Source organism: [Clostridium] aminophilum (assembly GCF_900101295.1).
GTDB classification, from domain to species: Bacteria; Bacillota; Clostridia; order Lachnospirales; family Lachnospiraceae; genus Clostridium_R; species Clostridium_R aminophilum_A.
Window position 1 is genome coordinate 1 of record NZ_FOIL01000010.1, and the last position, 57,671, is coordinate 57,671.

Consider the following 57,671-nt stretch of genomic DNA (forward strand, 5'->3'; position numbering starts at 1 on the left):
CCTTGTACGGTGGTTACTCCTTTCAGAGCGTTTCACGCAGACCTCCCTAGGTACCACACATTTCTTCCTCTCCATCCATCTGCCTCATTTATCATGCATGATTCCGTGTAGTTATTGGGCTTCGACTTGTATAGCAGCCTTACCCTCATGCATAACCTCATATGAGATTTCTGTTCGTCAGACCAGAGATTTGCCCGTGGGTTAGTATGTTCCCCACATCCAGCTTCCTTCAGATTCCGTCTCGCGACGGACGCCCTTGCTTTCGGCTATATCCTTCCCACTACCGGGCGGATTCGGGACTTTAACCCGTTAGAAACGTGCGCCGCTAGGCGCACTACAAAAAAGGCACATTCTGCAGGTTCTCCCGCAAAATGTGCCTCATTGCGCAATAAAATCAAAAATTATGCTATTTTTCGTTTTTTCATGATATTCATTCGATCGAATTACTCTCTTTATAATCCCGCACGCTCCGAATGTCAAGCAGGATCCCCGGTGAGAATCCCCTCTTCTTCGCAGAAGCAAAATAACAGAGAAATCGCGAGAATATCCGCGCTTCCGCCGGGACTGAGATGATGCCGGATATAGTCGCTATCCAATTTTGATATATCCGCCACAATGGTTTCCGCCGTCATGGAGCGCATAATCTCCCTCGCTTCTTCTCTTCGCCGTTCCGCCTCCCCGCTTCCGCCACGGCGGATCATATTCGTATCCTCCGTCTCCGCGATGATGGCAAGAAGCGCCGCGCAGGACGCGTCATTCAGAGAACACCCTTCCGCAAGCCACCTGCGGATCGCCGGAAGTCCGATGTTGAGCGCATGCGGAAAGCCTTCTGCCGCTTCTCCTCTGGCGCCGAATGCCGTCTTCGTCAATTTCCCGGAACTGCCGAATTTTTCCTGAAGGGAGCAGCGGCCGATTCTTCGGCATTCTTCGATCAGCTCCTTTTCCGGGATCTCCTCTGCCGATCCGGTCCGCATCATTTTTCCGATGGCGGCCGCAATGATCGTTACCGCATAGATCAGTCCCTGATGGGTATTGACGCCACCGGTTGCCCGGAACATGGCGCGGTCCGCCATTTTTCCGATAAACTGGAGTCTCCGGAATAATTCCTCCGGCGAATCATCCGCATGGTCCCAGCCGACACAGAACATGTCGCGGAACCAGTGGCAGAGCGTCGCGCTGCTGTCCACAAAGGTGAAATAATCCATATCGCTGTGGGACCCCTGATTGGCGCGGTCCACCAGTCCCGGCTTCGGTGTCGTGGACACCTCATAGAGCAGTGCCCTGGTGGCGCAGATGGCAACGCGGTCCGCCTCTTTATCCCGAAAATAAGAGTGCACCAGATCATCCAGCGTGTAGGCGATGATCTCCGCGCTGTGCGCTCCGCTTCTGGCGCAGATCTTGGCGTTCTCCCCGCAGATCATGCAGGTTCTCGCCGGAAGTCCGAACTGCGTTCTGGAAAGCGGAATCCCGTCCGGTCCGATCACATCGATATCGAAGAGACGGCCAAGCGCATGGTATTCCTCGATCTCCGTCATTTTCTTCTTGATACGGTCCGCAGGAAGGTCCATGAGAAAGAATGCCTGGCTTCCGGTCGTCTCATGGGACGTTTCCTCCCGGAGGATCACTCTGCCTTTTTCCGTCGCCATCTTGCCCGATGTCTCCGCTGCTGCCTTCTCCGCCCCCGGAACTGTCCCGCTCAGCGATTCAATGGCTTTCCGGATTTCCCGTAACCCCTCTTCAAAGACCCGTTTTGCGGTGACGGACTGTTTTACCGGTCCCGGCATATTCAGTGCAAAGCTGACAAGGGCCGCCCCGCCTTCCGCAAGAAGTACCTTCTGTCGTTCGGCCCGCGCCGACCGGGCGTTCAGGATATCTTCCAGCGTGATTGTTGTTCCGTCGAACAGGGATATTTTCTTCAACCCCGTCACCTCCTATTCCCGTTATGCTGCGGATTTACAGTAAACGTCAAAACAAAAAGATTTTTGACATTTGCCATGAAACCAACATAAGCTCCAGCCGGCACAACGCCGGATGGAGCTTTGAAAATGTCTTATCTTTGTCTTGTTCTCTTCAGACCGATCAGAATGTGAACTTGTCTGCGAAGTAATCCTTCAGCTCTGCGATCGGAATACGAACCTGCTGCATGGTGTCGCGGTCACGTACGGTTACAGCATGGTCATTCTCGGTATCGAAATCGTAGGTGATGCAGAACGGAGTACCGATCTCATCCTGTCTTCTGTATCTCTTGCCGATTGCGCCTCTGTCGTCGTACTCGCAGTGATAGGTCTTTGCCAGCTCGAAGTAAAGCTTCTCCGCTTCCTCGCCCAGTTTCTTGGACAGCGGAAGAACCGCAATCTTCACCGGAGCCAGAGCCGGGTGGAAATGCATCACGGTTCTGACATCGCCGCCCTCCAGTGTCTCTTCATCGTATGCTGCGCACAGGAATGCCAGCGTTACGCGGTCAGCACCCAGAGACGGCTCGATAACGTACGGAATATATCTGTCCTTGGTCTCGTCGTCGAAATAGGAGAGATCCTGCTTGGATACTTCCTGATGACGGGAAAGGTCATAGTCGGTTCTGTCTGCGATACCCCAGAGCTCGCCCCATCCGAACGGGAACAGGAACTCCAGATCGGTGGTTGCCTTGGAATAGAAGCTCAGCTCTTCCTTCTCGTGGTCTCTCGCTCTCATCTCTTCCGGCTTGATGCCGAGGCCCTGCAGCCAGTCGATGCAGTACTGCTTCCAGTATGCGAACCACTCCAGATCGGTATCCGGCTTGCAGAAGAACTCCAGCTCCATCTGCTCGAACTCTCTGGTACGGAAGGTGAAGTTGCCCGGTGTGATCTCGTTACGGAAAGACTTACCGATCTGTCCGATTCCGAACGGAACCTTCTTGCGGGATGTTCTCTGAACGTTCTTGAAGTTTACAAAAATACCCTGAGCAGTCTCCGGTCTCAGATAAACCGCATTTTTCGCATCCTCGGTTACGCCCTGGAATGTCTTGAACATCAGATTGAACTGACGGATATCGGTCCAGTTGCTCTTGCCGCAGCTCGGGCATGCGATTCCGTGCTCAGCAATGAAGTCCTGCATCTGCTCGTTGGACCATGCGTCAACGGAACCTTCCAGTGCGAAATTGTTCTCTGCGCACCAGTCCTCGATCAGTTTGTCGGCTCTGAATCTCTCGTGGCACTCCTTGCAGTCCATCAGAGGATCGGTGAAGCTGCCGAGATGTCCAGAAGCGATCCATGTCTGCGGATTCATCAGAATCGCGCAGTCTACGCCGACATTGTACGGGCTTTCCTGTACGAACTTCTGCCACCATGCTTTCTTTACATTGTTCTTCAGCTCAACTCCGAGCGGACCGTAATCCCATGTGTTCGCAAGTCCGCCGTAAATCTCGGAACCCGGATAAACAAATCCTCTTGCTTTTGCGAGGGCAACGATCTTCTCCATTGTCTTTTCCATCTTGATCCTCCTCATGACCGCCGGCTGGCTGCCGGGGTTCATCTCATAAAAGTGTTAAATTATTTACACGTAGAATTTAGTATATATGCTTTCATTACGCTTTTCAAGAAGGAATTCCATCCCTTCCTCCGCCTGTAAGCCGCGGCGTTCCCTTACATCCGTTCAGTGTCCTCTCGAAACTGTTCGGCAAATCCGCGGGCATCCAGATCCGCCGTTCCGCTGATTGTACCATTCATCCGAAACCTCAGATTCCTCGGGACACGCATTCACTCAGATCCGCCGTTCCGCCGGATGTACCATTCATCTGAAACCGTTGCATCACCGGATCCGCATTCACCCCCGGCCGCCGTTCAGAAGCGAATACAGCGGCGGAACATTCTTCCGCAGAAATCCCGCAAGCCCATGGCATACCGCCACCGCGATCAGCGGCATAACCGTAAAGAGAATCGCCGCCACGATGCCATTTCCCGGGAAAATGCGGACAACCGTCTTATTGACGGCACGGACCACGACAAAATGAAAGGCATATATAAAAAATGTCTCTTTCATCCACGGGCGGATCCCGTCCTTCGAAATCCACCTTTCATTGAATACCAGCCAGAGTCCTGCCGGTACCAGAATCGAATAAAGTACGATCGGCTGTGGGGTCTGAACGATCCGGTAATACCGGTAAAACGCCGCTGCCGCCGCGAGCGACGCGCATCCGAGCAAAAGCTGCTTTATGCTCCATGCCTGCTCGGTCACGTTCCGGAACCGGACGGCCGCCATCCCGCCGAGGCTGAAGTAGATCAGCGCGTCCGGATTCAGGACCGGCACAGCCGGCCAGACATACCAGAGCACGGCGAAGCCCGCGAGCATCACGAGACATCCCGCCTTCGACCGGAGAAAGATCCAGATCACCGGGGCGAGAATTACCAGTAGGATCAGCTGAAACATGAACCAGAACACCGGATTATGTGTAAAAAATACCGCCGCGCGGATGATCTCCTCTGCCGTGACCGGAATCCCGGTCCGTCCCGTAATCTCCGAAAGCAACGGAATCCGGCTTGCCGCCGCATCTGCGGCATAGTACAGAAGATTCCACAGTAGATACGGAACAAGAAGCGAACGCACTCTCCGTAACCATTTGCCCGGAAGTTTTTTCAGCTCAAAACCGCGGAAAAACCGGTATCCGGAAATCATCAGGAAAAACGGGATATCCGCGCGGATGACCGAATAGGCGTATTCATATTCAAACCGCCACAGAAAACCGTTCGTCCCCTGACCCGGAAGAAAAAGATCCGCGTTTCCCGCGTGATTCCAGATAACGAGGACGCAGCAGAGGAAACTGAGCCAGGTCACTTTTCGCTGAAACTGTGCGTCTGTCATCCCGTCTTCTCCTTCCCGATGTTAAAGCTTCCCGCCGTTTTTTCCGGCCTGTATTCTTGTCTTAAGCAGCCTTTTCCTTCTGTGTTTCCGTATCCCGTGGCAGACTGAAACGCAGCCCGGAATCCTGCCCTGACGGCCCCTTCGTCTTACCGCTGTTTTCCCCCGCTCCCTGACGGCGGTGACGTTCTCCGTCGGATTTACACCATCACCTTCAGCACATCCAGCGAGTGAAAATGCCGGTCCACAAAGCGAGCGATGTTCCGGTCCACCGCGTGTCCGAACTCCCGCATCGGCTCGTCCTTCAGCCGGAAGGAAAACAGGTTGTCAACCGGTCTTGTGGCGGACACGTACCAGGCGTACCGGGCCGCATCGCTGTACTCGCCCCCCGGCATAGTCTCCGTATATTCGCCGTTCAGGACCATCAGCCGCAGTTCATAAACCCGGCGCACCATGACGTTCGGCACCCGGTCCTCCCGAATGGCGGTGAACGCGGCCTCGAGAAGATCGATCACGTTTCCCGCTTCGATCCCTTCCCGGCCGTAGTACGAGGCAAACTCACAGAAATACGATGCATAGCAGACCGCTTCCGGATCCATCGCCAGTTCCGCATGGTAATCGTCAACTTCCGCAGAATAAAGGTTATAGGAGTCTCTTCCTTCCGCAAGGGAAAATGTTCCCGCAACAAAGGGAGCCGCCGCCGCGCGGAGCGTCGAGTTGCTGCGCTTCGCCCCCCGCGCGAACGCCGTGATTTTTCCCCTCTCGCGGGTCAGAATCACCAAGCGCCGGTCATAATCCCCCACCGGCGATGCGGAGAGCACCATGCCGCTGAGCTTTACGAGATCTCTCATAGACAGCCTTTCCCTCTGCCGGCAGTCCGCCCGCAGACATCATTTTTTCCCGTTCTTCATCTCATAGCCGAAATTCTTCATGTACAGCTCGCTGTCTCGCCAGTCCTTGCGCACCTTGACATGGAGCTGAAGATTGACCTGATCCTGAACCATGTCCTCGATGTCTTTTCTCGCCTGAGAACCAATACGCTTCAGCATGGCGCCGCCCTTTCCAATGACGATGCCCTTGTGGGAATCTTTCTCGCAGACGATGGACGCGTCAATGTCCCAGAGGCCGTTTCCGCGCTGTTTCATCGAGTCGATGACCACCGCGATGCCGTGGGGAACCTCTTCCTTCAGAAGGCGGAGCGCCTTCTCGCGGACAATCTCCGCCGCGATCTCCCGCATGGACTGGTTGGTGACCGTCTCCTCGTCAAAGAACTGCGGTCCCACCGGAAGAACACTCATGATTTTCCTGCGAAGCGCATCCACGCCGATGCCCCGGAGAGCGGATACTTCCGCGATCCCGGCAAAATCCATCAGTCCGGAGAACGCATTCTTCGCCTCCTCCGGCTTCTCTTTGTCCGCCTGATCGATCTTGTTGATGACCAGAATCACCGGCTTTTTCGCCGCAGCGAGGATCTTTGCGATATACTGATCACCTTCCCCGACGTAACTTGCCGGCTCGACAAGCCACAGCACCGCGTCGACCTCGGCCAGCGTCTCCTCCGCGGTCTCCAGCATATATTCATCCAACTTGTGACGGGCCTTCAGAATTCCCGGCGTATCCAGGAAAATGATCTGACCCTGCTCATCGGTGTAGACCGTCTGGATCCGGTTCCGCGTTGTCTGCGGCTTCGCGGACGTGATCGCGATCTTCTGTCCGATCAGATGGTTCATCAGAGTCGATTTGCCGACATTCGGCCGCCCGATCAGCGTCACAAAACCGGAATGAAATCCGTTCTTTCCTTCCATATCTTCCATATCTCCTTCATCCTGTTCTCTTCTGCCGTGCCGTCACCGCCGCAGTCGGGAAGTTACCGCCACAATCGGGAAGTCACACCGCAGTCAGGCAATTGCCGCCTTATCTCAGATAGTATCTCCGCGCACCGCCACACAGTCCTCTCTGCAGTGCAACCTCTTTGCGGTGTGCCTCTTGGCAGTATGACTTTTTGCGGTGTGCCTCTTCGTATCTTACTGGAACAGATTTCTTGTCTCTTTAAACATCTCTTTGTTCGCGTCGATGGCGCTTCCGGATCCCACCGTGCAGAACGCGCCGGTCTCCAGAATTGCCCGGACAATCGGTGCCAGGCGGCGGATATCCTCCGGCGTGCAGTCGAGTACCTGCCCTCTCTCCCGGGTCAGCATTTCGTCCGTCACGTGAGAGAAGTACGCGGAATCCCCCCGGAGTCCCTTATACTGCGGGGCAAGCGGCGTATCCAGATCGCTGACCGTGCCGATGACATACTTTGTCATCTCGCGCTCATCCGCCACAAAGTTTTCCATGTAATCCGGCACGGTGCGGTAGATCTCATCGGTCTCGCGCAGTTTCGGATCCCGATAGGAGACAAAGTTTCCGATTCCGGAGCGGCCGGTGCCGAACATCACACCGTAAGCGCCGTTCTTTACTCGTACATTTTTCCAGAGATACTCATATCCGAGAATGACCTTCAGCACTTTCAGCGCCGCGTCATAGGAATAGCCGGCTGCGCGGAAATCGCCGCTGCGGGCCACATAGTTCACCTGTGACGGTACGCGGAAGCCTTCATTGGCCAGATTTTCCTTCCACTCAAACGGGAAGGTCTCGCCGCTGCCTTTCGGGAGTGCCGCGGCAAATTTCTCCGCCGCCCTGCACATATGCGCGATTCCGTCATGATCCGCCGTAAAGCTGAACGTCAGGTTCTCTCTCGTAAAGAGCTTTCCGGCAACCTCCGCAAGCTTATCGGCGATCGCTTCCTTTCGGGACTCAAAATCCTTTGAGAGTCCGCAGAGGAAGTCATAGTAGGTGATGCCGCCGGTCATCTCATCCCAGGCGCGGTCTTTCGCGATGTAGGAACCGGCCCGGAGCGCCGCCGCCATATGGGAGGCGTTGTTCAGTTTTGTCTGCTGACGGGACTTCATCTCATCCAGCACTTCCTTCAGGCGGTCCGTGTCGTGAAGCCGGGAGCGAAGGAGAATCTCTTCCAGAAGCGCCATTCCGTCTTCCAGACGTTCATCCAGAACTTTCAGGCTCAGCGCAAGGAAGCCGCGGAATTCATGGTGACGGTCAAAATCCACATAGTTCACCATATCCGCGCCGATACCGCCGGTCACGAGATCCATCTCATCGCTGAGCTCTTCCAGCGAATACTTCTCCGTTGCGATATATCCGATAACCTGTTTGAGGAAGGTCACGTACGGAAGGTCTTCCGACGGCACACGGTCGGTCTCAAAGAGAAGACGCATGTAATCAATGCCGGAAGTGAAGAATTCGTGCTTTAAGACCGTGATCTCCCTGTCCGCCGATTTTACGGAAGCAGCCTCCAGCGATAATTTTTCCGGCTCCCGCTTGATCTGATCCCGGCGGAGCAGCGGAATCTTCTCCATGTCCTCCTTGGAATCCGGCGTCTCCTGATAAATCTTCAGCTCCTTCGCGAAATCCACAATGCCGCGGATCTCGTCAGCAGAAAGACTTTCCCGGTACGCCGCCATTTTTTCCGTCAGCTCTTTATCCTGCTTCTCATCCAGATTCTTCTCCGGATATGCGATCACCACCGCGGCAAACCGGTTGTCCAGAAGATATCGGCGGATCAGCCCCTCAAAATATCCCTCATCCACGGCCTTTTTCAGATATTCAAAGGCTTCATTGTAGCGAAGGTACATTTCCGGATCCTCGCCGTACAGCCAGGAATCAAAGCACTGCAGACCGTATGCCAGTCCCTTCGGGAAGCTCCCGAAATCCGCCTCGCGAAGCCGGAACTCGTAATAGTTGATGCCGGCCAGCAGGGATCGTTTGCTGATTCCCTCTTTTGCCGTTTTCTCCAGCGTCTCCCGGATGATCCGGAGGAACTCCTCCTTCTGTCCCTCCTCCGCGTCTTTTGCGACCACGGAAAAATACGGCTGACGCATGCCGCTGTCGTAGCCGCCATAGATGTCGTCGCCGATACCGGCCTTCACCAGTTCGCGCTTCAAAACCGCTCCCGGCGCATCCAGAAGGACGTACTCCAGAACCTGAAGTCCGATGTGAAGGGTGCTGTCAATTTTATCGTCGATGGCCATGTTCAGTGAGAGGTACGCCGCATGGTCCGTCGGCTGATCTTCCGTCACGGAGTACGGCACCCGCAGTTCGCGGATCTCGTCGAAAGGCTTCTGATACTGAATCTCCGAATCGATCTCTTTATGATCGTATTTGGAAAGATACTCCCGGTCGAGCCAGTCCAGTTTCTGAGCCATGTCCATATCGCCGTAGAGATAAATATAGCTGTTGCTCGGATGATAGAACGTGCGGTGGAAATCCAGAAACTGCCCGTAGGTCAGATTCGGAATATCCTTCGGATCGCCGCCGGACTCCACGCTGTATGTGGTATCCGGATAGAGAGCGGTGGTTGTCGCGCGCTCAAGAACGCTGTCCGGAGACGAAAATGCACCCTTCATCTCATTGTAGACCACGCCGTTCACCGTGATGGGACTGTTCTCATCCTCCGCCTCATAGTGCCAGCCTTCCTGCCGGAAGATCTTCTCGGTCTTATAGATATTCGGATGAAGCACCGCGTCCATGTAGACATCCATCAGATTCTGGAAATCCTGCTCATTGCAGCTCGCCACCGGATATACGGTCTTATCCGGATAAGTCATCGCATTCAGAAATGTGTTGAGCGAACCCTTGACCAGTTCCACAAAGGGATCCTTAACCGGAAATTTCTCCGATCCGCACAGAACGCTGTGCTCCATAATGTGAGCGACGCCGGTGCTGTCCGACGGTCTTGTGCGGAACGCAATGGTGAATACTTTGTTGTCGTCATCATTGGATACCAGAAAGAATTTTGCCCCTGTTTTGATATGTTCCATCAGAATTCCCTCGCCGTTCAGCTCCGGAATCGCATTTCTTCTGATCAGACGGTAGTTCGAAAGTTCTTCAAGTTTCATCCGAGTTCTCTGTTCCTTTCTTTTTTCTCTCTATGGTTCTGTATTCTGCCTTCGGTTCTGTGATCTGCAGCCCGGTCCTTTATGGTCTCTTTCCGGACTCATTTTTTTCTTCCGTCCGGTCGGGATTTCCGGCCTCCGTCGCAAATCAGATATTCCCGACGAACTTATCCTTTAACAGTGCCACGCCTTCTCTCACCCAGAGGTGAAGCATCATCACCGGGTCGGTCTTTGCGGAAATGCCCGCACAGGTCACGCCCGCAGTGCGCTGAAAGATTTTCAGTGCGCGATAGACATGAAAATCACTGGTCAGAACGGCCGTCGGCGGGAGACGGTACGGTTCCGCTTCCCGTTCTTCGGGCATCGCCCTTTCCTCCGGCGGACCGTCTTCCACACTGCTCCGCAGCGTCACCCGCACCGGAACCAATGTCTTTGACTCAACATGCTTCCGGATCACCGCAAGACTGCATTCGATATTCTGCACCGTGTTTTCCGAACGGTTTTCAATCAGATAGCAGTATTCCGGAACATGATGTTCCTTCATCCAGACGCGCATCGCTTCCGCCTCCGGAATAATCTCGTCCTTCCCTTTTCCGCCGGACAGAACGAGAATGACTCCCGGATTCTCCTGAAGATACTCATAGGCCCGCTCCAGCCGGCGTTCCAGAGAGACGGACGGCTTTCCGTCCTTCAGTCCGGCGCCAAGGACAATGCAGTATTCCGGCTTTTTGTCCTCCGGGCCGAAACGCTCATCCGCCCGGAAAAGTCCGATCAGAATCACCGCCTCCGCCGCGAGGAAAATTGCCGTTGCCGCTGCCATAATCGTGATCACGCGCACCTTGACCTGAAGTTCCACCGGATTCGTCTGTGTGTAGCGAACCCAAAGGGAAAGCCCCGCAAACAGGATGCTCATCAGCGGCCAGAACACAAAAAAGGAGGTGGTCAGACCGGAATATACGGCCAGGATTGCCGCATATATAAGGCATCCCGCCGATATCAGTTCGAATATCCTGATCATATCTCCACCCCCGTTATTCTCTTTATCTCTTTGCCCGCCGGCAAAGCCGGCAAACCTCACGCCATCCGCTTACTGCGGACCATTCCTTCGGCAAACATTTCCGCTTACTCCGCGGTGGCTTCCGTTCCGCAATCGGTTCTGCTTACTCCGCGGCAGCTTCCATTCCGCAAACGGTTCTGCTTACTCTGCGGCAGCTTCCGTTTCGCAAACGGTTTTGCTTACTCCGCGGCAGCTTCCACGCGAAGAATATCTCCTTCTTCCACCTTCTGATCCAGCTTCACATGAAGATTCTGCAGCGGATGCGGCGCGGAATCCTGTTCCTCACCGTCGTCGCTGCGGATCGACAGCACTTTTGCCGTAAGATCCGTGCCGTCCGGCTTCATGATCTCGATCACATCGCCGACACAGAACTTGTTCTTCTGCTCAAAAACCGCGGTGCCGTCCTCCTCCAGACTGCGCACCGTGCCAAGATAGGTATAATTCTTTACATAGGTGTTGCTGTCATAGATCTGTGCATTCGTATCCGGTTTTCCGAAATAGAACCCGGTTGTAAACTCACGATAGGTGCATCTTGCGATCTCATCCCGGTACCACGGAAGATTTCTGCGGTATTTCTCCGGATCCTCATAATAATCATCGATCGCTTTGCGGTAGGTTCTGGCGATGGTTGCCACATAGAGCGCCGTCTTCATTCTTCCTTCCAGTTTAAAGGAATCGATGCCCGCCTCGCAAAGTTCCGGGATGTAGTCGATCATGCACAGATCCTTTGAGTTGAAAATGTAGGTTCCGCGCTCGTTTTCGTATACCGGCATATACTCGCCCGGTCTGGTCTCCTCCACGATGGAATATCTCCACCGGCACGGATGCGTGCACTCGCCGCGGTTCGCGTCGCGGCCGGTGAAGAAATTGCTCAGCATGCAGCGGCCGGAGTAGGACATGCACATCGCGCCGTGGACAAAGGCCTCAATCTCCAGATCTTCCGGCACCTTCGCGCGAATCTGACGGATCTCCTCCAGAGAGAGCTCTCTTGCAGCCACCACGCGGGTCGCGCCGAGATCATGCCAGAACTTGAATGTCTCGTAGTTTGTGCTGCTGGACTGGGTACTGATATGGATGTCGATTTCCGGGCAGATCCGTCTTGCGGTCATAAAGATACCCGGATCATTGATGATCATGGCATCCGGCTTCAGTTCCTTCATCTTCTTCATGAATTCCTCGACTTCCGGGAAATCATAATTGTGTGCAAGGATGTTCGCGGTGATGTGAACCTTTACCCCGTGCTCATGGGCATAGCGGATTCCCTCCGCCAGATCCTCGTCGCTGAAATTCTTTGCTTTGGCGCGCAGGCTGAATTCCTCGCCTCCGCAGTATACCGCATCTGCTCCGTATCGGATCGCTGTCTTCATCACTTCCAGGCTTCCGGCCGGAATCAGTAATTCTGGTTTTTTCATTGAACTCTCCTACTGTATCTATTATATCGTTTTTTTCGAATTATATATCTTTTTCTCTCACTTCTTCACACTCAGGGCAACGCCGTCTCCTACCGGGAGAATGGATGTCTCAAAGTCATCGCAGTGCGTCAGTTCCCAGATGTACTCCCGGATTCTCGTGTGAATCGTGCGGTCGCGTCTTCCGACTGCATAGCGTGAAAGAGCGGTCTCTCCGTCCTGCAGAACATTGTCGGAGATCAGAAGCCCTCCCGGCACAAGGAGCCGGCGCACCTGCGGAAGCCAGTTGATATACTGGCCTTTTGCCGCGTCCATAAAGATCAAACCGTATCCGGGTTCCAGCCCCGCAAGGATCTCTTCGGCGTCCCCTTCCAGAAGGGTAATGCGGTTCTCCATGTCTGCCGCGGCGAAATTGGCTTTCGCCTCCGGGATCCGCTTCTCAAATTTTTCGATTGTTGTGATGCGGCAGTGTTCCGGCATAACGCCGGCCATCAAAAGCGCAGAAAAGCCGACAGCAGTACCGACCTCCAGGATTTTCTCCGGCTTTGTCAGTACCACCATCGTCTTCAACAGTGCCTGTGTCTCTTTTTTTGCAATCGGAACACGGTCCCGGAGAGCGCGCTCCTCGATCCCGTCGAGAAGTGCTCCATTTCCGCGGTCCAGCGATCCGATATAATCTCTGATTCGCTGATCTGTTATCATGATTTTGCTGATGTTTCCTTTGTTTCCTTTTCTTCGGTGCCCTTTCCGGAAATCGCATCCAGAATCTCACGGATATTCATATTCCGGTTGATGCGGTAGACCCCCGGCTGGGGCTTGTACTCATAAAAGCGGGCGGTCAGCCAGAAGGCATTCCGGTTCCAGATGAGATCCTGATCGGCGAGATCTGCTGCGATCTCCTCGATGGATTCCCCCTTGCGCACCTCAAAATCACGGTCCAGTGCCGGCAGTTCCGTGATCCCCTGCTGTTCATCCCAGGTATCCGGCGAGAACAGCCGGTAGCCGAACCGGTAGCCGCGGACCGATCCCTCATAGAGAAGGAACACCGCCATCAGGATCAGGAGAAGTCGGATTGAGGTTCCGAGAACCGCAGACATAATGCGGTTCAGTTCTTTGATTACACTCATGGTTCCTCTCCTTCCCGGACGGCGGCTTTTCGATCTGTTGCAGCTTTATTCGTCGACTTCCATGATGATCGGCAGGATCATCGGATTTCTCTTCATTTTCTTCCACAGATAACCGCTGAGGCTGTCGCGGATCACATGTTTGATCTTGCCCCAGTCGCTGATATTGCGGTCAAGGCAGTCCTGAACGGCATCGTCCACGATGTTCTGCGCTTCTCCCATCAGGTCCTCGGATTCACGCACATAGACGAAGCCTCTGGAGACGATATCCGGTCCCGCAAGAAGCTGATTCGACGCGCGGTCCAGCGTGAGAACCACAATGATGATACCGTTTGCCGCCAGATTCTGACGGTCGCGGAGGACAATGTTGCCGACATCGCCGATGCCGAGACCGTCCACGAGAACGCCGCCTGCCTGAACATGATCTTTCAGCTCCCAGCCTTCCTCACCGATCTCGATCACATCGCCGGTCTGCATGGTGACAACATTTTCCTTCGGAACGCCCATCGAGATTGCGATGTGCTTCTGCGCGGTCAGATGCCGGAACTCGCCGTGCACCGGAATGGAGTATTTCGGGCGCACCAGAGAGTACATCAGTTTGATCTCTTCCTCACAGGCGTGTCCGGAAACGTGGGTATCCTGGTTGATGACCTCTGCCCCCTTCGCCTCAAGTTCATTGATGACGTTGGCTACCGCCTTCTCATTTCCCGGAATCGGGGTCGAGCTGAGGATGATGACATCACCCGGGCGAATGGATACCTTCTTGTGAATGTTGGCCGCCATGCGGGAGAGTGCCGCCATGGACTCACCCTGGCTTCCGGTGGTGACAAGCACGGTCTTTTCCGGCTTGTAATTCTTCAGATGATCGATGTCGATCAGTGTGTTCTCCGGGATATTGATGTATCCGAGTTCGGTCGCAACGCCGATGACATTGACCATGCTCCGGCCTTCTACGACAACCTTTCGGCCGTATTTGTAGGCAGAGTTGATGATCTGCTGCACACGGTCAACGTTGGAGGCGAAAGTCGCCACGATGATTCGCTGGTTCTGATGCTCGGAAAAAATCGAGTCAAAGCGCTGTCCGACGGTCTTCTCCGACATCGTGAATCCCTTGCGAATCGCGTTCGTGGAATCGCACATCAGCGCGAGAACGCCCTTCTTGCCCAGCTCGGCAAAGCGCGGAAGATCCGCCGGTTCGCCGAATACCGGGGTGTAATCGATCTTAAAGTCTCCGGTGTGGACAATGATACCGGCCGGCGAGAAGATTGCCAGCGCGGAAGCATCCTGAATGGAGTGGTTGGTCTTGATGAATTCCACGCGGAAACATCCGAGATTGACAGACTGTCCGTGGCGGATCACTTTTCTTTTGGTGGAGCGCAGCATCTCATGCTCTTTCAGCTTGTTCTCGATCAGACCGATGGTCAGTTTCGTCGAATAGACCGGTGCCGGGATCTCACGCAGAACATACGGCAGCGCGCCGATGTGGTCCTCGTGTCCGTGGGTGATCACGAAGCCGCGCACCTTATGAATATTCTCTTTCAGATAGGTCACATCCGGGATGACCATATCGATTCCCAGCATATCATCGCTCGGGAACGCCATGCCGCAGTCCACAACGATGATATCGTCGCCGTACTCAAATGCGGTCATATTCATTCCAATCTGCTCCAGTCCGCCCAGCGGAATGATTCTTATTTTATTGTGGTTCGGTTCCTGTTCTTTCTGTTTCTTCAAAATATCCTCCTGTGTCAGTTGTCTGCTCCGCGGACAACCTGCAATATTTATATCCGGGTCCGAAAACTTTTTCGGACATGAATGTCATGATCAGTTTGTAATGTCAATGCCGGAATCCGACATCAGTTCTTCAAAAATTCGGAAAACCGCGTCCAGCTCGACGTCGTCTTCCACGAATTCATACTCGCTCTCCGGGCTTTCCGGCGTGGAAATATCCTTCATAATCCAGCACTCGCCGTCCCCGTCCTTCTGATCGGTCACCAGAAGATAGTCCATTCCGCTCATTCTGGTCTGCTCGATCACATAAAATGTTACGTTATCCCCATTTTCATCCACAAAGACAATGTGGTCCGGAAAACTGCGGATCGCGTCTTCCGCACGTTTGGAATCCGCATGATTCATCTTATCTGCCATTGAATTCTCCCGTTATCCTCCGGGCTTCCCCGGAAATATATATCATATTTGTATGTTTTATATTTCAGTGAAAAATGTATCCTGCCGGCGCAGTCTGCCTCCGGCAAGCCGAAGCCCTCTTTTTGCCGGTCACTGCTTCCGCGTCTCACGGCTTCTGCGAGTTACTGCTTCTGCGGCTCACGTTTTCTGTTGCTCACTGCTTCTGTGCGTTCATCCAGCTCTCCAGAATCAACACTGCCGCGATCTTGTCGATGACCGCTTTCCGGTTCTCTCTGCGCACACCGCTCTCCATCAGAATCTGGTCTGCTTCCACCGTTGTCAGCCGCTCATCCCACAAGATGACCGGAAGACCGGTTCTTCTCTCCAGCATCGCCTTGAATTCCCGGGTTTTCTCCACACGTTCCCCCTCGGTGTCGTTCATATTCAGCGGATATCCGAGTACGATTTTTTCGACCTCATACTCCCGGATCAGCTCCTCGATCCGGGCACAGGTTCTGCGAAGCTTATTCGCATCCGGCCTTGTAATCGTCTCCACTCCCTGCGCCGTGATTCCCAGCGCATCACTGACCGCCACACCGGTGGTTTTGGACCCGAAATCCAGTCCCATTACTCTCATATTCAGTTTTTCCTTTTCACGTCACACCGACACAGCCCGCGGAAAAGTCCCCGGGATACGGTATCCTGCTCATTATCTATACTATCGGACCTTTTTCTGTTCCTATCAGATGAAAATATGCATACTTTTCCCGCCGAAACCACCTTGTCCGCATTTTCGCGGAGGTACGGGGGGATTTTGCTGCAAATCTGCATCATTTTCCAGGGCAGAAAAAAATCTTATCACGCAAATGAGACCATGCCCCATATCCCCGTCACAGGATCGGGCTGCACGGCCTTTCATTCGCACCTGAACTTCTCATTTATCTCCGTCATGAGAGCTTCGTTTCCACGTAAGCTTTCATCAGTTCTTCCACGATCTCGTCACGCTCCACCTTCATGATCAGGCTGCGCGCGCTCTTGTAGCTTGTGATATATGTCGGATCACCGGACATGATATAACCGACCAGCTGATTGATCGGATTGTAACCCTTCTCGGTCAGTGCCTCATACACCTGTCTGATGACATCTGCTACTTCCATCTTCTTCTGGTCCTGAACGGCCCTGAAGTATTGTGTATCCATAATATCGCCCATAGTTTTCACGTCCTTTTTATACCTATGCGTCATTCTAACATAACGCACATCATTCTACAAGAGCGCCGGATCGCATCTTTAAAATTCTTTAAGAATGAGTCATTCCAGCAGAAGAACTTCGTCGTTCAGCATACGGGTAAAGGTTCCGCGGACGGTGACATTTTTCATCCCGTCCCGGTATGGAACAGCGCCTTTGACATACTCCCGGGTGTGCCCCATCATGTATTTGACGCCGTCAATCTCCACCGGTTCCTCCAGAAGCACTTCCGTTTCCTTTCCGAGGTACCAGCGGCGGAACTCCTTTGACATCTCATCGCCCATCCGGATCAGAATGTCGCTGCGCTTCTCTTTCTCCGCTTCCGGAATCTGGTGATCCATGCGGTCCGCGCGGGTCCCCTTTCTTCTCGAATAGCGGAATACGTGCATCTCGTAAAAGTTCACCTTTTCAAGGAACCTTCGGGATTCTTCGAATTCTTCCTCTGTCTCTCCCGGAAAACCGACAATGACGTCCGTCGTGATGGCCGGGTGGTCAAACGCCTCCCGCAGCTCATCGCAACTGTATAAATATTCTTTGGCTGTGTAATGACGGTTCATCCGCTCCAGCGTCGCGTCGCAGCCGCTCTGCAGCGAGAGGTGGAAATGCGGACAGATGGTGCGGAGTGTCGCAATCGTCTGGGCAAATTCTCTCGTCACCACGCGAGGTTCCAGAGAACCGAGGCGGATCCGCTCAACGCCCGGCACCCGATCCAGCATCACGATGAGATCCAGAAGATTCATGTTGGAATCTCCCGCGCCCTCCATCGCATCCTTGAAATCTTTTCCGTAGGACGCCAGATGGATTCCGGTCAGGACAAATTCCTTATAACCGGACGCGGCCAGTCTCGTGACTTCCCGAACCACGTCCCCCGGCCTTCTGCTCCGGATTCGGCCTCTGGTGTACGGGATAATGCAGTAGCTGCAGAACTGATTGCAGCCGTCCTGCACTTTGATGAAAGCCCGGGTGTGTTCCTCGGTGCGGCTGATGTGAAGGTCCTCAAATTCATGAACCTCATTCATATCGAGGACATCTTCCTTCTTTTCCCGTTTTCCCGCTCCGCGCTCCGCGAGATACTCATTCAGAAGTCGGGAAAGCTCCGTCTTCCGGTCATTGCCGACGATGAGATCCACGGCGTCATCCTGTTTCAGCGCCCCCTCGGCCGACTGCACATAGCATCCCGCTGCCACGACAACCGCGTCCGGGTTCATTTTCTTCGCCCGATGAAGCATCTGGCGGGATTTCCGGTCCGCCACATTCGTCACCGAACAGGTATTGATTACATAGACATCTGCCTTTTCCGTAAACGGAACAATCTCGTATCCGTCGGCTTCCAGAAGCTGTTCCATCGCTTCCGTCTCCCAGGAATTGACTTTGCAGCCCAGTGTATGAAAAGCAGCTTTTCGCATATTTTTGTCCTCCTGGCTCAAGCAGACAAGCTTGCTTGTCTATTTGAGTCGTCAATCAAAGTTTGAAAGTTTACTTTCAAACTTTTTTCCTCAAATGTTTCCTCCATTTCAGGCGGGGCTGTATGAAAAATCGTGCATACATTTCCCATTGACTTTTACGTCACTGATTTGTACTATTAATTATATTTACTAATTTTTTTGAATGGAGGGCGTTTTCATGAAAACTGTTCAGATTTCCTTAAATTCTATCGATAAAGTCAAGGCTTTCGTCAATGACCTTGCAAAGTTTGATGTTGATTTTGACCTTGTATCCGGAAGATATGTTGTCGATGCAAAATCCATCATGGGTATCTTTTCCCTCGATCTCTCCAAGCCGATCGACCTGAATATCCAGTGCGATCCGGGCGAGAAACTGGACAAAGTTCTTGCCACTCTGGCACCGTACATCATCGCCTGATGAAGGCAGATCTTCATTGTACGCCATCCGACATCGAATATAAGTCATACATAAGCCGGACTTCCCGAAAGGAGTCCGGCTTTTTTTTGGGCGAAGCACTTAGCGACACATATTTTGTCCTCCAGGCTCAAGCAGACAAGCTTGCTTGTCTATTTGAGCCGTCAATCAGAGTTTGAAAGTTTACTTTCAAACTTCACTTAGCGGCTTTGCCGCTTAGTGAAATAGCGTGCTGCGGCTGGTATTTTCGAGCTTAGTGGATTTGCGCTTCCTTATTTTACCAGCACGCGATGACTTCTTCCGTGTCAATCGCAGTCTGTACCATCTCATCGATCTTCTCTTCAAGATTCTTCTCGCTCTTTTCAATCGTATCGAGGAACGGCTTGGTCACCGGATGCTTTGCCACAAAGATCGTGCAGCAGTCCTCGTACGGCTCGATCGAGGTTTCATAGGTTCCGATCTTGTAGGAAATGTCGACGATATCCTGCTTGTCAAACGCGATCAGCGGACGGAAGACCGGCATGTGCTCCACTGCCGCGTCGGTACATTGCAGAGACTGCATGGTCTGGGATGCCACCTGACCGATGGACTCGCCGGTCACAAGGCAGTGGCAGCCGTTCTTCTGTGCCAGCTTCTCCGCGATCTTCATCATGTAGCGTCTCATGATGATGGTGAGCTCATCATGCGGACAGTTCTGATAAATATACATCTGAATGTCGGTAAAGTTGATGACATGCAGCCGGATATTTCCGGAATACTTGGAAACCTGCTTTGCCAGATCCACTACCTTCTGCTTTGCTCTCTCGCTGGTGTACGGCGGTGCATGGAAATACGTCGCCTCCAGCACAACGCCGCGCTTTGCGATCATGTATCCCGCCACCGGGCTGTCGATTCCGCCGGACAGAAGAAGCATTGCCTTTCCGTTGGTTCCCACCGGCATACCGCCCGGCCCCGGAATCACCAGAGAGTAAATGTTGACGCAGGTCTTGCGGATCTCCACGTTCAGCAGCATTTCCGGATGGTGTACATCGACCTTCAGCTCCGGATATGCCTGCAGCAGAACCTCGCCGAGATCGGCGTTGATCGTCTCGGAGGTTCCCGGATATGCCTTGTTGATACGGCGGCTGTTGACTTTAAAGGTGAAGTGACGGTCTGCGTACACATCACCGACATATTTCACAACCTGCTCCTTCAGGTCATCAAAGCCCTTATCCTCAATGCGAACCAGCGGGCAGATGGCTGCGATGCCGAATACTCTCTTCAGGGCATCCACCACCTCGTCAAAATCAAATTCTTCGGATGCGTCCGCGTAAATGCGTCCCGCCTCCTTGGTGACAAGAAATTTTCCGTCCAGCGGACGAAGAACGGTATTGATGTGGGAGATCAGCTTATCTTCAAAAAGATAACGGTTCTTGCCCTTGATGCCGATCTCGGCGTATTTGATCAAAAATGAATGAAACATATTATTCTCCTAAATTAATACCTGCGGAATTTTCTCAGTTCCGGCAGGATCTCTTTCAGCTGCGCGATGACATAATCGATCTGTTCTTCATTGTTAAAGCTTCCAAGGCTGAATCGAAGCGTGGAATCCAGAAGTTCTTTCTTCACGCCGATCGCCTTCAGCGTGCCGCTGATGCCCGGATGATTGGACGAGCAGGCAGATCCGGAAGAGACATAGATCTCTTTTCGCTCCAGCGCATGGAGGAGAACCTCCGCCCGGATGCCTTCAAAGCTGCAGCTGACAATCTGCGGCGCATTTCTCCGGTCCTCAAATCCGTTGACCGTGGTTCCCTCGATCTCGTGAAGTCCGCTGATCAGTCGGTCCCGGAGTTCATAGAGGCGGTCAATCCGTTTTTCAAATCCCGTATAGGCCATCTTTGCGGCAACGCCGAGACCGTAGCAGCCGGGAACATTTTCCGTTCCGGAACGCATATCTCTCTGCTGCCCGCCGCCGAGAATAATGGGATGGACATGAATCTTCTCTCCGATATACAGGAACCCCGTCCCCTTCGGTCCGTGGATCTTGTGACCGCTGACCGACAGAAGATCGATGCCCATCTTCTTCGGGCGGATCCGGTATTTTCCGTATGCCTGAATCGCGTCCACATGGAAGACAGTTCGCGGATTGGTCTCATGGATCACCTTCGCGATCTCCTCCACCGGCTCCACTGCACCGATCTCGTTGTTCACATACATGATGGACACCAGAATCGTGTCTTTCCGGATGGATTCCCTGAGCTGTTCCAGGGAAATGTGTCCGTTCTCATCCACCGGAAGATAGGTGATCTCATATCCCATCTCTTCCAGAAAGGTCAGCGGCTGATAGATCGACGCATGTTCCACGCCGCTGGTAATGATGTGCTTTCCCATACGGCGCATCGAGTATGCCGTTCCGTAGAGCGCCATATTGTTGGACTCCGTTCCGCCGGAAGTGAACACAATCTCCCGCTCGGTTACTTTCAGGGTATCCGCGATGGTCTTTCTTGCCTCACGGACCAGATTTTCCGCTTCCATTCCCTTCGTGTGCATGGAAGACGGGTTTCCGTAATCCGTTGTCATGGCACGGAGGACGGCTTCGGCGACTTCGTCATATACTCTGGTCGTCGCAGAGTTGTCAAAATATGCTTCCATTGTTCTTTCTTTTCTAAGCTTTGGTGATTTTGTCTTATTTAGTTCTGTTTGCCGTTATCGGCCTTCATCGCTTTTCAGCAGTCGTCGAGCTGCATCATCAGTGCAGACAGGATGCAGAGTCCCGCGGTCTCCGTGCGGAGGATCCGCTTTCCCAGCGTGACCGGCTCGGTACCGGCGTCTTGGGCCTTTTCGATCTCTCCCGGATCAAAACCGCCCTCCGGTCCGATGAATACGGCGATATCCTGTCCCGGCGCCGCCTTTCCCAGAAGTTCTCTCGTCTTCGCCATCCCGTCTGCGTTCTCATACGGAATGAGCTTCAGGTCGAATCCCTTCACTTCTTCCAGTGCCTGCCCGAAAGAGATCACCGGAGCAACCTCCGGGATCACGCTCCGCTTGGACTGCTTGGCAGCCGCCAGCGCGATGGCATTCCAGCGCTTCACTTTGGACTCTGCCTTTTTGGCATCCAGCTTCACGACCGTATTCTTCGTCAACACCGGAACGATGCGGTATGCTCCGAGCTCCACCGCCTTCTGGATGATGAGTTCCATCTTGTCGCTCTTCGGCAGTCCCTGATACAGATGGATGCGCGCCGGAAGTTCATTGTTTTCCTTCCGCACTTCCAGAATCCGGCAAATCACCTCATCCCGGCGGATTTCCTCGATTCCGCAGAGGCGGTCCATCTCTCCCTCCGCGCTGATCAGCACTTTTTCTCCCGGCTTCATGCGGAGAACATTGCCGATGTGATTGACATCCTCACCGAGAATCGTGATCCGCTCTTCTTCGATCTGATCCGGTTCCACAAAGAAATGGTACATGCTCCGGTCACTCCTTCACTGCTGTCACATTGACCCACTCGCCCTGATGATTGATCTCCACGATCTTCAGGGACGGCTCCGCCTGAAATGCCGCCACTACATCCTCTTCCTTGGTATTGATGATACCGGAAGTGATGAATACGCCGCCCTTTTTCAGATGCTGCGGGATCTCCGGAACCAGTCCGATGATCACCGGCGCAAGGATATTCGCGGTCACGATATCATATTTTTCAAAGCCGACTTTTTCCTGAACGGCTCTGGTCTCCTCCTCGGTCTGATTATCCGGACCGCCGGAGAGAAGGTTGCCCTGAAGGACATCAAACTTGTCCCTGGCAATATCGTTGGACGCAAGGTTCTCCGCCACGGCATCGATGGCATTTTCATCCAGATCCGTGCCAAAGACATAACCGGCGCCCAGCTTCAGCGCCGCGATGCCGAGAATACCGCTTCCGGTTCCCACATCAAGAATCTGCTCGCCGCCCTTGATATACTTTTCAAGCTGGCGGATGCAGAGCTGGGTCGTCTCATGCAGACCGGTTCCGAAGGCTGTGCCCGGATCGATCTGGATCATGAGTTTATCCTTGTGCTCTTCCGGCACCGGCTCCCAGGTCGGCTTGATCAGGATATTGTCCACGGTAAACGGCTTGAAATACTGCTTCCAGTTGTTGATCCAGTCCTTGTCCTCAGTCTCGGATTCCTCGATGGTGCAGGCGCCGAGGTCCGTGAACTGCGCGAGCTCCGCCAGCGCCTCCTTTGCCTTCTGAAGCATGGCATCCGCATTTTCGTCGTCATCCAGATAGAAGGAAATCCGGGAAACACCCTCATCCGGCGGAAGTTCCGGCAGAATGTCAATGAACATTCCCTTGGTCTCCTCATCGGTCAGCGGGATATTGTCCTCGATCATGACGCCCTCGATGCCGATATCGTCCAGCGTCGCGGAGACCAGATCCTCCGCTGCAGTTGTTGTTGTCAGTGTATATTTTTTCCACTTCATTGCGTTTCCTCCATTTATCGCATGCGCTCAGTCCGGCAGAAACTCTGCCATCGCGGCATTGGACACATCCAGTCCTGTCTCTGTGAGCAGAACCCGGTCTCCGGCTTCCGCAAGAAGACCTTCTCTTTTCAGTTTGTCGATCACTTTTCCGTAGACATCCCGAAGTTCCCGGCCGAATTCTTTCCGGAATTCCTCCGCGGACACCCCGTCCGTCAGCCGAAGTCCGAGAAACATAAATTCCGCCATCCGGTCCGCTTCCGTGAGAACTTCCGGTGTATCATACAGCGCGCAGTTCCTTTGATCCGGCTTTTCCTCATTCATGTCCGGCTCTTCCATCAGGCGGCTCTTCGCCGCTTTTCCTTCATTCCGGGGTATTCCCGCATCCCCTGTATCTGTTCCAATGGAAATTCCGGCACGGGAACACGCCGCAAGCCGGTCACGGTATTCCTCCAGATCCCTTGTCACGGAAAACCGGACATACTGCCCGTTCTCACACAGATAGGAACTTGCCCCGAGGCCGAAGCCAAGATATTCCGTCCCGGTCCAGTATCCGAGATTATGCCGGCATTCCCGCCCGGCCTTCGCATAGTTGGAGATCTCGTAGCGCCGGTATCCGGCCTCCGCGAGAATCCGTTTTGTGTCGTGATACATCGCCCGGTCTTCCGTCTCCCCGGGGATCCTTGCCCGGCCGCGGTAGCGCGCCAGATGAGCTTCCGGCACATCGGCATACTCGCCGTACTCCGCGATATCGCTGCTCATCCCGCCGTACTCCTCATAGAACGGAGTTCCCGGCTCGACGATCAGGCTGTACGCCGAAATGTGTTCCGGCGCGAGCGCAATCACCCTTTTCAGCGTGTCCCGCCAGGTTTCTGCCGACTGTCCCGGCAGAGCGCTCATCAGATCAATGTTGATGTTGTCAAAGCCGGCATTTCTCGCCGTCTCCCAGCTTTCCAGAAAATCCGCCCAGGTGTGAATCCGCCCGAGAAGCCGGAGTTCCCCGTCATGGGTGCTCTGCAGTCCCATGCTCAGACGGTTCACGCCGGCCGCCTTCCAGATCCGTGCCTTCTCTTCCGTGACCGTACCGGGATTTGCCTCCATCGTGATTTCCGCATCCTCCCGGACGAAATAGACCTCCCGGATCCGGTCCAGTATCCGGCGGATCGCCTCCGCCGGCAGAACCGACGGCGTGCCTCCCCCGATAAAGACGGAAGTAACGTCCGACGGCGCAGCATCACGCTTTCCTCTTCCGTGCCGCATTCGGGCGATCTCACAGAGGAGTGCTTCCACATACCGTTCTTCCTTGCCGCCCGAAGGATCTCCGCAGGGAAACGAGAGAAAATCACAGTACCGGCATTTTTTCACGCAGAACGGAATGTGAACATAGATCTCCATATCCGGCCGCTCTTTCTTCATCAGTTTCCGTCATCCAGTTTCAGGACGCTCATAAACGCGCTCTGCGGGATCTCGACATTGCCGACCTCGCGCATACGCTTCTTACCTTCCTTCTGTTTCTCCAGAAGTTTTTTCTTACGGGAAATATCGCCGCCGTAGCACTTCGCCAGAACATCCTTGCGCATCGCGCGGACGGTTGTTCTGGCCACAATGCGGCCGCCAACCGCTGCCTGAATCGGGATCTCGAAGAGGTGTCTCGGGATCTCGTTCTGGAGCTTCTCACACATCTTCTTTCCGCGCTCGTAGGCGGAGTCCGCAAAGACGATGAAGCTCAGGGCATCCACCTGCTCGCGGTTGATGAGGATGTCCAGTTTCACCAGTTTGGACGGCTCATAACCCTTGAGTTCATAATCCAGAGACGCATATCCTCTGGATCGGGATTTCAGGGCGTCGAAGAAGTCGTAAATGATCTCGTTCAGCGGAAGCTCGTAGTGAAGAATCGCTCTCGTCGCCTCCACGTAATCTGTATTCAGGTACACGCCGCGGCGCTCCTGGCAGAGCGTCATGATGGCACCGACGTATTCCGTGGTAACCATGATCTCCGCCTTGACGATCGGCTCTTCCATGTGTTCAATCTCCGACGGATCCGGAAGATTCGACGGGTTGGTGAGCTCCATCATCGTGCCGTCGGTCTTATAGACATGGTAGACTACGCCCGGCGCGGTGGTCACAAGGTCAAGATTGTATTCTCTCTCCAGTCTTTCCTGGATGATATCCAGATGAAGAAGGCCGAGGAAGCCGCAACGGAAGCCGAAACCGAGGGCCGCCGATGTCTCCGGCTCATAGTAGAGAGCGGCGTCATTTAACTGAAGTTTTTCCAGTGCATCCCGCAGTTCCGGATAGCGGGCGGAATCTGCCGGATAAATGCCGCAGTAAACCATCGGCGTCACCTTCTTGTATCCCGGAAGCGGCTCCGCGCACGGATTGGCCGCACCGGTCACGGTATCACCGACACGCGCTTCCTGAAGATTCTTAATGCTTCCGGTGAAATATCCGACCATGCCGCAGTCGAGGCCGTCGCCCGGAACAAACCGTCCCGCGCCGAAATAGCCGACTTCCACCACATCGATCTCCGCTCCGGTGGCCATCATGCGGACCTTCATGCCCTTTTTGATGGAACCGTTCTTCACGCGGCAGAAGACGATGACGCCTTTATAGGAATCATAGATCGAGTCGAAGATCAGCGCCTGCAGCGGTGCCTCCGGATCTCCGGAGGGAGGCGGAAGTTTCGTCACGATCTGCTCCAGCACTTCCTCCACATTGAGGCCGGTCTTCGCTGACACCCGCGGTGCCTCAGAGGCGTCGATGCCGATGATATCCTCGATCTCCTCGGCAACCTCTTCCGGGTGCGCACTCGGAAGATCCACCTTGTTCAGCACCGGGAACACCTCCAGATCATGATCCAGCGCAAGGTAGACATTGGCCAGCGTCTGCGCCTCCACTCCCTGTGTGGAATCGACGACAAGGATTGCTCCGTCACAGGCCGCAAGGCTTCGGGATACCTCGTAGTTGAAATCGACGTGTCCCGGAGTGTCGATCAGATTGAAGATGTACTCATTGCCGTCTTTTGCTTTATATACGGTGCGGACGGCCTGTGACTTGATGGTGATGCCTCGCTCACGCTCCAGCTCCATGTTGTCCAGCACCTGATCCTGCATCTCACGCTCGGTGAGAAGTCCTGTTTTCTCGATGATACGGTCTGCAAGTGTTGATTTGCCGTGGTCAATGTGTGCCACGATGCAGAAATTTCTGATTCTGCTCTGATCAGCAGCTCCCATCCTGTTTCCTCTTTTCTTTATATTGAAATTCCGTTCTGTGATAAATGTCCTGTTCCTCTCTTTGGAAGCAAATCCCACGGATCGGTCCGCTCATGCCCCGGTATCTCTCACTCCGGAGGAACTTCCAAAAATAAGAAAGACACAATAACTCAATTTAATAGAATAACATTGATCCGGCTTTTCCGCAATACTTTACGCCGCGGCCCGGCCGACGCTGTCTTTCCGGACGACGCTGTCGGTTCCCGGCTGACGCTGTCTTTCCGAACGACGCTGTCGGTTCCCGGATGACGCCGTCATTCCCGGCCCGCGTTCCTCCGGTACGAAGCAACGCACTTCGCCCCCTGAAAATCAGGATCCGGAAGTCAGAATACGCCCGATCTCCTCGATGCTCTCCGCAAAATACACTCCTCCGAGACGGTGTTCTTCCAGAAATCCGGCTTCCACCATCTGTGAAAGAAGCGCCCGGATATGATCGTAATACCCATCCAGATTATAGAAGATACACGGGCTGTCAATGCCGCCTTCTTTTCCCTCTTCGATGCGGGCGAGGGTCGTCATTTCCATCACCTCGGCGATCTCCTCCAGCGTGCCGGTTCCGCCCGGAAAAGCGATGAACGCGTCTCCGAGTTCGATCATTTTGCCCTTCCGCTCCCGCATGTCCTTTGTCACGATCAGCTCATCGATCTCTTCATTCTGAAGCGCATTCTTCACGAAGAATTCCGGTTCCACGCCGATGACATGACCGCCTGCGCCGAGAACCGCCGTGGACAGGACTCCCATCAGTCCGACACGGCTTCCTCCGTAGATCAGACGGTGTCCGTTCTCTCCGATCCAGGTTCCGAGGCGTTCCGCCTCTCTTCGATATTTCCCGTCCTTTCCGAACGATGATCCGAGGTATACTGTAATGTTCATTCTCTCTCCTCCCGCTTCCAAACATGTATGAGCGTATTGTAGCACAAGAAAGCAGTCTCCGGCTGATTGTTCCGGAAACTGCTTCTCACCAAAGAATGATATTAGCATTTACAAATATGAAAAAGAAAAAAGGACTGTGCACCAAATCCCCCGTAATGCAGAATACGGGCGGCGGATTCGTCCGCTCCGCCGTCCGTCTCGGGGAAAAATATCAGCACTTCCGCTCTCTGTCATAAAGCGGATTGATTTCAAAAAGGGATTAATCCTCGGCTTCGTTTCCGAGTGCTGCCGGTGTGAGGTTGTCTTCACCGTCCTGCTTCGGCATGATGCCGACAGCACCATTTTCATTCGGATACATCCAGTTGTCCATCAGCTCGATGTGCGGAACTTCCGCGATCTCATTCAGATTCAGAACGGTTCCGTCCTCATCGACTGCGGACTTGATGTTCTGACCGCTCATCTCAACCCTGCACTTGGAGTAGGTATTGCCGTCAACGGTCTCGATCGTGTACTTCTTGGTCTTGCTCTTCTGAATCTTACCGTTCTTGTTGACCAGATAGAACTTATTGCCGATCTTGAATACACGGTTGTCATCCTGAGCCTCCAGACGCTTACCCTGGAAATACAGCGTATCATGATCTACACCGTCAACGCCCTGACCGGAGCCGCCCTTCTTGGTCTTGAAGGAATAGTAGTAGGTGTTGCTGTCATCCTCTTCCAGATTGCTGATCTTACCGGTCTTCATGTAGCCGTCGCCGTCGAAATAGTAGGTGTGGCCGCCAATGTACTGCAGTCCGGTCTTCATTCTGCCGTTCTCATCGAATACGAAGGTTCCGGTCTTGCCGTTCCAGGAGATCTTCTCCTTCTTGCGGTAAACGGTCTTGCCTTCATCGGTCAGACCATTCGCGTCACGGCTTCCCGCATGCAGAATCTCGCCCTTGGTATTCTTTACCCAGTACCAGTCGGTATCGTCATCGGTGCCGAGATCCCTGGATCCGGAAATCTCAAACCAGCCCTTTGCGGCACCGCCGTCTGCCTTGCCTTCCCCGTTCGAAGTAAAGTAGTACATCTTGTCGATGGATGCCCTGGTTGCATTATCAGGAAGATTTCCGTCAAGGTTCGCATTGGAGCTGCGTGTCACCTTGGTATCGCCGTCGATCCACTCATACAGCATCTGTCCGTGGCCGTTGAACATGAAGTAGCTTCCGTTGATCTTCTTTCTGTTTGCGCCGGTGTAGAGTTTTCCGGAATTCTGGAAATAATACCATCCCTCGGATTCGCATTTCTGGGAATCCGTATCGCCGGAACAATTCTCGCCCTTGAAGCTGATCTCCTTGGAATCTTCGTCATTTTCGTCGTGTGTTTCCCCCGGATTCTGGAGCCAGAGCCATTTGCTCTCCACTCTCCATCCCTGATCCTCGGTTCCGAGATAGAAGACGTCGTCCCCCTTCTGATACCAGCCATACTGCATCTTACCGTCGGAATCGAAATAATAGGTCTTGCCGTTGATTTTCTTGGAGCCGTCGGTCACTTTCTTGCCCTTTGTGCCGAAATAGTACCAGTGCTCGTCGTTCTCGCCCGGCGCAGAGCTGTCACTGTCATCGGAATCCGATGTCTTGACCCACTGATTTACCAGCATGGCGCCGTCTGAGCCGACATAGTGCTCATCGTCCACCCAGCCGTTGGTCTTCATGTTGCCGTCATCATCCAGATAGAAGAATTTATTTCCGTCCTTCTGCCAGGAGCCGGTCACCATCTCATCATCTTTGTCGTAATAGTGCCATACACCGGCGGAATCCTTTTCCCATCCGGCCGCAAAGGATGCCTGGGAGGCACCCAGTGCGAGAATGGCAGATGCAGATAATACTGCAACAAGTTTTGTCTTCTTATTCATTGTTTATGCACACTCCTTTTCTTTTCGTTTCAACGCCTGAAACCCATCCGGTGTTTTCACGCGCTGGCGCGGCATCCGTCAAAACCGGAGTCTCTGTCTGACCCTGAATTCCAACTCTGGTTTTTGGCGTCTGCCCGCACAAACTGTCAGGCCGGCGCAGGCAACCCCTGAATTGCCCGTTCCGCCTTTCGCATACCACTATAGCGAAACCTCTTAAACGAAAAGTCGGGATTTCCTAAACCGTTTCTAAACTGTTTTCTACCAAAAGATGACAGCCTCCGGTGCAGCCCATGATTATTACCAACAGCGCTGTGGCAGAAACAAACAACGCAGTCAGACCTTCTCTGTCCGACTGCGCTGACATTCTGCACCGATTCATTTTTCAGTTTGAACCTTTGATCCGTTTTTCTCCCGCCATGTTATCTGTCCATCTTATTTGTTCATCCGGTAGCCGGCGCCCCAGACCGTTTCCAGGAGCCTGGGCTTTTTCGGCTCATCCTCGATCTTCTCGCGGATGCGGTTGATATGAACGATCACCGTCGCCGCATCACCGGCATAATCATAGCCCCAGATTTTCTCATAGAGCTGTTCTTTGTTAAAGAGAATGTTCGGGTTCTGCGCGAGAAAACAGAGAAGTTCAAATTCCCTCGTCTTCAGCGAGATCTCCTTCCCGTTCTTGGTAACGCGATATCCCTTCGGAAAGATATGCAGATCACCGATCACGATCTCCTCGGCGTCGTTCTCATTTCCCTGCATTTCCTTCATCGCCTCGTTTCCGGCGCACTCCACGATCCGGTCATACTGGCGAAGGTTCGCGTTGACGCGGGCCACCAGCTCCGCCGGATCAAACGGCTTGGAAATGTAGTCGTCGGCGCCGTTGCCCAGTCCCTGAATCTTATCGATCGCCTCGGTTCTTGCCGTCACCATCAGGATCGGCACGGCGGTCAGACTGCGGATCGCCTTACAGAGCTCATATCCGTTTCTCCCCGGCAGCATGACATCGATCAGAAAAAGGGAATACTCTCCGGACTCGGCAAGTTTCTCCAAATCTTTTCCGTCCCGATGCACCTCCACCTCATACCCCGCAGCAGAGATGTACGCCTCCTCAATCATGCTGATATCTTCATCATCTTCGATAATCAGAATCTTTTTTTTCTCATCCATCGTTATCTCCTTATTGTCCGGCCGGTTCCCGGACTGTTTCGCCAAAAGCGGCGGTTTATCCCCCCGACACAGCTCCGGAATCCTCCGTTCTCTTCGGGAGCGGTTCATCGTTTCCGCCATCATCGCTTCCACCGCAAAAACTCAGATGAAAGACCATTCCGGGATCCGACTCCGCGGTCACCGCCCCGTTCATTCCATGCATCAGTGAGCGGACGATATAGAGTCCCAGTCCGTTTCCTTTCGTCCGGTTTCTGGACTCATCCCCACGGTAAAATTCCTCAAAAATATTCTCGAGCTGATCCTTCGCCACACCTTTTCCGTTGTCACTAAAATCGATCACCACGCGGTCTCCGGACTGCCGGATTCCGATCCGGAGTTTCAGCGGATCCGCATCCGCGTATTTTTTGCTGTTCTCCAAAAGATTATCCAGAATCCGGACGACCTGATCGGGATCCGCCCAGATCATCACCGGCCGGTTTGCGGAGTCAAACTCCAGCACCAGATCTTCATTGGTCTCCTGCCGGTCCTTCACATATCCGTCCAAAAACAGATCCGCATCAAAGCTGTCCATCCGGAGCGGAATGTGCCCGGTCTCCACGCGGGACAAATAGAGAAGATTCCGAAGAAGCACTTCCATATCTTCCGTCCGCTGATATGCTCTCTGCAGGAATTTCTGCTGCTGTTCCGGTGTCGCGGCCACCCCGTCCATCAGGCCCTTCACGGTTCCGCGCACCGCTGTCAGCGGCGTGCGAAGATCATGGGAAATGCCGGCGATCATCTCGGTTCTCGCTTTCTCATACCGCGCATTCTGCTCCTGTGCCTCCAGAATGGAGTGCTGCATCCGGTTGAACTGACCGCAGACGTGTTCGAACTCCTCAATTCCCTCATAATGAATGTCGGTCTTCAGATTCCCGTCACGAATCCTTCTGGCGCCGCCCTCCAGTTCATCCAGCGGAACCATAATGCTTCCGGAAAGCCGCTTGGTAAAGAACTGACTGATCAGAAGGAGACCGCCGATGCAGATGGCACCGTCCGCCGCAAACAGGACAAAGAACCCGCTCCAGGATTCGGCGTAGGTCTGCAGAAGATCATCCACCTCTCCGCCTTCGATCGCCATTCGCTTTTCGATCTCTTCTTCCAGATCATTTCCCGATTCGTAAGTTTCATTCAGCATGTCTGTGATTGCCTCGTTAAAACGCTGTTCCACGATTTTGGAATAAATCTTCAGTGTGACCAGATTGACGGTCAGAAACGTGAGCAGCACAAACAGTACCATAAAGGTATTGGAGCGAAACACTTTGGATTCAATGGTTTTATTTCGTTCAAACAGCATGTTGGCCACCTCGGTCTGTCTTATAATCATATATCGTCATTATGACCATTTTAACAAAGCTCATTATCATTTTATGCAAACTTTCTAAACATTCCATCGTCAGAATGTTACGTTTTTCTGACAGGAAAGAAAAAAGTCCCCCTTAAGCAGATTCGGTGGTTAACCTTGTCTCCTTAAGGGGGATCGTACCGGCATCCAATACGTTCCTGCCGGATAATTATTATTTATCGTTTTTTACGCGTGAACCACAACCGGCATACCCACATAAACCAGGTTGTAGAGCTGCGCCGCAATATCGGTCGGCAGGTTTACACAGCCGTGAGAACCGCCGGTGGTGTAGATCGCGCCGCCGAAATTGGATCTCCAGGACGCGTCATGGAGTCCCTCACCGTTGTAGAACGGCATCCAGTATTTCACCGGAGACGCATACGGAGTTCCGTTGTCGTTGGTTCCTCTGAGCACGCGGTTAAGCTGCTTTGCCTGAATCCGGTGAACGCCCTGTGTGGTGTCATGTGCGCCCAGTCTTCCGGTTACACACGGAGAAGAAAGCACCAGCTGGTTGTCGCGGTAGCAGTACATGGACTGCTCGCCGATGGATACCTCAACGCAGTTGGCATATCCGGTCGGATTCGGTCTTGCCGGATCAACCTTTGCGCCGGTCGCATCCACCTTGTTGCCGTCCGGTGTCGCCTCGTTGACATAGAGTGCGCCGACGGAATGTGTCGTGTCGCCGTCCTCGGCAAAATAATAGTCAACACCGTCGATATTCTGCCAGCCCTTCTGCATCTTGCCTTCGCTGCTGAAGTAATATCTCTGGGTCAGATCCTGCCATCCGGTGAGCATCAGACCGTCATGGTTGAAGTAATACCAGTTTCCGCCGATCTCCTGCCACTGGCTCTTCAGCGCGCTGCCACTGGCGAGATAGTTCCAGGTCCCGTCCGCATTCTGCAGCCATCCGGTGGAAGCCGGGCCTGCGTGTCCGCCCTTTACGGTAACATTTTCATATTTTCCGGCAAAGGCCGTCATCGTCGTTCCGGAAATCATCAGTACAATCGCAGCAGCCAACACTGCGAGATAAAAGAGAATCCCTTTGACATTTCTGCTATGAGTTTCTGTATTCACGTTTTCTTTCCTCCCTTGCACCGGATTTTCTCCGGTACACCGTTCAAGTTTTCACTATGCTGCCCGCAGACAGCGCCAAATACTGTTTTATACCTAAATAATTATTACGTCAAGAAAATTCTCCCTGATACGCGGCCTTCACTCTGATTCGGCACTCAACTAAGCTCATAAAACCCCCGCCAGGTTTCGATCCGTGGCTCGCGCTAAGTTCGTGAAACACCAGCCTCCGCACGCTATTTCACGAAGAAAGCATAGCTTCCAAGTGAAATATGCGTCGCTAAACGCTCTGCAGAAGAACAAAGTCCACGGGGCGTTTTTTTCATAGGGAAATTCTGACAAATTTCCTATAAAAAAAAGGACTCCGCCACACCAGCAGAGTCCCTGATTGGGTTAATTTATTCTATATCGGTCAGTGATTACTGAACCTTGTTTGCAGCCTTTGCAATGCGGGAAACCTTGCGGGCAACGTTGTTCTTCTTGTAAACGCCCTTGGTTCCAGCCTTCTCGATTACGGAAGTTGCGTGCTTAAGAGCAGCCTCGACAGCAGCCTTGTCGCCGGCCTCTACAGCAGCCTCGACCTTCTTGATCTCGGTCTTAACTTCGGAACGGATTGCTTTGTTTCTTGCAGCTTTCTTCTCTGCAACTAAGATTCTCTTCTTGGCGGATTTAATGTTAGCCAATTTGGACACCTCCATTGGAATGTGATTTTAATAGTTTTCTTTGAAACATATGGCGTTTGCATTAAACCTTGACACGGTTAGTTTAAATGTAAACATACTCTTGTATTCTATCAGACCCGGGCGATATGTCAAGCATTAATTTTTATATTTTCGCGTGATCATCAGTTCCACTGCCATCCGGTCCGACAGCTTTCCGGTTTTCACCGCTTCCTCCAGTTCCACCGCGGTCTGGACGCAGGAAAGAACCTGCTTTCTGGAAAATGTCCCCGCCTGTGCTTCGAGCTTCCGCACCGCAAACGGCGGAACCTTTGCCGCTTTCGCGATGGCCGCCCTGTCTGCACGGCCAGCCTGCATGTCCTTTACCAGAAGAAGCTGGTTGAACTGTCTCGTAATCAGAAAAAGAATCCGCATCGGAGGCTCCTTGAGAGCCGTCAGATCCTCGTACAGCTTCATCGCCTGCGACATTTTCCCGGAAACCAGCGCATCCACCAGATCAAAGATCCGGCTCTCCACCTGCATGGTAGTGACCGCCGCCACGTCTTCCGATTCCACAACATCTTTTTCACCGACATAGCTGATGAGTTTTTCCAGCTCGGACCGGATATTCGACATATCGTTTCCGGTGCGCATGAGAAACTCATCCATCGTCTGACGTGTCACTTTCTTCCCGGAATGAGCCAGATACTTTGCAGCCCATACCGCAAGATCGCCGTTTTCCTGTTTTGCCATCTCGGAGATCAGTCCGAGATCTTTCACCTTCTTATAGAGTGCGCTTCGCTTATCGACCTCTGTCTCCGAAAAGACAATGCTCGTCGTATCCGGCATATCCGGCAGATATTTCACCAGATCTTCCGGACTCTTTTTGAAAAAGCCGCTGTCTTCGATCAGAAGAACGCGCCGCTCCGCAAAAAACGGAAGCGTATCCGCCAGGCTTATGATCTCGTTCACACTGATGTCTTTTCCGTGAAACGTGTTGAAATTCATGTCATCTCCGCCGGTCATCGCCTGACAGAGCTGTTTTTTATAGCTTTGCCGGAGGAAATCCTCCTCCCCGTAAAGGAGATACAGCGTATGAAAGCTTTTCTTTTTGATATCTTCATCTAAAACATTACTCACTGCGTCATCCTCCTCGAGACATCATTATACGATATGCGAAGCGTTTTTCTCAAGGTCTGTTTCCTGACTTCCCCCACTGTCCCGGCAGATCTGATCTCCGGATGCATCAATTCTCTGTCATTCCCTTCTTCGGTCTGGCCGCGCCATCGTTTCTTTTCCTCTTCTTTCATCCTCTCCCTCCTTATCGCGGCTGCCGCTGTCCCGGCTTTTTTGTGCGAAAAATGTCTCCGCCCGAACCTTCTCCCCATCGCTCCGGACCGTGATCGCGCCATCGTACTCCGTGTCCAGAATCTTTGCCCCGGACTTCCGGATTCGCTCCATGGCCTCCGGCGCCGGGTGTCCGTAACGGTTGTATTTCCCGCAGGAGATCACCACCAGATCCGGTTTCACGGCATTCAGAAGATCCTCGGATGTGCTTGTCGCCGAACCATGATGTCCCGCTTTGAGGATGATGACCGGTTCCGTGTTTCCGCCGCCGGCAATTGATCCGACGTCCCGATTCGCTTTCGCCGTCAGCCGCCCCACAATCTCCTTCTCATGTTCTCCCGGAAGATCCGCCGTCAGAACCATCTTCAGATTTTCACAGGACACCTCGAACGCAAGACAGTGTTCGTTCGGGTCCGCCGCATCAAGTTTCTCGCCGACCAGCGGATGAATGCACTGCAGCCGAACGTCTCCTTCCGCAAAACCGACTCCCGCTTCCATATATTCCACCGGCACCTCTGCCTTCTCCGCGTTTTCTTTCAGTGAATCGTACCGTTCCGAGCAAACAGCCGCCGTCGGGAGGACCAGTTTTCCGACAGAAATCCCCGTATCTTCTTCCAGAAGATACGTAATTCCGTTCACATGGTCCGCATCCGGGTGACTGACGAATGCCGCGTCCACGCACGTCACTCCCTTTGATTTCAAAAACGGCACCAGCCGGTTCTCCCCCACATTCTTATCCTGTGTGCTACCGCAGTCCGAAATCCAGGCGTGGTCTCCATCCCGCAGCACAAGACATTCACCCTGCCGCACATCCAGAAACGTTGCTTCCAGACCAAACAGCGGCCGTCGAATAAACATCATGCAGAGTGCGATGCTGATGAAAAATGTGCAAACCTGCTTTTCTGTTTTCTTTTTCCTGTCTGTAAATCCCCACTTGCATACTAAAACAGCTTTATTACTGATCTCATCCCCGTAAAACGCCGCAAAAATCAGCACATAATACCCACAAACCGTCAAATCTGACGGACTTCCGGGCGTAATCTGCAGGAAGGTGGCCATCCGGGCTATTCCGCAGAGCAAACGGTAAAAATGATAGATATAGTGTCCCGGAGCCATCACGGCTCCGGTCAGTGCGTTAATCCCTTTCGCGCCGATTCCCGCTCCGGCTAACACCGGGATTCCTAGCGCACAGATTCCGGCCCCGAAGAATCCGGAAGCGGCCGCAAATGCCATCAGCGGAATCACCACAAGATTGAGCAGAAGTCCGACCGCAGGATACGTAAAATAATTCCGCAGGATAACGGGCAGTGTGAAGAGCTGGATTGCCGCATTCATCCGGAACACTTCCCGGATCCGGTCCGCATATTGCCCGGTCTCTGCACCGCAGGATCCTTTTTCTTCCTCCGTCCCGCTCTCGGTCCCTTTCCCGGGAAAAAAACCGAACGCACCCGCAGCATTCCGTTTTCCTCCGCTTCTATGCCGTTCCCGCTCCCGGTCCCGGTTTCTGTTTTTCTCCTCCAGCATCTCCGCGCGCTTCCGCCTCCGGTCCCGGTCAGCAAGGACACTGATGGCGAGGATCGCCCCGAAGGAAAGCTGCACACCGGCGGAGTAGAGAAGGAACGGGGACTGTACCAGCAGAAGGAGAAGTGCCAGCGCCATCGCGCTCATCCGGTCATAGGTCCGCCCGATAAAGTTTGCCCCCATCCCGAGAGTCGTCATGAACACCGCCCGGAACACCGACGCCCCAAAGCCTGCAATGATCCCGTAGATCAGAAGAAGGATGCCTGCTGCCGCGCCGGCCGCACCGTAGCCTGCCCCCATTCTGCGAAGCACCGTGTAGATCGTCATCCCGATCAGAGAGACATGCAGCCCCGACACCGCAAGAATATGGGAAATGCCGCCTTCCCGGAAAAGATTCGCATCCTCCTCCGACAGCATCCCCCGGTCTCCCAAAAGAATCGCCCGGAAAAATCCCCTGTCTTCCGGAAGGCAGGCAGCATCGATCGCGCACTCCGCCCTCCTTTTGATCCGATACGCGATCTGCTCCGCCGGTGAGCTTTCATTTTCTGCATCCAGCCGCTCCGCGCTGTCAGCCTGCAGACGGTACCGGATTCCAAGTCCCCGGTAATATCGCTTAAAATCAAACTGCCCCGGGTTGGTCGCCTCATCGAAAAGCGAGAGTTTTCCGTGAAAGCGAACCGTTTCCCCCGGCTCTACAGCATATTCCGCTCGGTCTGAACTGCCATCCTGACCGGATGTTTCCATGTCCCGCCGTTGTCCGTCCGGTTCCTCCGTTTTCCTTTCCCTGTCATTTTTCGAACGGTCCCATGGTGTTTTCATTCCATCCCCTCCGTTTCCAGCATTCAGCGTCACATAGATCTTCTCCGCGCGAAACGTTGACGTCTCCCTGTCCTTAGCCGGAATCCGGATCACCGCGCCGCGGACGGTATACCGTATCTGATCTTTCTTTTCCGACACCGAATCGATCACGCCTTCCGCCTCTGCGCCGCGAATGTTCTCCGACTTCTCCAGCCGCAGTTCCAGCGGCTCTTTCTTCCCTGCACAGTTCATGCAGAAGAATCCCGAAAGAAACATCAAGGCCAGAACGACAGCCCAGATTCCTCCGGAACCGTCCGGTCTGCTCTTATCTGTTTTCTTATCTGATCGCTTATCCGATCCCCTTTCAAATCTCCTTTCTGTACCCCTTTTCCGGTTTCCTCTCCAGTCTTTTATGTCAGATGCCTCTCTCCGATGCTTTCTGTCATTGTCATGGCCCGTATGACTGTCCTGATGACATTTACCGGATCGGTTCGCCTGTTCTGTCCCAATCCCGAAATGTCTCCTCAAATACATCCAAACGATTGTAAAAAACAAAAATACCGGCAGCACCAGAGCCGCTTTCCGCCCCGATACTGCCGGTATGATGTCTGTCTGACCGCATATGACCTCTCCAAGTACAAATGCCGCTGTCATCCGGACAAGTGGTCTTTTGATGGTCGTTTCCTCCCGATCCTTTTCTGATGATTATCCGTTATTTACCTGTTTCTTTTCCGCTTCGCTCCGGCGCTCTCCTGCCGGATCCCCGGTCACTTCTGCACATACTCATCATTTCTCGTGAACGGTTCTGCAAAACTGATCGAGTGATACGTGACGTCCGCCGATCCGCCAACCATGATCTGCACCTTCGTGACCGTTTTCAGCTCCGTGAGAGAATTCACCAGCGCGTAGACCGGAATATAGTCCGCCGCATTCAGTGTGCTGTTCAGAAATGCGGAATCCAGATTGACATAACAGGTTCCGTTTGTCACCGTGACATTCAGAACTTTCAAGTCCCGCGGAAGCACATCGCCGTTTCCGTTCTCCGAACCGGCCAGAAGCTGGTCAACCACCAGTCTTGCCTGGGATGTTCCGGTGTTGTGCACGGCATCCCGCTCTTCCTGCACCAGCTGCGTTCCGTCGCTGTTCGCAAAATACAGCTTCAGCGTAACTCTCTCATACGAGTTGACGTTGGTGATGCTGTCCACAAAATCCGACGCCGAAAAAGCGCCGACGGCATTGCCGCTCCGGTCCTGCAGCGGCTGACCGTCACAGCTCACCAGAACGTAATCGATCCCCTCCACCGCCGTCAGCGTTTTGGCGAGAGCCACGCGGCACAGCACTTCCCTGGACGGATCCATGGAATTATATCGCTTATTGAAATCCACGCTCAGAACGCCTTTTTCCATCGACGCGGAAGAAACGCTGACGCCGTCCTGAAAGACCGGCTGCATGCCTCCATCTTCCTGTACCGCAAACATCTGCTCCAGCAGATCCGCCGCGACTTTCTCCGTCGTGTCGGCGTCCGTGTGAAACCGCTTTCTGGTCAGTTCCGCCCCGCTGGACTCCAGATACCAGACATAATAATCGCCTGCGCCGGGTTCCTCTTCTTTCCTGCCGGATGTGCATCCGGACAGAAGAATCATGAGTATCGCAAGCGTCAGAGCAAAGAACATTCTCCAAACCGGTTTTCCTCTCTGTCTGTTCATGTCTGTCCTCCCTATCCCGTCAGGTGATCTTCCCCGAAATCGTCCCGGGTTATCATTTGACTCTTCCGTGAGCAGAGCCTTGCTGTCGCACGACTCTGTGCACCTTCGTACACCGTGTGTAACTCTGTACTTCTCCCGCAAATCCCGTCAGGGAATGTAATTCAGCGGAATGCGGACCGTAAATGTCGTCCCTTTTCCTTCTTCACTCTGCAGACGGATTGCGCCCCGGTGAAGCACCACGATATTCTTCGTGATCGCAAGGCCCAGTCCCGTTCCGCCGCTCTCCCTCGATCTCGCCTTGTCCACACGGTAGAACCGCTCAAAGACATGATCCTGGTATTCCTTTGGAATGCCGATTCCGTTGTCGATCACACGCACATAGAAGTACCGGTGATCCGCATCCAGCGTCACATGCACCCAGCCTTCCTCGCGGTTATATTTGATCGCATTCTCCACCAGATTCATGATGGCAAGGGAAAGTTTCACCTCATCGATGTCTGCCTTCACCTCTCGAATGCTCTCATAGGCCAGCTCGATGTTCTTTGCCTTTGCCAGAGGCCGGAGCCTCTTCAGAATCTCTTCAATCATCGCATTGATCGAGACGGAGCGCATGTTCATATCCGGGTTGGACCGGTCCATGCGCACGAGTGTCAGAAGATCCTCGATGATCTGGCTCTCACGGTCAATTTCCTGGGAAATGTCCTCCATAAACTCCTGATAGAGTTCAACCGGCGGATTCTCCATCGTCATCAGGGAATCCGCCAGAACCCGGATGGATGTGATCGGCGTTTTCAGCTCGTGCGACACATTGGATACAAACTCCTGCCTTGACTCATCGATCGCCTTCAGCTGATTGATGGTCCGACTGACAGTGTCACTGATATCCGAGGTCTCCGCATAGGTATCCTCGTCGATCTCCTGACTCAGGTTTCCGTCCGCTGCGGTATCCAGCTGATCCTGCAGTCTACGGAAAGGCCGCAGAAGAAGCGATGCCAGCAGGACATCCACGAAGAAAAAGGCAAGCATCAGCAGAAGCTGGAGAAGCCCCGTGCTTCCGGAAATCTTCCCCCGAACCAGTCCGATGGATTCCGTCGATACAATCAGAATCATGACGCCGTCCGCCGTCTTGCCCCCCGCCGGATCATCTCCGTTTCCCTTGGCCGCGCCGGAACCATTGCCGCCGGTTCCGTCCGCCAGTGCATTTTCCCGGCTCATCACCGGATAAACCACATAATAGAATCCGTTGTCATCATCAATATGGGTGACCGGCGTTCCGTCAAATGCCTTCAGCACCTCGCGGACCACAATCGTCTTTCCGCCGGAAAGGCCGAAGGTGTCCTCCATGATCTTGTAGTTCGCATCCACCAGAACGATTCTTCCGCCCAACACATCCGCCGTCGTCTCAATCTCCGTCTTGAGAGAGGTGATCCGCGACGTGTTCTGAAGTCCGGTAAAAAACTCCGCCTGGGCAAGTTCATTGGCAAGAATCGTACAGCGGTTCTGCGCGTCATTGATGGCCTGGCTGGTCATCGCTTTCCGGTTATAAATCGCCAGCACTCTCGCCTGAATCATCAACGGAATGGCTGTAACAAAAAGAAAGCAGAGTATCAGCGGAATCCTCATACTGACTCTGCCCAATACCTGCTTTCCCATGATTTTCATTGTTTTCCTCCGGTTCAGTCGAATTTGAATCGTTTTGATACCGCTACGGCAAGAGAACCCGGTCCGATATGGACGGCAATACTCAGCGGAAGCGGGTCAATGTAGATTTCCTGTCCCGGGAAGAGCTCTGCGAATTCGTCCCGGAAGATCTGGATTTCCTCATCATTCATCGTGTGCGCCATGGCCAGATGAAGGCCGGTACCGTCCGGTGAGCCGAAACGGTTCTCACAGTCATGCTGAATGGCCTGGAGCATCAGTTTCTTTCCCTGCTTGATGGTTCTCGCCTTCGCAAATGCATCCAGCTTATCGCCCTGAATCTGAAGAACCGGTTTCAGCCGAAGCAGCGTTCCGAGTGCGGCTGCCGCCGGTGTGATTCGTCCGCCCTTGCGCAGATACTTCAGAGTATCCAGCATAATATAGATCGAAGAATCCTTTCCCGTCTCTTCCAGAAACTTCGCAATCCGCTCCGCTTCCCAGCCGGCCGCAACAGCAGCCTTTGCATCCATAACCGACCGTCGCTGGGTAACCGAGATACGGTGATTGTCCACCACAAACACGGCACCGTTGTAATCCTGAGCCAACATTCTCGCGGTCTGCACCGATCCGGTCAGTCCGCTGGACATCGGAATGTGAATGATCTTATCGTAGGTTTCGAGAAGCTTATCCCAAAGCTGTGTAACCGATTCCGGAGACGGCTGAGACGTCGTGATATCCGCCCCGTTTTCCATCATCCGATAGAATTCTTCCTGCGACAGATTCACATTTTCAAAGTATTCCTTCCCGTCGATCAGCACCGGCATCGGAAGAACAAACACGCCCAGTTCTTTTCCCTGCTCCTGTGTAATCCCGCTGTTAGAGTCTGTGACTACTGCTATCTTTTCAGACATATATCTATCTCCTGTGTTTTTATCTCTATTCACGCTGATTGTTCATTTTACTATGATTCCGGACAGGATTCAAGATGATGCTCTGTAACTTTCTGTCGGTATGCGGTTGGTCGGTGCCAAAGGATACTTTTGGGATCCCCTCGTACTCCGGCTCATTCACAGGGAATTCCGGAGAAATCCCGATGACATGGAGAAGGCGGTCTGCACTCCCGAATCTCTCCGGCAGAGGCAGACCGCTCCATGTTTTTTCAAATCTTTATGCTTTATGTCCGGCAACGCTGTTTTCCCCGCCGGACCCCGCTATCGTTTCTGCCCTTTACTTTACGATCAGGGACTCACCCGTCATCTCGGCCGGTTTCTCCTCACCCATCATCTCGATCAGCGTCGGGATAATGTCGCAGAGACGTCCGCCCTCGCGGAGTTTCCAGCCCGGCTCGGCATTGACCATGATAAACGGCACCGGATTGGTGGTATGTGCCGTCCACGGCTTTCCGGTATCCGGATCCACCATCTGCTCGGCATTTCCGTGATCCGCGCAGATAAACGCCTGACCGCCGACTTCGCGGATGGCATCGATCGCTTTGCCCACACAGCTGTCCACGCACTCAATGGCGCTGATGGCCGCACTCTCCACGCCGGTATGTCCGACCATATCCGGATTCGCGAAATTGCACACGATCACGTCGTATTTGCCCGAGCGGATCGCCGCGCAGAGTTTTTCGCAGACTTCCGGTGCGCTCATCTGCGGCTTCAGATCGTACGTCGGAACTTCCTTCGGAGACGGAACCAGAATCCGGTCCTCGCCCTCGTTCGGCTCCTCGATGCCGCCGTTGAAGAAGAAGGTGACATGCGCGTACTTCTCGGTTTCCGCGATGCGAAGCTGCTTCATGCCCTTTCCGGCAAGCCACTCACCGAAGGTATTCGTCAGAATTTCCTTGCGGAACGCCACTCTCTTGTTCGGAATGGTACCGTCGTAATCAGTAAAGCAAACAAAGGTGAGATCGAGGCGTTTTCCCCTGTCAAAGCCGTCGAAAGTGTCGTCACAGAAAATGTGGGTGAGTTCGCGGGCCCGGTCCGGACGGAAGTTGAAGAAAATCACCGAATCCCCGTCTTTCACCACGGCAGTCGGCTCCCCGTCCTTCTCCACATAAAACGGAACCACAAATTCATCGTTCACGCCCTGATCATAGGATGCCTGAACTCCGGCCTGCGCTCCGGATGCCTTCGGTCCCTCGGCCGCGGTCATGACGCGGTACGCCTTTTCCTCGCGGTCCCAGTTCTTATCGCGGTCCATCGCGTAATAACGGCCGGCTACGGAAGCTATCTCTCCGACACCGATCTCCTTCATCTTCTCTTCCAGCTCCGCGATGAAGCCCCTTCCGGAGGTCGGCGGAGTGTCGCGTCCGTCCAGGAAGCAGTGAACATAAACTTTATACAGTCCCGCTTTCTTTGCCAGTTCCAGAAGTCCGTACAGATGGGTGTTATGGCTGTGAACACCGCCGTCCGACAGAAGACCGCACAGATGCAGCGCACTGTCGTTCTTTCTGCAGTTCTCCACTGCGGCAAGCAGATCCTCATTCAGGAAGAAATCGCCGTCTTCGATGGATTTCGTAATTCTGGTCAGTTCCTGATAGACGATTCTTCCGGCGCCCATATTCATATGACCGACCTCGGAGTTTCCCATCTGTCCGTCCGGAAGACCGACCGCCAGGCCGCTGGCATATCCGCGGACATACGGATACTCCTTCTTCAGTGAATCCATAACCGGAGTCTTTGCCTCACAGATGGCATTATGCTCGCAGCCGTCGGTGTCGCCGTATCCGTCAAGAATCATCAGAAGTGTTGGCTTTTTGCTCATAATTTATCCTCCAAACCCAAGCAGACAGGCCTGTCTGCCTGTCTGTCTGAGCCGTCAATCAAAGTTTGAAAACGTCCCTTCAAACTTCTGTCTTTCTACATAAAATCCTCTAAAGAAGCAATGATCAACTCCGCGTTTTCTTAAAATCATTACTTATTGTAGTTAACGATCTCGGCAAACTCTGCCTTCAGAGATGCGCCGCCGATCAGTCCGCCGTCGATATTCGGCTTTGCCAGAAGCTCTTTGCAGTTTCCGCCGTTCATGGAGCCGCCGTACTGGATACGGATCTTCTCCGCCGTGTCGGTATCGTAGATCTCCGCGATGCACTCACGGATCGCACGGCATACTTCCTCTGCCTGATCGGCCGTTGCAGTCTTGCCGGTTCCGATAGCCCAGATCGGCTCATACGCGATGACCATACCGGAAGCCTGTTCTTTGGTTACGCCCTGAAGATCGGATTTGATCTGAAGACGGATCCAGTCCAGGGTCACGCCGGACTCTCTCTGCTCCAGAGACTCGCCGCAGCAGAGAATCGGGGTCAGGCCGTGTTCGAATGCCTTTAACACCTTCTTGTTCAAGAACGCATCATCCTCTTTGAAATACTCTCTTCTCTCGGAATGACCGATGATAACCCACTTGGCGCCGGCATCCACAATCATGTCCGGAGCGATCTCTCCGGTATATGCGCCCTTCTCCTCAATGTACATGTTCTCTGCGCCGACCTCAACATTGGATCCCTTCACCGCCTCAACGACCGGGACAATGTCGATTGCCGGAACGCAGTATACGACATCGGTATCCGCATCCTTAACCAGCGGTGCAAGCAGAGCGCAGAGCTCTCTTGCCTCGCTCGGGGTCTTATTCATTTTCCAGTTTCCTGCAATAATCTTACGTCTTGCCATGGCTTTTCTCCTTCATGTCTTCGTGACTTCCGTCTTGTTTTCAGCGATCGTTTGCCGCCGCAACGCCCGGAAGCTCTTTTCCTTCCAGGAATTCCAGGGAAGCGCCGCCGCCGGTGGAAATGTGACTCATCTGATCGCCGTAGCCAAGCTGATTGACTGCCGCTGCAGAATCACCGCCGCCGATGATGGTGGTCGCGTCGGTATCGGCCAGCGCCTTTGCTACCGCCTTGGTGCCTTCCGCAAGAACCGGATTCTCAAATACGCCCATCGGTCCGTTCCAGACAACCGTCTTCGCGTTCTTTACGGCATCCGCATACATCTCTCTTGTCTTCGGGCCGATATCCATTCCCATGCGGTCTGCCGGGATCTTGTCGACATCGACGGTCTGTGTCTCGATGGCAGCGTCGTCGATCGGATCCGGGAAGTGATCGGTTGTCACGGCATCTACCGGAAGAAGAAGCTTCTTGCCGAGTTTCTCCGCCTTCTCAATCATTTCTTTGCAATACTCCACCTTGGAATCATCACAGAGGGATGTTCCGATCTCATATCCCTGTGCCTTCGCAAAGGTGTATGCCATACCGCCGCCGATGATCAGCGTATCGCACTTCTCCAGAAGATTTGCGATTACGTTCAGCTTGTCGGCAACCTTTGCGCCGCCGAGGATGGCAACAAACGGGCGAACCGGATTCTCCACCGCATTGCCGAGGAATTCGATCTCCTTCTGCATCAGATAACCCACAACGGAGGTCTTGACAAACTGTGTCACGCCGACATTGGAACAATGTGCCCTGTGTGCGGTTCCGAAGGCATCATTGACAAATACGTCGCAGATGGAGGCAAGATCTTTGGAAAATGCCTCACCATTCTTGGTCTCTTCCGCTCTGTAGCGGGTGTTCTCCAGAAGGATGACTTCACCGTCTTTCATCGCCTCTACAGCTGCTCTTGCATTTGCGCCGACCACCTCCGGATCAGCTGCAAACCGGACCTCCTGTCCGAGAAGCTCGGAGAGTCTTTTTGCAACCGGAGCCAGCGTCTTGGACGGCTTGTCCTCTTCGGTCTTCACTTTTCCGAGATGCGAGCAGAGGATGACCTTTCCGCCGTCCGCGATCAGCTTTTTGATCGTCGGAAGCGCTGCGACAAGGCGGTTCTCATCGGTGATCTTTCCGTCCTTCAGCGGAACATTGAAATCACAGCGGCAGAGAACTCTCTGACCTTTTACGTTGATATCGTCCACGGATTTCTTATTTAATGCTGCCATAACTTGTACTCCTTCTCTATTTCCTATGAAATAAGAAAAAGGTCCGGGGCCCCTAAAAGGCACCGGACCTCGTTTCATCATCTATTCAAGCCGATTGCCCGAAACCGCTGATCAGCAGTTCTCAGCGAAATACTTGATGGTGCGAACCATCTGGCTTGTGTAGGAATTCTCGTTGTCGTACCAGGAAACAACCTCAACCTGTGTCTTTCCATCCGGAAGCGGGCTTACCATGGTCTGGGTAGCATCGAACAGGGAACCGAATCTCATGCCGATGATATCGCTGGAAACGATCTCTTCCTCATTATATCCGAAGGATTCGGTAGCCTCAGCCTTCATCTGGGCATTGACCTCTTCCTTGGTAACAGTCTTGTTGACAACGGCGAACAGAAGTGTTGTGGAACCGGTCGGGGTCGGAACACGCTGTGCAGCGCCGATGAGTTTGCCGTTCAGTTCCGGAATAACAAGGCCGATTGCCTTTGCAGCGCCGGTGCTGTTCGGAACGATGTTAACCGCGCCTGCTCTGGATCTTCTCAGATCGCCTTTTCTCTGCGGTCCGTCGAGGATCATCTGATCACCGGTGTATGCGTGAATGGTGCACATGATACCGGACTCGATGGGAGCAAGGTCGTTCAGAGCCTTTGCCATCGGAGCAAGGCAGTTGGTTGTGCAGGATGCCGCGGAGATAATCTTGTCATCCTTTGTCAGAGTCTTGTGGTTTACATTGTATACGATGGTCGGAAGATCGTTGCCTGCCGGAGCGGAAATAACAACTTTCTTCGCACCTGCATTGATATGAGCCTGCGCTTTTGCCTTGGATGTGTAGAATCCGGAGCACTCCAGAACAACATCGACATCAAGCTCACCCCACGGGCAGTTGTTTGCATCCGGCTCCTTGTAGATCTTGATGGTCTTTCCCTTTACGGTGATGGTTCCAGCCTCATCATCTGCCGTAATCTCATTCTCATGGCCAATCTCGATATAACGGCCCTGGGAAGAGTCATACTTTAAAAGGTGTGCAAGCATGTGAGGAGTTGTAAGATCGTTGATCGCCACAACTTCATATCCCTCAGCTCCAAACATCTGTCTGAAAGCAAGACGGCCGATACGGCCAAAACCATTAATCGCAACTCTAACTGCCATGTTTTAATCCTCCTGATCGATAGAACGAATTTGTTTATGTTTTAACAATCTGCAATTATTATATACACGTACTCAAAAAAATACAAGAGCAATCGGATTTTTTTTGCTGAATTGTTAGATTGCACGGGCGTCCGCTATCTACTATACTAACATTATCTGTACCAAGAAAGCAATTTTTTTTATAAATACAATGCATTTTCTATGGAACCCGTTTCATTTCTTTGTGCAAACTGTTAAAATTCGCTCCTTAAAACGCTTGTAACGGAGGCTATATAAATATGAAGCGACTCTTTACACCGTCCAATGAGCTGGAGAAATTGATCTGCCGGCTTTTTCTTGCCTTTTCCGCTCTTCTAGCCGGAATCTCCCTCGTCATTGCCCTGTTCTATGCGCTCCACCAGCAGCGGGCATATATGGACCGGATGATCGCCGGCTCCTCCACCTGGATGGCCGAACTCCCCCAGACCCGGCAGATGATCCGAAACGGTTATCCGGAGAGTTCCACCACGGAAATGCTGGATCTGTTCGTCGCCAGCATTCCCGACGTGACCGGCGCCGTCATTTACAACACCAACGGTGTCCGCTTTTACAACACGAGCCGCGATGCGGACGGTGAAACCTATCTGGACGGCGATGAGATCCCGATTCTTCACGGAGCCGCCCCCTACATCACCACAGGCTACGGCACTCTCGGCGCACAGCGCCGTTCCTTCCACGCGGTCACCGATGAAAGCGGAAAACAGATCGGCTTTGTCATGCTGGCGGTTTCTCAGGCGAGAATTTCCGCCGCGAACCGCGATATTGTCTACCTGCACCTGTTTTTCTTCGTCATCATGATCGTTTTCTGTCTGATCATGACCGCCATCGTCATCCGAAGGATCCGTCATACCCTCCGGGGAAATGACCCGGACGAGCTGATCCGAAGTTACACCAACCAGGACGCGGCGCTGAATTCGCTGGCAGAGGGACTTCTCTCGGTGGATGCCTCCGGAACGGTCACATTCTCCAACCGGGAAGCGGGCGCCATGCTCTCCGCGGACGGCGAAGAGCTCCGAAACCGCAGTATCTTTGATCTCTTTCCGGACTCCTCCTTTTCGCGGATCGTCCGCGGCGGGCAGCCGGTTCTCCACAAACCCGCCCAGATCTCCGGCAGAAGACTTCTGATCAGTGAAGTACCGATGGAGTACCACGGCATCGCAAACCGCTCCAAAGGCGGCATGCTCGTCATCCTGCAGGACCAGACCGAAACACTCCGGCTGTCGGATGAACTCTCGGGCGCACGGAGCATGATGGACACGATGCGTGCATTCAACCACGAATATCTGAATAAGCTTCACATCATTCTCGGTTATCTCCAGACCGGCGACATCGACAGCGCCAAACAGTTCATCATCAACTCGAATCTTGTCACCAGTCAGGCAATCCGCGAGACCGCGAACAATCTGCGCATCTCCCGCCTGTGCGCTCTGGTGGTCGGGAAAATGATGCATGCCGCCGAACTCGGCATCACCCTAAAGCTGGTTCCCGGTTCTTCCGCCGCGGAGAACAATCTTCTGATCCCGGAAAGTGACTTGTGCACCATCGTCGGGAATCTTCTGGAAAATGCCATCGATGAACTGAAAAAATATGATTTTCCGGTCAGGGAAATCAATCTCGGCATCTTCTTCGAGCACGACTGCAATATCATCTCCTGCGAAGACACGGGATCCGGCATTGACCCGAAGATCCGTGAGCGGATGTTCGAACAGGGAGTGACCACGAAGGGAATCGGCCACGGAACCGGTCTTCATCTGGTTCATGATATCGCCGCCAACCACCGGGGAACCATCGAAGTGGAATCGGAGCAGGGCGAGGGAACCTGTTTTACCGTTACGTTTGCCAGACAGAATAACGAATGAACCGGTCTTGCCGGCAGACCGCCCGGAATGTACAATGTGAATAAGGATTAAGGAGGAACTGCTGACCTATGTTCAACGTGATTATTATAGAAGACGATCCGATGGTCGCTGCCATCGACAGACAATATGTGGAAATGACCGCCGGTTTTCGTGTGACCGGCATGTTTGACGGCGGAATCAGCGCACTGAAGGGCGCCGATTTTGATCACACCGATCTGATCATCCTGGATTATTTCATGCCGGAGATGAACGGAGACGAGTTCATCAACCAGCTTCACCGGACAGGATGGTCACCGGCCATCATCATGGTCACCTCGGCCAATGACACCGAGACCGTAACCTCTCTCTTCCGTCACGGTGTGGTGGACTATCTGGTCAAACCGTTCGAGTATGAGCGTTTCCGCTCCGCTCTCGAGCGTTTCTCGGCTCGCATGAATGTCCTGTCCGGCACTTCCGGAACCGTCAGTCAGTCCGATATCGACCGTCTGATCTCTCCGTCATCCTCCGGGGAACCGGGGAAAAACACCCTCGCCAAGGGGCTCAACGCCCCTACCCTGAATCTGATCCGCAGTTTTCTGAAAAAACATCCGGAGGACAGCTTTACCAGCGAACAGATCTCCAAAGAGGTAAATCTCTCCCGCATCACCGTGCGGCGCTACGTCAACCACATGCTGGAAATCGGCGAGCTCACCAGCACCATCGACTACCAGACCGGCGGACGTCCGGGTATTCATTACAAGTATTGCAAAGTCTGAAGATAAACTTTCCGGCTTTGCTTTACGCAGAGCATCGGACAGAACCTGCCAGGCACGTTGCGGCCCGCCGGAGGCTCATCCCGGCCGAAAAGTTTATCCGCCCGAACCGGCACGGCAAAAACGACACAAAAAGAAGCAGTCAGACTTGTTTTTTCGACATTCCGCCGAAGAACACAAGCCGGCTGCTTGTTTTATTTTGAAATATTATCCTATTTTTTGATGATATTCTGAAGTTTTTTGTATTTACATTACTTACTTAAATATTTACAAACTTACATAAATTGAACTGCTGTATCTGCTTTTATACAATGATTCCTGTACAAGAGATAACCAAGGAATGGTTAAATAGAAGGAGGTACAAAATGGAACTCATCATGAAGTATTTCGGTACTTTTAAGGCGGGCGAAAATGGGGCGCTCAATACCTTTAAGTTCGAATACCTGACTACTCTGGGACTGGCTGCCATCGTTATTTTCCTTGGCCGCTACATCGTCGCTCACTCGAAAGCGCTGAGAAAATACGCGATCCCGGCACCGGTTGTTTCCGGTATCATTTTCTCCGTCATCGTTTCCGCCATCAAGGGCGCGGGAATCATCGGACTTTCCTTTGACACAACCGTCATGAAGGATCTCTGCCAGAACCTCTTCTTTATGTGTGTCGGTTACGGCTTCTCCACTTCCCTTGTTTCCAAGGCGGGCGGAAAACTCGTTTTCATGATCGCTGTTGCAGCCTGCCTGCTCATCACACTGCAGGATATCGTCGGCGTCGTTGTCGGCGGAGCAGTCGGCCTGAACCCGCTCCTGGCACTCCAGTGTTCTTCCGCGGCAATGTCCGGCGGCGTCGGTACCGCTTCTGCTTTCGGACCGATCTTTGAGGCAAAGGGCATCGCCGATGCAACCACTGTCGGTGTCGCTGCAGGTACCTGCGGAAACATCATGGGTTCTCTCATCGGCGGACCGGTCGCTGCATTCCTCATCCGCCGTCACGGACTGAAGGCAGACCCGAACGATCAGCCGCAGATCGAGGAAGTAAGCTCTGTGAATCCGCTGAACAACACCAGAATGACCGTTGCTCTGGCAAGAGCTCTTCTCATCGCAGCGCTCGGTATGCCGATCTACGTGCTTCTGGATAACATCCCGATGATCGAGATGCCGAAATTCATCGGCTGCCTCTTCGCCGGCGCAATCGCCAGAAATATCATCGAGGCAACCGGCAGCGAGACATATGCTCCGGAATTTGACGCCATCGAGCACATGTTCCTGGAACTCTACCTTGCACTGGTTCTGATGACCATCGATATCACAAAGCTTGCCCCGGTAGCCGGACAGATGGGCGTTGTTCTTCTGGCTCAGGCAATCCTGATGGCTCTGTTCGGTCTCTTCGTTTCCTTCAACATGTTCGGCCGCGATTACGGCGCTGCGATCATGACCGGCGGAAACTGCGGATGGGGCTGCGGTTCCGGTCCGAACTCCGTTGCAAATGAAAAGGCTCTGATGGATGAGTACGGCTGGCACACCGTTGCATGGGTTCTCTATCCGTCCTGGGCGGTTATCGTAGATGATATCTACAATCCGATCTTCCTTTCCGTATTCTCCAACTTCGTTGGATGATCGCTTCCGGATATTATTCCGGACAAAAAGGAAATTACGGAAAGAAAAAAGCTGAATTCCCCCTTTTGAAAAGACCTGTCCGATCATTCATTGTTGGACAGGCCTTTTTGTGATATAATTTCTTACAATATTCTACCGGAAGATCATTTTTTCGAAATCTGCCGGTCCGGACGATACCGGTGCGCAAATGTCACCGCAATACGGACAGGAATCAACATTCTTCAACACCTTCGTCATCCGGATCTATCCGGCGGTATATCCGCCAAACAATCTGCAAGGAGGAGCATCATGCACAGAGAGATTATACGAAAGCAGAGCGAATCGCCTGCCCGTCTGCAGGCATTCTTTCAAACCTGTCTTCGCACGGTATTCCTCGCTTCTGTGCCGGTCATCATGCTCTCGCTTTCCGCCTGTTCCGGTTCCGGAATGGGGGCGGCATCATCCAATGCATCGCTGAATGACGATATCCCCGCTCCGGCCGCTTCTCCGGTCGTTCTCACCATCGGAACAGCAGACACCGGCGGAAGCATGTATCCGGCCGGCAACGCCATCGCCAAAGCGCTTGAGAACAACGACAGCAATCTGAAAATCAACGTTTCCGCATCCAGCGGTTCGGTCACCAATGTCACCGATCTCGTCAAAAACCGGTTTGACATGGCTCTTGTCAGCGGTGACACCGCCTATGACGCCTTTCAGGATCTTCCGCCGTTTTCCGGAAAAGATACGAAGGACATCCGGGTACTCGGAGCCGTCTACTCCAGTATGTCCAACTGGATTGCCCCCAAAAGTTCCGGCATTACCTTTGTCCATGATCTGAAAGATCAGATCATCGCAAACGGACCGGCGAGCTCTTCCACGGACCGCAACGGCCGCATTGTTCTGGAAACCCTCGGCATTGATTCTGACAACCGGATTCTCAATACCGGTTTCGGTGATACCCTGAGCCGACTTTCAAAGTCAGAAGTCACCGCAGTCCACGGCTTTGCCGGCATCCCGATTGCAAGTCTCACTGAGACAGCAGAAAAAATGGACATCCGTCTTCTGATGTTCCGCCATGACGAACTGCAAAAAATTCTCTCAAAGAATCCGGCCTATCATCTCACGACGATTCCGGCAGGCACCTACCGCGGACAGACGGATGCCATCGCAACCTTCGGCATCAAGTGTCTTCTGTGCGTCAGCGCATCCATGGATGATGAAACCGCTGAGAAGATCACGCAAACGCTGATCCGCTCTTCCGGCGACCTCTCCAAAACAATTCCGGTTCTCGGCGAGTTAAGCAACCCGGAGTTCCTCTGCACGGATCTTCCGATCCCGCTTCATCCGGGCGCGAAAAAAGCCTACCGGGAAGCAGGACTTTTAAAATAAAGAAATCCCGCCTTATTCCTTTGGTATTCATTACCGTTTTCTTGCTTTGCATAACAGGCATTATTGTTTTTTTGGTAAAGACTCTTATAATAATTTTTGTAATTTTTTGTCATTCCGTCAAACATTATAAAAAATGACAGGAGGAGCTTATGAAAAAACAAATGGCCGTCTGGATCACCGCAGGCACATTGCTGACACTGGCCACCGGCGTTCCGGCACTGGCGGAAACGGTTCGACACGAAACGTATGACATTTACAACGAGTCCGGCACTCTCGACGGTTCGGTAGACACCACCGAACCAGTCGGTGTGGATGTAACTGCCCAGGAATCGGGAGCCGACCCGGAAAACGTCAGCGTCAATGTAACCGGCGATGTGAAGGTTCAGAACTCGAACGCGGACTATGAAGACTCCGTATCCGGTGTTAAAGTGTATAGTGACTTCACTGATGGTTCGGTCAACGTATCCATCGGTCAGGATGACGATGATGAAATTTATACCGGCGGAACGGTCACCGTTACATCCACCGGAGAAAACGGAACAGCAAACGGTGTTAAAATTACGAACGAAGGTACCGCCCCTGTCAACGTTAACACAGGAAAAATCGATGTAACTGCCACCGGAGGGTATGAAACCAACGGTGCTTCGGTTTTTTCCCACAGAGGCCAAACCGATCTGACCATTTACGACGATATTTCCGCCCGGAATGACAATGCATCTACAACCGGTCTTTCCATAGACGACTGCGCTCCGACGGAGATGCCTGAAGAAGGTGGGGCTCACTCCACCGTCACGGTCTACGGAAATATCGGGGCTTCCTCGAAAAATAAGGACGCAACCGGTGTATCTCTGAATTCCGAGCATAATGATCTTCCGGATATCCGGTCGGAAGCTTATATCTACGGCAACGTAACCGCCGATTCCACATCCGGAAACGCAACCGGTGTGAAACAGTATATCCGAGATGGTGCCTCTCACATATTTATCGATGATATAACGGCCAAAACCAAAACCGGAGAAACCGCTGTCGGAGTAGATCTGAATGCAAACGGCGGTACAGAAAATATTTACGTGAATGGCGGAATCCACGCAGAGGGCGGAGAGGCGACCGGCGTTTCCGCAACTGTGGCCGCCGGAACTACTTCGAACATCATCATCGAAGTAACGAACGGAATTTTCGCAACCGGTACCGAAAATTCTGCCGGAATCCGTATTGAGAATATGATCGATGCTCCGATCCTGTCCTCCGACTCCGAGATCAACATCGTTTCGGATGGAAATGTGGAAAGCTTCGGCACCGGCATCGTGGACATGAACACCCTCAACGGAGTAAAGACAAATCTTGTTGTGGAGGGCGCTGTCATCGCCGAGGCCGGTCCTGCCGTCTCCGTCGTTACCCAGTCTCTGTCCAGTCTGGATCTCACCGTCTGGAAACTCGAGTCCAAAACCGGTCAGCTGGTAGCGGAACAGACGGAAGCCGGATACGCCGATTCGAAAACAGCACAGGAATTCGAAAAAGCCATTGACTACATCATCAAGGTTGCGCCAAACGCGTCGGATTATACCGATCTCACTGCGAAACGGAAAACGGTCAACGGTTATACCTACGACGTCGGAAAAGCAGGCGATAAAATTGCCGTGACCTTCCATGTTCCGGACGGATACACCATTGACTCGGCATACAGCGATGAATCCAGGACCGCTCTCCAACATGTCAGTGGTAATGAGTACCTTCTTGTGGTTCCCGACGGCGGAGGCGTTATGATCAACCTGAAACTGGTGCCGGTTTCGAACAATGGCGGAGGCGAAGATGATAACTACTCCGGCAATCCGCCGGCTGAGTATGAAAGCCATAATTTCTCCCGCAGCGGATCCCACTACTCCCTTACATTACGGAAAAACCAGATGGAAGTAGTCCTCTCCACCGCAGAACTGAAAGCTCTTCTGGAAAGCGGACTGACCGAACTGACCTTCATGACATCGGCCGGCAATTTCACTTTCCCGTCAGCTGATCTCTGGACCATGGTAAACAACTTCGCCACCGTTCGCTTTGCGGTCGAGGAGGGACACATGAATGCTTACGGTGACAATAATACGACCGCATTCAAGACCGCCGATCCGGACGTGGTCGAAAATACTGCTTCCCAAAACTGACACCACCCTTGCATATCCATGTCACTGTGAAGACTGACTGACCGGCTCTCACAGCATAAAATGCATACTGCCTTTGAGCAAAAACTGCCGTCCGAAAGCGGCAGTTTTTTTACGCGGCTAACTCGCCAACGCCAACGCCCCGGTGAGTTCCTGGCAACTGCCGCTAAGCAAGCCGAAACCCACGCTTGCATGAGGCCCTGGCGACTGTCGCTAAACGCCGAAAAAATATCTTCTACTGAGTTATTTTTTTCGTAAGATTGTCGTAATAAACCTATATATATTTTGAAACGTGAACATTCAAAAAAAGGAGGTATATGCATGAACAAACGACTTACCGCAGGCATAACTGCGGCCGTGTATTTTACCATGTCCGCAGTCACACCGGTATTTGCCGAAAGTGACCCCACCGGTCCGGTTAACGTGGTCAATGATTCTCCCACCATAGACCGCTCTGTCGACACAGACAGCAGCACGGGTGTGAGTGTACTGGCGACAGATCAGTTAGATAAGGACATGAGCGTTCAGGTAACCGGTGATGTAACCGTGACCATGGATCAGAGCGGGGACACCGTCACCGGCGTTGAGGTCACCAACACCAGCGATGCTAACGACGTCGACCGGATTGGCGTCACTATCGGTAAGAGCAACGAAAAGACCCCTCACTCCGGCGGAAATATAACGGTTTCTGCCACGGGAGGCAATTTCAATACAAACGGTGTAATGCTGAACAACGCCGGCGAAGGTAATGTCGCAGTAACCACCGGCAACATCAACGTCTCATCTGCCGGAAAAACCACTTCCGTCGGCGCTTCCGTAACGACAACAACCGATTACAGCGATTTATACGTTGACGGCGGAATTACCGCAACCGGTGTGAACGGAGATACCACAGGTCTCGAAGTCAACAGCAGAACAGATTCTGAATACAATTATCCGAATGCTTACGTGCTCGTCGATGGCAATGTCACAGCAACCTCGGAAGGCGGAATGGCAACCGGTGTGGATATGACATCGGTCAATTCCGGTCACTCAAGCGGCGTGCAGATCTTAGGAACGGTCGAAGCTACGTCTACCAACGGGGCCGCAACCGGACTGGACCTCAAAACCAAGAACAGCGGAATTCTCGCTACCATCGCGAACGGCGTCGAAGCCATATCAACAGCAGACTCAGCCATTGGCGTGGACATGAACTCAGTGAATGGTTACATTGATACCTTTGTCGGTAAAGGCGGTGTATATGCGGAAGGTCTCCGCGCCGTCGGCGTAAATGCAGACATTGACGACGCCGGCTCCCTCCTGTTGTTCCGGACAGGCGGCGGTATCTATGCATTCGGTGATGAAACCAGTGCAGGTATCCAGATCAGCCCCATCGATTCTCCGATGGATACCTCGGGCTCCACTTTGGCGATGCAGATCGCCGGAGACGTAAAAAGTACCGGAACCGGCATCATGGATCTGACGTCCGCGGAAGGCTTTACCTCCGACATCGTCATTGAGGGAACACTGATCGCCGATAATGGACCTGCGGTTTCCGTCATGAGCGACACGAAGTCTTCCCTGAATCTCACCGTTTGGAAGATTGAATCCGGAGCCGATTCTCTGGTTGCAGAGAAGACAGAAAAAGGTTATGCGTCCACCGAAACAACGGAAAAACTGGAAAAATCCATCGACTACATTCTTAAAGTCGATCCGGATTGGACGGATTCGGTTTCTTTCACCTCTGCCAATCAGAAAGAAAGCAAGAACGGTTCCGTCTACTCCGTCGGCAAAGAGGGCGAGAAGGTTGCTGTGAAACTCAATATTCCGGAGGGTTACTATGTTACTTCCGCTTACAGCGACGCAGACCAGACCGTTTCCCTGAAGCGTGACACGAACGGCGACTACTACCTCATCGTTCCGAAGGGCGGCGGCGTCATGATCAGCATGTCCCTTGCCCTGATCCCCGACAACAGTGACAGTAACGGCGGCGAAGGCAATGGCGGTGACGGCAATCCGCCGGCGTCCGGCACAACCGGTGCAACCGGAACTGCTTCTGCTGACAGCATCATCGCCAGCGGAACAGAATGCTCCTATACCTTCGGCGAAGGCAAGAGTTCTGTCACATTCTCCGCGGAAGAGATGAAGAACATCCTCACCGCAGAATATACTGACATGACCTTCCGGACCTCAGCGGGACAGTTTGTGATCACTGCTGCCGATCTCAATGAACTGCTTGCGAAATACGGAACACTTCGCTTTGCGATCCGCAACGGTCGTCTGGCGATCTTTGCAGATAACGGATATTCACCGGTCATGACTCTTGATCCGGCAGGCGCTGCTGTTTAAACGACAGCAACTTCAAGATCAACCGCTGATGTTTGATGCGCAACAACTTCTACATCAAACGCCGACATTCGGAGAACTCCGTCCCGCGGGACGGAGTTCTCTTTTTTATCTCTTTTTTATCTCTTTTTTTCTCTTTTTTATCTTATCCGATCTCTTATCCGATCTGCCGGAGCAAGTTCACCATCTCGATGGCGGAGAGCGCGCAGTCAAAGCCCTTGTTGCCGACTTTGCAGCCTGCTCTCGCGATGGCCTGCTCAATATTCTCCGCCGTGACCACGCCGAACAGTGCCGGTATGCCGGTGGTCAGCGCAACCTGCGCAATTCCCTTTGAGGCTTCATTACACACATAGTCGTAATGCGATGTCTGTCCGCGGATCACTGCCCCGACGCAGATCACCGCGTCAAATCTGCCGGACTGTGCCAGTTTCATGGCAATTACCGGAAGTTCAAAAGCTCCCGGAACCCATACGGCCGTGATATGGTCTTCCGCCGCCCCATGACGGACCAGTCCGTCCACAGCCCCGTCCAGAAGTTTTCCGGTGATCACCTCATTGAACCGGGACGCCGCGATGGCGACACGCATTCCCTCCGGTGCGACAACATTTCCCTCCATCATCTGAATATTTCTCATTGGTTTCTCTCCTCTTCTTTCTTACTCTTCCTCAGCAATCCTTTTCAATATCTCAGAACGTCAGTTTTTGTGCGTGGAGCGGGCCGTCAGATTCCAGGGCAGCGCACCATATGCTGACGTTTTCTTTTCCATACCGGTCTTCGCCTTTTCCTGTCTGATCAGCTCATCTCTCCGGTTCCCGGAAGCTGTGTCAGCATATGTCCCATCTTCGTCTTCTTTGTCATAAGATATCGGTAATCGAATTTCTGCGGTTTCGCCTCAATCGGCACTCTCTCGTCAATTTTCAGCCCGAATTCTTCCAGACGGTACACTTTGTCCGGATTGTTGGTGAGGAGCCGCAGAGACTTGCAGCCAAGATCCCGCAGGATCTGCGCTCCGACCCAGTATTCGCGAAGGTCCGGCGCAAATCCGAGGCGGACATTGGCCTCCACGGTATCCATTCCCTGTTCCTGAAGCGCGTAGGCCCGGATCTTATTGATGAGACCGATTCC

At 53.2% G+C, this 57,671-nt stretch carries 46 protein-coding genes (1 of these 46 running past the window's edge); 7 read left to right on the top strand and 39 right to left on the bottom strand.

Going from position 1 to position 57,671, the window contains the following annotated elements:
- Window positions 1–476: 476 nt before the first annotated feature.
- The 15 genes from BMW41_RS04240 to mtaB form a co-directional block, all read right to left on the bottom strand.
- Window positions 477–1,919 (bottom strand): triphosphoribosyl-dephospho-CoA synthase, encoded by a 1,443-nt coding sequence (locus tag BMW41_RS04240; RefSeq protein ID WP_074649001.1) that lies wholly within the window; start codon window positions 1,917–1,919, stop codon window positions 477–479.
- A 160-nt stretch (window positions 1,920–2,079) separates the two neighbouring features.
- Window positions 2,080–3,468, bottom strand: a complete 1,389-nt coding sequence (locus BMW41_RS04245) for a glycine--tRNA ligase (RefSeq protein WP_074649002.1) — start codon at window positions 3,466–3,468, stop codon at window positions 2,080–2,082.
- A 333-nt stretch (window positions 3,469–3,801) separates the two neighbouring features.
- Window positions 3,802–4,836, bottom strand: coding sequence for an acyltransferase family protein (locus tag BMW41_RS04250; protein WP_074649003.1), 1,035 nt, complete (start codon window positions 4,834–4,836; stop codon window positions 3,802–3,804).
- Between the two features lie 197 nt (window positions 4,837–5,033).
- The gene (gene recO / locus BMW41_RS04255) at window positions 5,034–5,684 is read right to left on the bottom strand and encodes a DNA repair protein RecO (protein WP_074649004.1); all 651 of its coding nucleotides are present in this window, start codon (window positions 5,682–5,684) and stop codon (window positions 5,034–5,036) included.
- A 39-nt stretch (window positions 5,685–5,723) separates the two neighbouring features.
- Window positions 5,724–6,638, bottom strand: a complete 915-nt coding sequence (era, locus tag BMW41_RS04260; RefSeq protein ID WP_074649040.1) for a GTPase Era — start codon at window positions 6,636–6,638, stop codon at window positions 5,724–5,726.
- A gap of 219 nt (window positions 6,639–6,857) precedes the next feature.
- Window positions 6,858–9,788, bottom strand: coding sequence for an insulinase family protein (locus BMW41_RS04265; RefSeq protein WP_074649005.1), 2,931 nt, complete (start codon window positions 9,786–9,788; stop codon window positions 6,858–6,860).
- 145 nt (window positions 9,789–9,933) lie between these two features.
- Complete coding sequence (locus tag BMW41_RS04270; RefSeq protein WP_074649006.1) at window positions 9,934–10,803, bottom strand: YdcF family protein; 870 nt, start codon at window positions 10,801–10,803, stop codon at window positions 9,934–9,936.
- 218 nt (window positions 10,804–11,021) lie between these two features.
- A complete protein-coding gene (locus BMW41_RS04275) occupies window positions 11,022–12,254 on the bottom strand; it encodes a peptidase U32 family protein (RefSeq protein ID WP_074649007.1) in 1,233 nt (410 codons plus the stop codon).
- Between the two features lie 57 nt (window positions 12,255–12,311).
- The gene (locus tag BMW41_RS04280; RefSeq protein ID WP_074649008.1) at window positions 12,312–12,953 is read right to left on the bottom strand and encodes an O-methyltransferase; all 642 of its coding nucleotides are present in this window, start codon (window positions 12,951–12,953) and stop codon (window positions 12,312–12,314) included.
- Window positions 12,950–13,378: an endolytic transglycosylase MltG gene (locus BMW41_RS04285; protein ID WP_074649009.1), complete on the bottom strand. Its 429-nt coding sequence runs from the start codon at window positions 13,376–13,378 to the stop codon at window positions 12,950–12,952. The genes BMW41_RS04280 and BMW41_RS04285 overlap by 4 nt, the downstream gene beginning before the upstream one ends.
- Window positions 13,379–13,423: 45 nt before the next feature.
- Window positions 13,424–15,109 carry a ribonuclease J gene (locus BMW41_RS04290; RefSeq protein ID WP_074649010.1) on the bottom strand — a complete coding sequence of 562 codons (1,686 nt, stop codon included), beginning with the start codon at window positions 15,107–15,109 and terminating at the stop codon, window positions 13,424–13,426.
- Window positions 15,110–15,199: 90 nt separating this feature from the next.
- Window positions 15,200–15,523 carry a DUF1292 domain-containing protein gene (locus BMW41_RS04295; RefSeq protein WP_242870296.1) on the bottom strand — a complete coding sequence of 108 codons (324 nt, stop codon included), beginning with the start codon at window positions 15,521–15,523 and terminating at the stop codon, window positions 15,200–15,202.
- A 193-nt stretch (window positions 15,524–15,716) separates the two neighbouring features.
- Window positions 15,717–16,139: a Holliday junction resolvase RuvX gene (gene ruvX / locus BMW41_RS04300; protein WP_074649011.1), complete on the bottom strand. Its 423-nt coding sequence runs from the start codon at window positions 16,137–16,139 to the stop codon at window positions 15,717–15,719.
- A gap of 310 nt (window positions 16,140–16,449) precedes the next feature.
- A complete protein-coding gene (locus BMW41_RS04305; protein ID WP_074649012.1) occupies window positions 16,450–16,713 on the bottom strand; it encodes an IreB family regulatory phosphoprotein in 264 nt (87 codons plus the stop codon).
- Window positions 16,714–16,812: 99 nt separating this feature from the next.
- Complete coding sequence (gene mtaB / locus BMW41_RS04310; protein ID WP_074649013.1) at window positions 16,813–18,156, bottom strand: tRNA (N(6)-L-threonylcarbamoyladenosine(37)-C(2))-methylthiotransferase MtaB; 1,344 nt, start codon at window positions 18,154–18,156, stop codon at window positions 16,813–16,815.
- 217 nt (window positions 18,157–18,373) lie between these two features.
- Between mtaB and BMW41_RS04315 the strand changes: the two genes are divergently transcribed.
- A complete protein-coding gene (locus BMW41_RS04315) occupies window positions 18,374–18,613 on the top strand; it encodes an HPr family phosphocarrier protein (RefSeq protein WP_031473044.1) in 240 nt (79 codons plus the stop codon).
- A 274-nt stretch (window positions 18,614–18,887) separates the two neighbouring features.
- Here the strand turns inward: BMW41_RS04315 and thiI are convergent, their stop codons facing one another.
- From thiI to gap, 22 genes are all read right to left on the bottom strand, one after another.
- Window positions 18,888–20,072, bottom strand: coding sequence for a tRNA uracil 4-sulfurtransferase ThiI (thiI, locus tag BMW41_RS04320; RefSeq protein ID WP_074649014.1), 1,185 nt, complete (start codon window positions 20,070–20,072; stop codon window positions 18,888–18,890).
- A 14-nt stretch (window positions 20,073–20,086) separates the two neighbouring features.
- The gene (locus BMW41_RS04325; RefSeq protein ID WP_074649015.1) at window positions 20,087–21,241 is read right to left on the bottom strand and encodes a cysteine desulfurase family protein; all 1,155 of its coding nucleotides are present in this window, start codon (window positions 21,239–21,241) and stop codon (window positions 20,087–20,089) included.
- A 74-nt stretch (window positions 21,242–21,315) separates the two neighbouring features.
- The gene (locus BMW41_RS04330) at window positions 21,316–22,056 is read right to left on the bottom strand and encodes a 16S rRNA (uracil(1498)-N(3))-methyltransferase (protein ID WP_074649016.1); all 741 of its coding nucleotides are present in this window, start codon (window positions 22,054–22,056) and stop codon (window positions 21,316–21,318) included.
- A gap of 7 nt (window positions 22,057–22,063) precedes the next feature.
- Complete coding sequence (prmA, locus tag BMW41_RS04335) at window positions 22,064–23,050, bottom strand: 50S ribosomal protein L11 methyltransferase (RefSeq protein WP_074649017.1); 987 nt, start codon at window positions 23,048–23,050, stop codon at window positions 22,064–22,066.
- A 27-nt stretch (window positions 23,051–23,077) separates the two neighbouring features.
- Window positions 23,078–24,463 carry a radical SAM family heme chaperone HemW gene (hemW, locus tag BMW41_RS04340; protein WP_074649018.1) on the bottom strand — a complete coding sequence of 462 codons (1,386 nt, stop codon included), beginning with the start codon at window positions 24,461–24,463 and terminating at the stop codon, window positions 23,078–23,080.
- Window positions 24,463–26,280: a translation elongation factor 4 gene (lepA, locus tag BMW41_RS04345; RefSeq protein WP_074649019.1), complete on the bottom strand. Its 1,818-nt coding sequence runs from the start codon at window positions 26,278–26,280 to the stop codon at window positions 24,463–24,465. The genes hemW and lepA overlap by 1 nt, the downstream gene beginning before the upstream one ends.
- Before the next feature lie 348 nt (window positions 26,281–26,628).
- Window positions 26,629–27,192, bottom strand: a complete 564-nt coding sequence (locus BMW41_RS04350) for an LOG family protein (protein WP_074649020.1) — start codon at window positions 27,190–27,192, stop codon at window positions 26,629–26,631.
- A 259-nt stretch (window positions 27,193–27,451) separates the two neighbouring features.
- Window positions 27,452–29,086, bottom strand: coding sequence for a PspC-like choline-binding domain-containing protein (locus BMW41_RS04355; RefSeq protein ID WP_074649021.1), 1,635 nt, complete (start codon window positions 29,084–29,086; stop codon window positions 27,452–27,454).
- A gap of 432 nt (window positions 29,087–29,518) precedes the next feature.
- Complete coding sequence (locus BMW41_RS04360) at window positions 29,519–30,250, bottom strand: response regulator transcription factor (protein ID WP_074649042.1); 732 nt, start codon at window positions 30,248–30,250, stop codon at window positions 29,519–29,521.
- Window positions 30,251–30,305: 55 nt separating this feature from the next.
- Window positions 30,306–31,613, bottom strand: a complete 1,308-nt coding sequence (locus BMW41_RS04365; protein WP_242870297.1) for a sensor histidine kinase — start codon at window positions 31,611–31,613, stop codon at window positions 30,306–30,308.
- 204 nt (window positions 31,614–31,817) lie between these two features.
- On the bottom strand, window positions 31,818–32,705 hold the full coding sequence (locus BMW41_RS04370; RefSeq protein WP_074649023.1) for a L,D-transpeptidase family protein: 888 nt from the start codon (window positions 32,703–32,705) through the stop codon (window positions 31,818–31,820).
- Between the two features lie 416 nt (window positions 32,706–33,121).
- The gene (gene rpsT, locus BMW41_RS04375; protein ID WP_031473018.1) at window positions 33,122–33,385 is read right to left on the bottom strand and encodes a 30S ribosomal protein S20; all 264 of its coding nucleotides are present in this window, start codon (window positions 33,383–33,385) and stop codon (window positions 33,122–33,124) included.
- A gap of 135 nt (window positions 33,386–33,520) precedes the next feature.
- A complete protein-coding gene (holA, locus tag BMW41_RS04380) occupies window positions 33,521–34,501 on the bottom strand; it encodes a DNA polymerase III subunit delta (protein WP_074649024.1) in 981 nt (326 codons plus the stop codon).
- The gene (locus BMW41_RS14545; protein WP_177171160.1) at window positions 34,498–34,671 is read right to left on the bottom strand and encodes a hypothetical protein; all 174 of its coding nucleotides are present in this window, start codon (window positions 34,669–34,671) and stop codon (window positions 34,498–34,500) included. Before BMW41_RS14545 ends, holA begins: the two co-directional genes overlap by 4 nt.
- The gene (locus tag BMW41_RS04385) at window positions 34,619–37,279 is read right to left on the bottom strand and encodes a ComEC/Rec2 family competence protein (RefSeq protein ID WP_177171161.1); all 2,661 of its coding nucleotides are present in this window, start codon (window positions 37,277–37,279) and stop codon (window positions 34,619–34,621) included. The genes BMW41_RS14545 and BMW41_RS04385 overlap by 53 nt, the downstream gene beginning before the upstream one ends.
- A gap of 515 nt (window positions 37,280–37,794) precedes the next feature.
- Complete coding sequence (locus BMW41_RS04390) at window positions 37,795–38,733, bottom strand: GerMN domain-containing protein (protein WP_074649026.1); 939 nt, start codon at window positions 38,731–38,733, stop codon at window positions 37,795–37,797.
- Window positions 38,734–38,880: 147 nt separating this feature from the next.
- Window positions 38,881–40,395, bottom strand: a complete 1,515-nt coding sequence (locus tag BMW41_RS04395; RefSeq protein ID WP_038288303.1) for a sensor histidine kinase — start codon at window positions 40,393–40,395, stop codon at window positions 38,881–38,883.
- A 14-nt stretch (window positions 40,396–40,409) separates the two neighbouring features.
- Window positions 40,410–41,282, bottom strand: a complete 873-nt coding sequence (locus BMW41_RS04400; protein ID WP_074649027.1) for a DegV family protein — start codon at window positions 41,280–41,282, stop codon at window positions 40,410–40,412.
- A 316-nt stretch (window positions 41,283–41,598) separates the two neighbouring features.
- Entirely contained in the window at window positions 41,599–43,140 is a 1,542-nt protein-coding gene (gpmI, locus tag BMW41_RS04405) for a 2,3-bisphosphoglycerate-independent phosphoglycerate mutase (protein WP_074649028.1), read from the bottom strand.
- A 149-nt stretch (window positions 43,141–43,289) separates the two neighbouring features.
- Window positions 43,290–44,042, bottom strand: a complete 753-nt coding sequence (gene tpiA, locus BMW41_RS04410; protein ID WP_031473003.1) for a triose-phosphate isomerase — start codon at window positions 44,040–44,042, stop codon at window positions 43,290–43,292.
- Between the two features lie 40 nt (window positions 44,043–44,082).
- Window positions 44,083–45,300, bottom strand: a complete 1,218-nt coding sequence (locus BMW41_RS04415; RefSeq protein ID WP_074649029.1) for a phosphoglycerate kinase — start codon at window positions 45,298–45,300, stop codon at window positions 44,083–44,085.
- A 111-nt stretch (window positions 45,301–45,411) separates the two neighbouring features.
- On the bottom strand, window positions 45,412–46,440 hold the full coding sequence (gap, locus tag BMW41_RS04420) for a type I glyceraldehyde-3-phosphate dehydrogenase (RefSeq protein ID WP_031472999.1): 1,029 nt from the start codon (window positions 46,438–46,440) through the stop codon (window positions 45,412–45,414).
- A gap of 278 nt (window positions 46,441–46,718) precedes the next feature.
- Between gap and BMW41_RS04425 the strand changes: the two genes are divergently transcribed.
- The 6 genes from BMW41_RS04425 to BMW41_RS04450 all read left to right on the top strand — a co-directional run bounded on the left by BMW41_RS04425 (window position 46,719) and on the right by BMW41_RS04450 (window position 56,549).
- Window positions 46,719–48,338 carry a sensor histidine kinase gene (locus BMW41_RS04425; protein ID WP_074649030.1) on the top strand — a complete coding sequence of 540 codons (1,620 nt, stop codon included), beginning with the start codon at window positions 46,719–46,721 and terminating at the stop codon, window positions 48,336–48,338.
- A 68-nt stretch (window positions 48,339–48,406) separates the two neighbouring features.
- Window positions 48,407–49,093 (top strand): response regulator, encoded by a 687-nt coding sequence (locus tag BMW41_RS04430; protein WP_074649031.1) that lies wholly within the window; start codon window positions 48,407–48,409, stop codon window positions 49,091–49,093.
- A 362-nt stretch (window positions 49,094–49,455) separates the two neighbouring features.
- Window positions 49,456–50,703, top strand: coding sequence for a sodium/glutamate symporter (locus BMW41_RS04435; protein ID WP_031472989.1), 1,248 nt, complete (start codon window positions 49,456–49,458; stop codon window positions 50,701–50,703).
- Between the two features lie 288 nt (window positions 50,704–50,991).
- On the top strand, window positions 50,992–52,071 hold the full coding sequence (locus BMW41_RS04440; RefSeq protein WP_083378780.1) for a TAXI family TRAP transporter solute-binding subunit: 1,080 nt from the start codon (window positions 50,992–50,994) through the stop codon (window positions 52,069–52,071).
- Window positions 52,072–52,220: 149 nt separating this feature from the next.
- Window positions 52,221–54,224: a hypothetical protein gene (locus BMW41_RS04445; RefSeq protein ID WP_074649032.1), complete on the top strand. Its 2,004-nt coding sequence runs from the start codon at window positions 52,221–52,223 to the stop codon at window positions 54,222–54,224.
- Window positions 54,225–54,542: 318 nt separating this feature from the next.
- Window positions 54,543–56,549, top strand: coding sequence for an autotransporter outer membrane beta-barrel domain-containing protein (locus tag BMW41_RS04450; protein ID WP_074649033.1), 2,007 nt, complete (start codon window positions 54,543–54,545; stop codon window positions 56,547–56,549).
- A gap of 154 nt (window positions 56,550–56,703) precedes the next feature.
- Here the strand turns inward: BMW41_RS04450 and ribE are convergent, their stop codons facing one another.
- Window positions 56,704–57,180 (bottom strand): 6,7-dimethyl-8-ribityllumazine synthase, encoded by a 477-nt coding sequence (gene ribE / locus BMW41_RS04455; protein WP_074649034.1) that lies wholly within the window; start codon window positions 57,178–57,180, stop codon window positions 56,704–56,706.
- 158 nt (window positions 57,181–57,338) lie between these two features.
- Window positions 57,339–57,671, bottom strand: the 3' portion of a protein-coding gene (locus BMW41_RS04460; protein WP_074649044.1) for a bifunctional 3,4-dihydroxy-2-butanone-4-phosphate synthase/GTP cyclohydrolase II. 939 nt of this gene lie beyond the right edge of the window; only the last 333 of its 1,272 coding nucleotides appear in the window; its start codon lies beyond the right edge, outside the window; its stop codon occupies window positions 57,339–57,341.

Bases quoted from the DNA above. Each gene is read 5' to 3' on its own strand.
- BMW41_RS04350 (WP_074649020.1), bottom strand. From the start codon at position 27,192: ATGAACATTACAGTATACCTCGGATCATCGTTCGGAAAGGACGGGAAA.
- BMW41_RS04270 (WP_074649006.1), bottom strand. From the start codon at position 10,803: ATGATCAGGATATTCGAACTGATATCGGCGGGATGCCTTATATATGCG.
- BMW41_RS04295 (WP_242870296.1), bottom strand. From the start codon at position 15,523: ATGGCAGATAAGATGAATCATGCGGATTCCAAACGTGCGGAAGACGCG.
- gap (WP_031472999.1), bottom strand. From the start codon at position 46,440: ATGGCAGTTAGAGTTGCGATTAATGGTTTTGGCCGTATCGGCCGTCTT.
- lepA (WP_074649019.1), bottom strand. From the start codon at position 26,280: ATGGGAGCTGCTGATCAGAGCAGAATCAGAAATTTCTGCATCGTGGCA.
- ruvX (WP_074649011.1), bottom strand. From the start codon at position 16,139: ATGAGAGTAATGGGACTGGATTTCGGGTCCAAAACCACCGGTGTGGCG.
- ribE (WP_074649034.1), bottom strand. From the start codon at position 57,180: ATGAGAAATATTCAGATGATGGAGGGAAATGTTGTCGCACCGGAGGGA.
- BMW41_RS04445 (WP_074649032.1), top strand. From the start codon at position 52,221: ATGAAAAAACAAATGGCCGTCTGGATCACCGCAGGCACATTGCTGACA.
- BMW41_RS04280 (WP_074649008.1), bottom strand. From the start codon at position 12,953: ATGATAACAGATCAGCGAATCAGAGATTATATCGGATCGCTGGACCGC.
- recO (WP_074649004.1), bottom strand. From the start codon at position 5,684: ATGAGAGATCTCGTAAAGCTCAGCGGCATGGTGCTCTCCGCATCGCCG.
- BMW41_RS04435 (WP_031472989.1), top strand. From the start codon at position 49,456: ATGGAACTCATCATGAAGTATTTCGGTACTTTTAAGGCGGGCGAAAAT.
- BMW41_RS04415 (WP_074649029.1), bottom strand. From the start codon at position 45,300: ATGGCAGCATTAAATAAGAAATCCGTGGACGATATCAACGTAAAAGGT.
- BMW41_RS04395 (WP_038288303.1), bottom strand. From the start codon at position 40,395: ATGAAAATCATGGGAAAGCAGGTATTGGGCAGAGTCAGTATGAGGATT.
- era (WP_074649040.1), bottom strand. From the start codon at position 6,638: ATGGAAGGAAAGAACGGATTTCATTCCGGTTTTGTGACGCTGATCGGG.
- BMW41_RS14545 (WP_177171160.1), bottom strand. From the start codon at position 34,671: ATGAAAGAAGAGGAAAAGAAACGATGGCGCGGCCAGACCGAAGAAGGG.
- thiI (WP_074649014.1), bottom strand. From the start codon at position 20,072: ATGTTTCATTCATTTTTGATCAAATACGCCGAGATCGGCATCAAGGGC.
- BMW41_RS04440 (WP_083378780.1), top strand. From the start codon at position 50,992: ATGCACAGAGAGATTATACGAAAGCAGAGCGAATCGCCTGCCCGTCTG.
- hemW (WP_074649018.1), bottom strand. From the start codon at position 24,463: ATGAAGAAAGAGCGGCCGGATATGGAGATCTATGTTCACATTCCGTTC.
- BMW41_RS04305 (WP_074649012.1), bottom strand. From the start codon at position 16,713: ATGGGCGATATTATGGATACACAATACTTCAGGGCCGTTCAGGACCAG.
- mtaB (WP_074649013.1), bottom strand. From the start codon at position 18,156: ATGCGAAAAGCTGCTTTTCATACACTGGGCTGCAAAGTCAATTCCTGG.
- prmA (WP_074649017.1), bottom strand. From the start codon at position 23,050: ATGAAGTGGAAAAAATATACACTGACAACAACAACTGCAGCGGAGGAT.
- tpiA (WP_031473003.1), bottom strand. From the start codon at position 44,042: ATGGCAAGACGTAAGATTATTGCAGGAAACTGGAAAATGAATAAGACC.
- BMW41_RS04355 (WP_074649021.1), bottom strand. From the start codon at position 29,086: ATGAATAAGAAGACAAAACTTGTTGCAGTATTATCTGCATCTGCCATT.
- BMW41_RS04450 (WP_074649033.1), top strand. From the start codon at position 54,543: ATGAACAAACGACTTACCGCAGGCATAACTGCGGCCGTGTATTTTACC.
- BMW41_RS04425 (WP_074649030.1), top strand. From the start codon at position 46,719: ATGAAGCGACTCTTTACACCGTCCAATGAGCTGGAGAAATTGATCTGC.
- BMW41_RS04265 (WP_074649005.1), bottom strand. From the start codon at position 9,788: ATGAAACTTGAAGAACTTTCGAACTACCGTCTGATCAGAAGAAATGCG.
- gpmI (WP_074649028.1), bottom strand. From the start codon at position 43,140: ATGAGCAAAAAGCCAACACTTCTGATGATTCTTGACGGATACGGCGAC.
- BMW41_RS04365 (WP_242870297.1), bottom strand. From the start codon at position 31,613: ATGATTATAAGACAGACCGAGGTGGCCAACATGCTGTTTGAACGAAAT.
- BMW41_RS04285 (WP_074649009.1), bottom strand. From the start codon at position 13,378: ATGAGTGTAATCAAAGAACTGAACCGCATTATGTCTGCGGTTCTCGGA.
- BMW41_RS04315 (WP_031473044.1), top strand. From the start codon at position 18,374: ATGAAAACTGTTCAGATTTCCTTAAATTCTATCGATAAAGTCAAGGCT.
- BMW41_RS04400 (WP_074649027.1), bottom strand. From the start codon at position 41,282: ATGTCTGAAAAGATAGCAGTAGTCACAGACTCTAACAGCGGGATTACA.
- BMW41_RS04250 (WP_074649003.1), bottom strand. From the start codon at position 4,836: ATGACAGACGCACAGTTTCAGCGAAAAGTGACCTGGCTCAGTTTCCTC.
- BMW41_RS04385 (WP_177171161.1), bottom strand. From the start codon at position 37,279: ATGAACTGTGCAGGGAAGAAAGAGCCGCTGGAACTGCGGCTGGAGAAG.
- BMW41_RS04360 (WP_074649042.1), bottom strand. From the start codon at position 30,250: ATGGATGAGAAAAAAAAGATTCTGATTATCGAAGATGATGAAGATATC.
- BMW41_RS04275 (WP_074649007.1), bottom strand. From the start codon at position 12,254: ATGAAAAAACCAGAATTACTGATTCCGGCCGGAAGCCTGGAAGTGATG.
- BMW41_RS04245 (WP_074649002.1), bottom strand. From the start codon at position 3,468: ATGGAAAAGACAATGGAGAAGATCGTTGCCCTCGCAAAAGCAAGAGGA.
- BMW41_RS04330 (WP_074649016.1), bottom strand. From the start codon at position 22,056: ATGTACCATTTCTTTGTGGAACCGGATCAGATCGAAGAAGAGCGGATC.
- BMW41_RS04430 (WP_074649031.1), top strand. From the start codon at position 48,407: ATGTTCAACGTGATTATTATAGAAGACGATCCGATGGTCGCTGCCATC.
- BMW41_RS04325 (WP_074649015.1), bottom strand. From the start codon at position 21,241: ATGGAAGCATATTTTGACAACTCTGCGACGACCAGAGTATATGACGAA.
- BMW41_RS04390 (WP_074649026.1), bottom strand. From the start codon at position 38,733: ATGAACAGACAGAGAGGAAAACCGGTTTGGAGAATGTTCTTTGCTCTG.